Here is a 56,367-nt window from a genome sequence, read left to right on the forward strand (position 1 = left end):
AGTCGAATTTCAGGATTTACTATCCTGATTGCTTCCAATAAGTTTAAAACGCCTAACCCTGTAATCTGCGCAGTAGTAATAGGTTGCTCGAATGAAACTCCAACAAAACTTTGTGCTGCTAAATTATAAATTTCATCTGGTTGTATATTCTCAATTAAACGAATATTTGCACTTAGATCTGTTAGATCAGACTCAATTAATGTTAGATTTTGATGATTTATAACTCCTAATTCTTCTAATCGCCAAAAGTTTACAGAACTTGTCCTTCTGTAAGTTCCAAACACAGAGTAACCTTTATTTAATAATAATTCAGCAAGATAAGTCCCATCTTGTCCAGTAATACCAGTAATAACTGCTTTTTTCATGCAACAATCACTCCAAAATAAAAATGCATCAAATAAACTTTTAAAAATAATTTAAAAATAAATAATAAAAAACAAACTAAATATTTACCCATTATTGCACTATTTATATGAATCAAATATATAAAATTTCAAATTTTTCTACATTTTACAAAGACGATTTCTTTAATTAATAATTATTATTAATATATTCATATTAGATTATAAATTTTACTAAATTTTTCAGTACAGCTTCAACCCATAAATTGCATAATAATTTTTTGTTATAAACTTTTCTTTATTAACTAGTTATTCTGGATTTGCTAAAAGAAATTCAATTTTTTCAGCCCATGCATTGGCATCATTAGGATAGGATCCACGTGATTAATAAAATTTTTGCCAATTTCGGAATAGATAATGTATTTGTAGCCAAGCAGTATTTTCCAAAAGCTAAACTTTCCACTACAGGTAGTTCATATCCTTCAACAATAGAAGAAAATAAAGTAAAAATAGAATTTTTATAAAAATGGATTAATTCACTATGTAACTATCCCCTAAAATAGTACAAACTCTAAGTAGAAAATTTTCTTCATTAACCCACAGAAGATTTAAATATTAAAAAGATAACTGAACATTAGATCGTAGCTATTTTAAAAGAAGCCGAAGCCGGTATCCCCGTAAAAGAACTCTACCGTAAATATGGCATGGTGAATTCAACTTTCTATAATTGGCGTGATAAATAGGGTGTTATGTAAATCTCTGTTATTGAAAGCTTAAAGAAACTGGAAACTAAAAACCGTAAATTTAAGCAAGTATTTGCTGAGCTGAATTTAAAATATCAGCTCCAGGAGGAAATTATAAAAAAGCTATAGTGCCTACCAAAGCATGTAAAACTTGTGCTGTGCAATTACAAAAAGTCATCCTATTACTATTGCTATGAGCTGCGCAATTGTTGGCTTAAGCCGCTGTGCTTACTATTATCAACCTAAATTATCGGATGACTCGGTGATTGTGTCAGTACTCAGTGCTATCACTGACAGACATTTACGTTGGGGCTTTCCCAAGTGTTTTAATCACATCAGAAAGTTCGGCTATAAATGGAATCATAACCGTGTTTATCGAGTGTATTGTCAATTAAAACTTAATCTCAGGGTAAAGCGTAAACAACGCATTCCTCTACGAAACCCAGAAAGGCTATCAGCACCCATTAAACGAGGTGAATATTGGTCAATGGATTTATTAATAGCTACAGTCGCAATCAACGCAGGTTTAGAACTTTCAATGTGATAGATGACTTAAATTGTGAGGTGTTAGGCATTGATATTGCAGGCAGCTTGCCGACTGGCAGGATTACTCGTTTCTGGATAAATTAGCCGAATATCATGGTCATCCAATAAAAATACGAGTAGATAATGGAGCGGAATTCACTCGAAATACTTTTATAACTGGACAAAGTCCACATGGTATAATCATAGATTATATTCAACCAATCAGACCATATCCAAACGGGTATATTGAACGATTATTTAATCACACCTATAGTACAAAGGTGCTAGATTTATATCTTTTTCATAATCTGGAACAAGCCAGAAAGGTAACCAAAGAATGGCTAACCAGTTATATCAACGAAAGGCCTCATGGGGCATTAAATAATATGACGCCGATTGAATATAAAATCCTAAAACAAGCAGTATGATTTTCTTCGTCAGTTTTGTACTAACTATGAGGTACTTACAACCATCGGGCACATTTTCTATAATTAATATTATATTTTAATATTAATTTAATTATTTAATTGATTTATAGAATTATTTAAAAACCAACCTTTTCTGCCGATAAAGATTAATTTTGATAAATTAGGGAGATTTCTTTTCATCAATTCCAAATAAGCTTTATTTAGTATCTGATAATTTTTCCTAATTTCAATAGTGGAAACATATAATATAAATGGCTGATCAATTAAATTTTTCCATTGTGAAATAACGCTCTTTAATTGAATATTATTTAATAATTGACACCCTAAAGGTACTATTTTAACAGTTGGGATGTGTAATTTTTGAATTCGTAAGAAGTTGTTCAGTTTTTATTCAACATCATTAGAGTTATAAAAAAAGAGTTTGCAACCTTTTCTGAACATTCTAAGTAATTAGAAAATAAAGATTGGTTTTCTTTCTTTATCAAAGATAGGGATGTTAAGAAATAATATCATAACAAAAATACTTACGACTTACATTCAATAATAATTGTTGCTTTCTTATTTTTAATTCATTAAAAACTTTTAATTTAATACCTAACCCAGCTGATATAAATAATTACCATCTTTAAAAGGATATTTTGTCCTGTTTAGATAAATCTGAAACGTATGAATTCGCTTAGATATACTATTACGTAATTTTTTAAAGATTGAAAAAGCATTTTTAGAGGGTCTATTAAATAATTGAATACTTTTTACATTTTCTATTAGATCAGACTGATAATAGTTTTTTTACATTGAATATTGGATCTTCTGCTAATTCGATAAACCCTTTTTCCGCACAATAAGTACAAAAATTTATCTTTTTCCTTTCGCCAGTCTTTGAAAAGCATATTTAAATATTTCAAATTCAGCACGAGATGTCAATCAAATCACATATGTAATATTGGATAAATGTAACCAAAGAATTTTATTACCTAAATCGATATTTTAAAATTTTATACAGATTAAAACTAAATTTATTTCTATTAACAACAAGTTGCCTGCTATGCGAATAATGATTTTTGTTTAATGTATGTACCACACAAGGGAGAACAGATGAAGAATGATTTGTTATTTCATACATTGAATAAAAAATTCCCAGTTTTTCTGTTACATTTACAAATCGATGAGGATAATCTTTTTTTATAGGTTCTATTGCACAAGTGTAGGCATATGGACCTGTTATTCGTAAAACCGCACGCTTCCCAACACCGTGTAGCCATGGATTGTAAACTTGTAAATTTCCTAAAACATTGTTTATTACCTGCCTTAAAAAAGGATGTCCAGATGCGGAAAGTATAGCCCACTGAATATCTTCCTGATAATTTAAATAGACAAGTTCTTTTGGCTGATGTGCTTGTTTATACCAATGAGAAAGTATGAAAACATCTTCTGGATACAATACACTATCTAATGGTTTAGTAAGCGTTGATTTAATATCTAAATAAACACCACCTGTTTTATATAAAAGTAGATACCTAAACAAATCTGCTCGAGCAGGGCCTAATTGCGGCGAAATAGATAAATATACATTTAATATTTTTTCACCATATTCCTTTAGAATAAAATCTTCAACTGCTTTATCGTCAAAAAATCGATAACTCCATGTCGGGTTCAATTCACGGATATGATTTATATTCTCTCGCCACTCTGACTTTAAATCACTCCAACTTTTATAAGTTTGATAAATAATTTTAGGTATTGAATTACCTGAAGATACAAAAGGTAGATTAAACGAGTGTCGACCAGTATTCAGTTTAAATTGATATTTTTTTATTGACATAATACGAAATTTAATTTAATCCAAAAAATAAATTACAAACTAATATTAATTTTATTTTAGTATATTTTCAATATTATACTTAAAATTGTATATCTATTTTTTATTCTGTAATAAAGTTTACTTTTTTTTATAAAAAATAATAATTTAATCTTTTTACTATAATTATTTTTTAAAATTTATCAATTTTCATATATATTTTTTATTATTTATTAAAATACTAATAATATATATAGCAAAAATAGTTTTTTGAAATTAATTTCTTTTAAAATCATCATCTAATCGTTCAATATCATCTTCTCCCGTGTATTCACCCACTTGTGCTTCGATTAATACAACAGGAATTTTTCCTTCGTTAGCTAACCTGTGAACATCCCCCATAGGTATATAAGTGCTTTCATTAGGACGAAGAAAACATGTATTTTCACCTATTGTCACAGTAGCCGTGCCTGACACTACTATCCAGTGTTCACTTCGATGCCAATGGCGTTGTAAAGATAGCCGTTTCCCTGGCTTTACTTCAATACGCTTAATTTTGTATCCTTCTACGTCATCTAAAATTGTATAACTACCCCATGGTCTATACATGGTTTTATGTTCAAGTAAAAGTTTCTGATTGTTTTTTTCTAATTCACTAATAATCTGTTTAACTTTTTGTGATGATCCTTTATTTGCAACTAACAAGGCATCTGGCGTATCTACAATTATGCAGTTATCTACATCTATTGCTGCTATGGTTCTACCATAACCCAATACCATATTATTATGACTATTTAAACCAATAAATTTTTGTTCTTTAGTGTTTCCTTGTTCATCTTTGGGGAGTATTTGATCTAACGCATCAAAACAGCCTAAATCTGTCCATCCAATTTGTGCAGGGATCATTTGGATTAGTTTTGAGTGCTCTAATACAGCATAATCGATACTATTTTCCGGTATATTTTGCATATCATTAAGCTGCACACGATTTTCATTACCAGATTCATCCCTATCTATATTGCTGTAAGCCTTTATACAAGCGTCCAAAATCTCGGGGGCATACTGTCTTAATTCCTTAAGAAATACTCCTGCTTTAAAACAAAATATACCGGCATTCCAGAAAAATTTTCCTGAAGATATATATTGCAAAGCTGTTTGAGCATTTGGTTTTTCATGAAATTTAATTACATCCAAAACTTCATTTTTAATTGATTCGCACTCAATATAACCGTAACCCGTCTCTGGGGAAGTAGGAGTAATGCCTATAGTGACCAGAAAATTTTCTTCTGCAGTTTTCTTGGCAACCTCTAATATAGCCTGATAATTTTGTTGCTGAGTAATGAGGTGATCTGATGGAGTAACTAAAACAATGTCATTTTCATTTAAATCTAAACAAGCCAAGGTGATTGCCGGCGCAGTGTTCCGTCCTACAGGCTCAATTAAAAATTTATAATTTTTTACATTTAAATAACTTAATTGCTCTTTAGCTAAAAAATACTGATCTGTATTTGTAATAAAATAAAAGGAATCACATGATCTTTGATTGTAATGTACCGTTTTCTGAAATAATGACTGACCGTCAACTAGAGGAATATATTGTTTAGGCTGTGAATTTCTGCTGATTGGCCACAGGCGAGTGCCCTGACCACCACATAGTACAATATTAATCATTTTGTTAAAAGCCTGTTATTTTACCAAAAATCCGACATAGATTATCATAAATAACCATATACAAAGATACTTAATAGTTTATAACATAAACTTAAATCTTACATATAAATTTTTTGTAAATTATAATACATTTTAATAAAATTCAATTATTTAGAGACTTGTTATGAATTTTTTGATTACAGGTGGAACCGGTTTTATTGGTTCAACAATGATTAAATTCTTGATTAATCAAACCAATCATTCCGTATTGAATATCGATAAACTTACTTATGCTGCAAATATTGATTCATTGAAAACTGTCTCAAATAGTCCTCGTTACCAATTCTGTCAAACTGATATTTGTAATCAGACTGAATTAGCTACCATTATCAAATCTTTCAGACCAGATATTGTGATGCATTTCGCAGCTGAAAGCCACGTTGATCGTTCTATTAATACACCAGAAACGTTTATTAAAACCAATATTATCGGTACATATACATTGCTGGAAATGGTTTTGAATTATTGGCAACAACTTGATTCAATTCATAAAGAGGCTTTCCGATTTCACCATATATCAACTGATGAGGTCTATGGTGATATAGAACATCCAAATGACTTTTGTACAGAACTATCGCCCTACAGACCTAGTTCACCTTACTCTGCCAGTAAGGCAAGTGCAGATCATCTGGTAAGAGCCTGGCATCGAACATATGGATTACCAGTTATTATTACAAATTGCACTAATAATTTTGGTCCGTATCAATATCCGGAAAAATTAATTCCCCTGACCATTTTAAATGCTATACGCAATATGCCGATTGAAGTATATGGTGATGGTAAACAAATACGTGACTGGCTGTATGTGGAAGATCATGTACGTGCCCTTTATCTGGTAGTCACAAAAGGACGAATTGGTGAAACCTACAATATATGCGGAAATAATCAATACCAGAATCTTGAAATTATTCAAATGATCTGTGATATTCTTGCACTAAAACGACCTGGCGATTATAAACAATTAATTACTTTCATAAATGACCGACCTGGTCATGATGTGCGATATGCATTAGACAGATCTAAAATTGAAGGTGAATTAGGCTGGAAACCCTTAGAGTCATTTTATTCATCATTATATAAAACTGTTAACTGGTATCTCAATAACTATTAAATAGTAAATTTTCACACTTTAATATATGTATTCTCTATATATATAAAATAGTTAAAATTTTTAGTATGCTCGCAATTGTATATTGATTATGAATATTATTGATACTCCGTTTGATGATTTATTAATTTTTGAACCCGATATCTTTTCAGACAATCGGGGCTGGTTTATGGAAAGTTTCAATCAATATCAATTTGAACAGGCTCTTCAGACTCGTAAACATCCCTGTCCTGTTTTTGTTCAGGATAATCATTCACTATCACACAAAGGGGTGATTCGCGGTTTGCATTATCAAACTACTCCACATGAACAAGGTAAACTAATTAGAGTAATTCAGGGACGTGCCTGGGATGTAGCTGTTGATATACGACCATACTCTGCTATGTTCGGTCAATGGTACGGAATAGAACTTTCTGCAGAAAATCATCGTCAGTTCTGGATACCAGCAGGCTATGCGCATGGTTTTATCGCTCTGGAAAACAATACTCAGGTTTTATATAAAACTACTGATTTTTATTCAAAAGAATGTGAGCGTTGTCTGTTATGGAATGATTCTGAGCTAGCCATTACATGGCCTATAAGCTCTGATATGGTAGTTAGCCAAACAGTTAAAGATGCTCAGGCACCAGATTTCGCACATTTTAAACGATATATATTAGGTTAAGACCTTTATTTTATTTTAACAATACCATTAACTTTATCATTTGAACTACAATTAATTCATCGTTCGATACTGCTTGGATAAATGGTTTCCGGGAATGATTTTAAATAGTTCCTGTGAAAATTCAGGCGTGATACTATTACATCTTCTGTGATTCAGTTTGTTCGGTATAAACTTATTATGATGGCTGTTCCTTTAGGTATATGGCTTGTTTGGATTATTTTACTTTTATTAATATCTTTTTTGGTTTATTTAATATCTTATCAAAAGTTACTAAAGGAACGCCAAGCCGGACATATTCTCTTATCTGAAGCCCAAAATGATCTAAGTCGAATCCAGGCAGAAGTAAATAATCTACACCAAATCAATCAGAATTATAATGCTGAGCTTTGTAATTGCCGCCAAGAGTTACAGATCGTACATAAACGTTTAAGTGCAGCCGAAGCTGTTAATGCTCAATTAACCGATACTCAGAGTGCTTTAGAGCGGGAACAGCAAATGTGCCGGTCTGTTTCTACCCAACTGGCAGCAGCAGAACAGCAACTACAAGACTGGCAGTTACGTAGTGAGGAATGGCATTTGCGTGAAGAAGAGTTTCTAAAGGTACAGGAAGAATTAAATCATGTGCGTGTGGAAAATAGCCGTCTGACTACACAGTTAAAGCATGAACGTGAAACTTATGATGAAAAGCTGACTTTGCTTAATGAAGCCCGTGTTAGTCTGATTGATCAGTTTAAATCACTGGCCAATGATATACTTGAAGAAAAAAGTAAACGTTTCAGTGAACAGAATCAAACCAGTCTTAATCAGTTATTAACTCCCTTACATGAACGTATGCAGGGATTTAGTCAGCTTGTACAAAATACTTATGAAAAAGAAGCTAAAGAGCGCACTACTCTTGAAACTGAACTGAAACATTTACAGCAGTTAAATGCGCAGCTGCACAATGATGCTAAAGCACTTACAGATGCATTAACTGGTACCCAGAATAAAAATCAGGGTAACTGGGGCGAAATGATTCTGGAAAAAGTGCTGGAAAATTCAGGTTTACATAAGGGGCGTGAATATGTTTTACAGGCATCCTCTACTGTTATTGATGAGGATGGCCGGCAGCGCCGGCTGCAACCGGATGTTCTGGTGAATTTACCGGAGAATAAACAGATAGTTATTGATGCCAAAACTTCGTTAACTGCTTATGTACGCTATACTCAGGCAACAGATCCCGGTTCTGCGACCAAAGCACTGGCAGCCCATATTCAGTCGGTACGCCAGCATATTAAGGATCTTTCAGCTAAAAGCTATGATGAAATTGACGGGTTAAATACACTGGATTTTGTGTTCATGTTTATTCCGGTTGAACCTGCATACTTACTTGCCTTGCAACAGGATAATCAGCTTTTTGATGATTGTTTTCAGAAACGGATTATGCTGGTCGGACCCAGCACCTTACTGGCGACATTACGTACAATTGCGCATATCTGGCGTAATGAACAGCAAAACCAGAATGCTTTGGCTATAGCCAAAGAAGGCGGCAAACTATATGACAAATTTGTTGGTTTTGTGAATACGCTTGAAGGTGTAGGTAAAAATCTGGATCAGGCTCAGGGACAATTTCAGAAAGCAATGGGGCAATTAGTAAACGGACGTGGTAATCTGGTAAGTAAAGCCAATAAATTACGTCAATTAGGTGTACAAAGCGGTAAAATTTTACCAGAACATTATCAAATCTCAGAAGACGACGAGGAAGAACTAACGCTGTCTATTCCTGATTCACTTTGAAAAAAGTTCGCCATTTATTTTAATGTATTGATGATTTAAATATGATTTTGTTTAAGTATATATCAGCAACTTAAATTATAAACTAACTTACAAGAGCTGTTGACAGACAGTATTTTTAACCATCTTGCCAATTACATAAATAATTAATATTTATGTAGTCTTTCAGGCATATATCATTTGATGCTGGATTGTATCCGAATGACTCAAACTGATTCTCAATCATCTGTTCCATTATTACGCAGAATTTTTAGCCGACATATGCTGATATGTATATTTACAGGTTTCAGCTCCGGTTTGCCGTTATATTTTCTGATTAATCTGATTCCGGCATGGTTAAGTAGTGAACATATAGATTTGGCTACTATTGGTTTATTTTCCATTATCGGCCTGCCTTTTACCTGGAAATTTTTATGGTCCCCATTGATGGATTCAGTTAAATTACCATGGCTGGGGAGACGGCGTGGCTGGATGCTTATCACACAAGTTGCATTATTGCTGACTTTACTCGGTTACATCGGGCTTAATCCTAATCAGAATATGACAACTATAAAAATCCTGTCTGTGTTCGTAGCCTTTTTTGCGGCCAGTCAGGATATTGTTCTGGATGCTTTCCGGCGTGAAATATTGCAGGATAATGAGTTAGGATTAGGTAATACGATTCATGTTTATGCCTATCGTATTGCCGCACTTGTACCGGGTTCCTTATCATTGATTCTGGCTGACACATATCCATGGTCGACAGTATTCGCCATTACCGCATTATTTATGCTTCCTGGTCTATTTATGACGCTCTTTCTGGCACAAGAACCCAAACTTCCGGTAATTACTCATAAATCTTTTAAACAAACAGTTACTGAGCCTTTTAATGAATTTTTTAATCGTAAAGGTGTTGAAAGTGCGTTGCTGATACTGTGTTTTATTTTTTTGTATAAACTGGGTGACAGTATGGCTACTGCACTGGCTACACCTTTTTATCAAGCTATGGGCTTCAGTAATAAAGATATCGGTCTGATTGCTAAAAATGCCGGTTTGTGGCCAACAATTATTGCTGGCATTCTGGGCGGGATCTGGATGATTAAATTAGGTATTAATCGTGCTTTATGGCTATTCGGGCTGGTACAGGTTTTTTCTATATTGGGATTTGTCTGGCTGGCAAGTCAGGGACCTTTTGCCGTAATCGGTTTAAAGCAGCAGTTAATGCTGGCAACCGTTATTGGCGTTGAAGCAATTGGTGTGGGTCTGGGTACGGTTGCTTTTGTGGCTTATATGGCACGTGAAACCAATCCTGCTTTTACTGCCACACAACTGGCATTATTTACCAGTCTGGCAGCAGTACCAAGAACTTTGATTAATGCAACAACCGGTTATCTGATTAACTGGCTGGGCTACGTCAATTTTTTCTGGTTATGCTTCTTTCTGGCATTACCCGGTATGCTGTTATTAATAACAGTTGCGCCATGGAATAAAAACGTAACAGATACTTAGTACTGCTTGTACATATAATTAAACTAAAAAGAGATTATCAGAACTTAGTTTGTGCCTGATTCAAAAGCCAATTGGCAAACTGAATGATCTGGTTCAATTCAGAATATATAATTCTGCATATTTGCATTAAAGCTTCAATAATCAGGTTTTGCAGGATAAATTTGAACTCTTTGTCAGTTAAATGCAAGCCTGATTAGCGTAAATATGGATTATGCAGTTTCTCATGACCGATAGTAGTCATAGGACCATGCCCCGGCAAAACACGAGTACTATCTGGCAAAGTTAGTAGTTTACTTTGAATCCCATGAATTAAATCAGCATGATTTCCGCCTGGAAAATCAGTACGGCCGATAGATTCACGGAATAAAACATCACCAGCAATCAATAAATTATTTTCCTGATTGTAAAACACAACATGACCGGGCGTATGACCGGGTATGTGATAAACAATAAATTTATGTTCACCAACGGATAATTCATCGCCATCTTCCAACCAGCTTGTGGGAGTAAGTGGTTTACTAACCGGAAAACCATAATTAGCGGTAATTTCAGGTAATGCCTGCAACCAATAATCATCAGACTGATGCGGCCCCAACACAGGGACACTTTGCTGCTCAGTTAAATCGGCTACACCACTGGCATGATCAAGATGTCCATGTGTTAACCAGATAGCCTGCAGTTTAAGCTGGTGCTGGCTGACTGCAGATAATAAACGTTCAGCCTCTCCGCCAACATCAGTTAGTACAGCTTCCCTGCTGACATCATCCCAAAGCAATGCTGCATTTTGTTGAAATGGTGTTACTGGTATCACTTGAATTTGTAAAGCCATTATTTTCTCTTATTTTGCTACAAATTTATAAGAATAGTGCTTTGCTTAAAAAATATATACTCATGAATAATAGTAAACAGGCAAAACATTGTTTCAGCATTGTCGGTGAAAGCCGATGAGCTACTTTAGCACCCTGTTTGGCAGTGATAAAGCTCATAATACTTATACCAATAAATGCGTAAATATGAACATAACCAATGGTATGAGCTATATCAATGTGTTCATGCGCTCCAAAGAATATAAAGCCTAATGCCCCAGCAATCGCAATCGGCAAACCACATGCAGCGGAGGATCCTACTGCCTGTTGCATTGCTATTCCGCTTCGATTCAGATAAGGCACTGTTAAACTTCCGCCTCCGATACCAAATAAAGCAGATGCCAAGCCAATAACAACACCTGCACACCAGTGCCAGCATGGATTAATTAACGGTCTGTTCTGTCTGCTGGATTTTACCCGGGCACTGCGAAGCATATTGCCGCCAACAAACAAAGTAAAAATACCGATAACCAGTTGCAATTTCTGACCGGATAAAGCATCGGCAATAGCCGCACCTGCGAATGAGCCAAATACAAGTCCGGGAGTTAACCGTCCTACCACCGGCCAGAGCACTGCATGATTTTTATTATGAGCCAGCATGGAACTGACTGATGTAACCATAATAGTGGCTAAGGATGTGCCAAGCGCAAGATGCATGGTGACAGCCTCACCATAGCCCGCATGCATAAAGACTATATAGAGTATAGGAACAACAATTAAACCGCCGCCTACTCCGAACAGACCGGCAGCAAAGCCGGCTACCGCACCGATTATTAAATAAGCAAGCAGTTCCATAGATTATTTTTTTGCTGCACTAATACTGTATATTAATGGCGAAAGTGGCGTACTCCGGTTACGACCATTGCTATACCATGCTCATTGGCTGCATTAATCACCTCTTCATCCCGTACAGAACCGCCAGGCTGAATAATGGCTTTAATACCCTGCGCAGCAATTACATCTACGCCATCTCTGAAAGGAAAAAATGCATCTGAGGCAGCACAGGCACCTGCCAGCTCAAAACCTGCATCCTGTGCCTTACGGGCAGCGATTCTGGTTGAATCGACTCTGCTCATCTGACCGGCCCCGATACCGTAGGTTTGACCGTCTTTGCCAAAAACAATTGCATTCGATTTTACGTATTTCGCCACTTTCCATACAAACAGTAAATCATGCATTTCCTGTTCAGTCGGTGATCGTAATGTGACTACCTGCAATTGTGCTTTTTCGATCTGATGATTATCCGGTGTCTGTACCAGCAGACCACCGCCAACACGCTTTAATTCAAACTGATTGGCTCCGGCTGACAAGGGAATTTCAAGCACACGTACATTTTTTTTAGCAGCAATAATGGCTTTTGCCTCTGCACTGAATCCGGGTGCCATTAATACCTCAAGAAACTGACCGGTAACTGCTTCTACTGTTGCTGCATCTACCTCACGGTTAAACGCGATAATACCGCCAAATGCACTGGTTGTATCGGTAGCAAATGCCAGACGGTAAGCGGTTAACGTATCCGCTGCAACTGCTACTCCGCAAGGGTTAGCATGCTTAACGATAACACAGGCTGGCTGAGTAAAAGATTTAACAGCCTCCCACGCTGCATCGGCATCAGCAATATTGTTATACGATAATTCTTTGCCTTGCAATTGCTGATAATTAGCCAGACTACCGGCAGCCGGTTTCACATCACGATAAAATGCTGCCTGCTGATGAGGATTTTCTCCATAGCGTAAATCCTGCACTTTCAACCAGTTCTGGTTATATTGCTGAGGAAAAATGTGTAATTGCGGCTTTCCGGACAGATTCTTATCGTCAATACAAGTCAGGTAATTAGTGATCATGCCGTCATATTGAGCTGTATGGGCAAAAGCTTTTCGTGCCAGATTAAAACGCGTTTGCATAGATAAACTGCCAAGCTGCTGTATTTCGGCAATAACGGCTTCATAATCATGATAATCTGTAACAATGGCTACATCCCGCCAGTTTTTGGCCGCAGAACGCACCATTGTCGGACCACCAATATCAATGTTTTCAATAGCATCTTCCAGTGTGCAGTCAGGTTTAGCTACTGTTGCCGCAAATGGATACAAATTTACACAAACCAGATCAATGGTTCCAATATCATGCTCTGCCATTTGTGCTACATGCTCAGGACAGTCACGCCGTCCCAGAATACCGCCATGAATTTTCGGATGTAATGTTTTAACCCGTCCGTCCAGCATTTCCGGAAAACCGGTATAGTCTGCCACTTCGGTGACAGCAATACCGGCATCAGCCAGTAAACTGGCTGTGCCGCCGGTTGACAGCAATTCAACTCCTAATTGTGCCAGCTGATGCGCAAATTCAATTACACCAGTTTTGTCTGATACACTCAGCAGTGCCCGTTTGATTACAGCCATAATTTCTCCCTTAATATGCGAATATTACTGATTTAATCCAGCAGATGATGCTGGATTAATTTTTTACGTAAAGTATTGCGGTTCAAACCAAGAATTTGTGCTGCACGTGTCTGATTGTTATCACATACGTCCATTACACAACGTAATAGCGGTAGTTCCATCTGCTGTAATACCATATCATATACTGCACAAGGTGTTTCACCATCAAGATCAGCAAAATATTGACGTACATTTGCCTCTATACATTGAGCGATACTAACTTTAGGCATTTCACTCATTTACATTTTCCTTATATAACTCAGGGCAAACTGCTTATTGCTCACGGTAATCACATGGCCACTCTGTTAATTGTGCTACTTGCCTGTCCAGAAAATCATTAACCAGCTGCAACTGTATTTGCGCATCATCTCTCGTATTCACCTGTCTGCGAAAAATTTCACCTTCCGGTAAACCAGACACATACCAGCCAATATGTTTACGGGCAATGCGCACCCCCGTAAATATCCCGTAAAAATCATGTATAGCAGAAACATGATTAACTATAATTTGCGCATGCTCCGCTACGGTCAGTGGCTGCGGTAAACAACCATGCTTATAGTAATGTACCAAATCGCGGAACAACCATGGCTGTCCCTGTGCAGCGCGCCCGATCATTACACCATCGGCGCCAGTTTGTTGTCTTATATCAATCGCTTTTTGCGGGCTGGTAATATCACCGTTAACCCATAATGGCAGATTTATCTGCTGTCTTACTTGTGTAATCAGATCATAACTTGCCGTTCCCCGGTACATTTGTGTTCGTGTTCGTCCGTGGATAGCAAGAGCAGCAATTCCTGCTTGTTCAGCTATTTGCGCAATGGTTAAAATATTACGATGATCATCATCCCATCCCAGACGGGTTTTCAGCGTTACCGGAACATCAACTGCGCCGACAACTGTTTGCAAAATAGTCTTAACCAGTGCTTCATTTTGTAATAGAGCACTACCAGCCAATACATTACATACTTTTTTTGCCGGGCAGCCCATATTAATATCAATTACTTCAGCACCACGGGCTACATTATAGCAGGCAGCCTCGGCCAGCTGCTGCGGATCACTACCCGCAATCTGTACTACCCTGACCCCGCTTTCACCGTCGTAGTCTGCCCGCTGCAAAGTCTTACGAGTTTTCTGTAAATAAGGATCACTGGTAATCATTTCACTTACAGCCCAGCCTGCACCAAATTCACGGCATAACTGACGGAAAGGTTTATCAGTTATACCTGCCATCGGAGCTAAGGCAAACGGAGTAGCAAGCTGATAACAACCAATTTGCATAATTGCTAAATCAAACGGAGAAAGAAGAATAAATATCTAAATATTGTACATTTTTTAGGCACTCACTCCAAATATAAATAATATTATTAACATAGTTCATTGATTAATTTAAAAAATTATTTATTAAATATAAAATAGTTTTAGCCCGCTAATACTATAGCCCAGTTTGTTTTCTGCAATTTGCTTTCAGATGTCCGAAATAGATATTTGCTGCATCGGTTAAATACTGATTAATCGATTACGAGTAAAATACTAACTAACAGGCCAGAATATAATAAATTTTATGCTATCTGCTTATATTTATCTCTACTGCAATAAAGCGACTATTTCAAAATGTCAGCACTTGGATAAGAAGATATAAAACAGCCTGTCGACTTGTTGGTCAAATAACCACAAGCAGATTACTGGTGATATTTAAAGTGATTTTAAGGCCTGCTGGCAATATTTATTTTATTTGCGAGTGAAGTTAGATGATTTTAGTTACAGTTAGGTGGCAGAATATATTGAAAGCTACAAATCCAGTCTATCCTACTAAAAGAGCAGCTTAATAAAGTTTTATTAAGATAAAAAACTCTATTAAGCTGCCTGATACTATTTAGATAACAATTATTCTATCCATTGAAGAATTTGTTGCTGAATTTTTTCTGCACTTAATCCCATTTGCGCTAACAATCGTGCTGTATCACCATGTTCAGTAACAATATCAGGAATTCCGAGTGTCAAAACGGGTTTAGTCAGATTATGCTGTACCAGCGCTTCAAGCACAGCACTTCCTGCACCGCCAATTTTACTGTTTTCTTCAAGCGTAACTATATAATCATGTTCTGCTGCCAGTTGTACTAATAACTCTGTATCCAGTGGTTTGACAAAACGCATATCTGCTACTGTAGCATCAATAGCATTAGCTACAGTCAGTGCCGGTTGTACCATACTACCAAACGCTACCAAAGCAATTTTACTTCCTTTGCGGCGTACTACTCCCTTACCAATTGCTACTGTGGACAAATCTGATCCCGCTTCGATACCGGTACCCGTACCACGCGGATAACGCACAGCCGCCGGCTGATTAAGCTGATAGCAGCTTGATAATAGTAAACGGCATTCGCGTTCATCACTAGGAACAGCAATTACCAGATTAGGTACACAGCGCAAATAGCTTAAATCATAGACACCCGCATGTGTCGGACCATCTGCACCGACAATTCCACCGCGATCAATAGCAAACAAAACCGGCAAATTCTGTAATGCCACATCATGAATCAGCTGATCGTAAGCACGTTGCAGAAAAGTTGAATAAATTGCTACAACCGGCTTCATCTGCTCACAGGCAAGTCCGGCAGCAAAAGTAACCGCATGCTGTTCTGCAATACCTACATCAAAATAACGTTCAGGGTAAAGCTTCTCAAACTCTACCAGACCACTGCCTTCACGCATTGCCGGAGTAATGGCCAGTAATTTATTGTCTGCTGCGGCCTGATCGATTATCCACTGACTAAAAATCTGTGTATAAGTGGGTTTAGCAGCCCCGGCAGATGAATGCAAACCCTGCTGAGGATCAAATGCACTGACAGCATGGAATGCAACCGGATCATTTTCTGCCAGTTTATAGCCATGCCCTTTTTTAGTAATAATATGCAACAATTGCGGCCCTTTACGGCTGCGCATTTCCTGCAATACATCTACCAGCTGAATCACATCATGCCCGTCAACCGGACCGGAATAGGTAAATCCAAAATTATCAAATAATGATAAAGTTTCAGAGCTGGTGCTTTCTTCAATCAGCCCCTTAATTTTATTTTCTACCCGCTGAGCCACATCCAGAGCACCCGGAACCAGACTCAGCACTTTTTCTGATTTGTGCTTGATAGATTTCACTAAGTCTTTTACATCATGCAAAGGATTTTTCGCTAAATATTTGGGTAAAGCTCCCACATTGGGTGAAATAGACATTTCGTTATCGTTGAGAATAACCAGCAAATCAATGTCCATATCTCCGGCATTATTCAACGCTTCAAATGCCTGTCCCGCCGTCATTGCCCCGTCACCAATAATAGCCACACTACGATTGGTTTTATGCTGTAATTTATCAGCAACAGCCATACCCAGAGCAGCACCAATCGAAGTAGAGGAATGACCGACGCCAAACACATCGTATTCAGACTCGCTTCGTTTAGGAAACCCAGCCAGACCACCGCATTGCCGCATTGTATTCATGCGTTGCTTACGTCCGGTCAGAATTTTATGCGGATAACTCTGATGCCCTACATCCCAAATCAGATGGTCATATGGCGTCTGATATACATAATGCAAAGCAACAGTTAACTCAACTGCCCCCAGATTACTGGCAAAGTGTCCACCTGTTTTACTTACTGATTCCAGTAAATAGGCGCGTAATTCATCGGCCAGCTTAGGTAACTGTGTTTTTTGTAAACGACGAACATCCTGCGGTAAATCAATGGTATCAAGCAGTGGTGTAGGATTCATGATCAGACTTTGCTTATTATTAATTTATTAATCCGGGTGACAGATCAAATACCTGCCAAGTAAATGCAGAGTAATTATATACCAGCATACCCCCTGCACGGGGGTATTTCATTGTATGACGATAAATTATTTTTATCCGGATTCATCCAAATAATTTAAGTCAATCAAAACAATTCAATCTTAAATTACCAATCAACACTATTGAATTACTCACGATGATAAGGATGATTATGCAGAATCGACTGTGCACGATAAAGCTGCTCTGTCAGCAATACCCGCACCATACCATGAGGTAAAGTAAGACTGGAGAGCCGCAATAACAAATTCGCCCGCTGCTTTAAACCATCAGTCATACCATCGGCACCACCAATAACAAAACACAGATTATCACCCTGATGCTGCCATTTTTTTAACCAGTCAGCGAGTTCCATCGAAGTAGGGGCTTTTCCGCGCTCATCCAGAACTATCAGGTAACTATGCGCAGGAATGGCTGTAACAATACGCGCCTCTTCTGCAGCCATTGCCTGCGCTGTACTAGTCCCGGGACCACGTTTTTCCGGCTTGATTTCTTTAAGCTGAAACTGAATTTCACGACCAAATCTTTTACTGTAATCGGTCACAGCATAATCTACCCATTGCGGCATTTTCGTTCCTACCGCCAGCACAGTAATATTCATTCAATTCCAGTAAAATGAGTATCCGGCACAAATCAATCTGCAGCCTGCCATGGCTTAGCTGCCCCAGCATGAAAGGAAGGTTTTTCACCACCCCACAAAGCTTCAATATCATAATAATCGCGTACTGCTGGCTGCATAACATGCACAACCAGATCACCAGCATCAACCAATGCCCATTCACCGCTATCAAGACCTTCAGTGCTGATAATTTCATAACCAGCCTCCTTCAAATCGACAGCCACATTATTGGCCAGAGCCTTTACCTGACGTGTACTGTCACCACTGGCAATAATCATGCGTGAAAACAGCGAAGTTTGTGCTGAAGTATCCAGCACAATAATATCTTTTCCTTTAATATCTTCAAGTGCATTAACGCTAACGGCTACCATATTTTCCCATTGAGCGATAAGATTTTCATCCATATAGTAAAATACCCTATTATGTTAAAAGCATTTCCAGCTTAGAAATACTCTATAAATATAAATTATGCCTGATAAAGACCTTCATGGTCGATATATTCAGCCACAGTCTCCGGAACATCATCATGATAACCTGATGACCATTTTGCACGAATATCAGTTGAGCTGACTGGTAAAAATGACGTTTGTAATAAAACTGCACGTCCGCCATCACTACCATCCGGTACAGTCATATTTTTAGCCAGAGCATCTGGCAACCATTGCTGCAATGATTCCGGCAAATCGGTTAATCTCTGTTGACCGCGCTGAGCAATTGCCAGATTCACACTTTGTAGCAGAGCCTGATAACGATGCCAGTGAGGTAATTGCAACAATGAATCCATTCCCAGCAACCACCATAACTGAGACTGCGGAAATACCTGACGAAACAGAGATACCGTATCAATAGTATATGTAGGTCCATTACGTAGTACATCGCAATCAGACACACTAAAACGTTTGTCTGTACTAATTGCCCTTTCCACCATAGCAAGACGTTGTAGTGCCGGTGTACAGATAACCGTCGGTTTATGATACGGATCACCAGCCGGAATAAAAATAACATTATCCAGCATTAACTCATCGGCAAAACCCTGTGCAATATGAATATGCCCATTATGCGGAGGATCAAAAGTACCGCCGAACAAACCGATACGTTTCATACTTTATTTCCGTTAACCACAATATTCAGCTTACCGGTAATCGGATGAATAACCAGACCATGTACCCTAATCTCACTGGGCATCAGAGGATGCTTACGTATCATATTCACCGAATGCATAATAGCATCTTCCACACAATCAAATTCAGTTAACCATTTATGGAAATCTACGCCGGCATTTTCCAGAATTTCAAGGCGCTCATCGCTGATCCCCCGGGCGCGCATTCGGTCAAGCATATCAGGCACATGTAATTCCTGCATGCCGCAATCATAATGCCCTATCACCATAATTTCAGTTACATTCATTTCAAATACAGCCACTAGTAATGAACGCATCACAGAACCCCAGGGATGGGTGACTAAAGCACCGGCATTACGAATTACCTTAGCATCTCCATTCTTCAATCCCAGAGCACGGGGTAATAAATCCAGAATCCGTGCGTCCATACAGGAAACAATCGCCAGATTTTTTTCCGGATATTTATCTGTAAAAAATTGCTCATACTCTTCTGCATCAACAAATCTTTGATTAAAGTCCATAATTTCATCGATTAAAGACATAATTTCTCCCTCTGCATTTATTTAATCGTTACATGAATCTTATTACATTGATACATCAGCCCGAAGAACAAAAACCATAAAATATTTAGGCAGCCCAACGGCTGCCTGTTAACAAACCGAACTGTCTATGCACCTAACCAGAGCAATTTAAAAGCCCATAGTACAGCAATAATCCACACCATATAAGAAACTTCTTTAACTCTGCCACAGAACAGTTTAATTAGTGCATAACTAATAAAACCCATTGCAATACCATCTGCAATTGAATAAGCGAAAGGCATAAAAATCAGTGTAAAAAATGCTGGTGCAGCTTCAGATACATCTTTCCAGTCAATTTCCGTCATACTGCGCATCATCAGTACACCCACATATAACAAAGCAGGCGCAGTTGCATATGCCGGTACACTGGCAGCAAGCTTGGAAAACCACAAACTGGCCAGCATCAGAAGACCAACCACCACTGCTGTCAGACCTGTACGGCCGCCTGCAGCTGCTCCGGCTGCCGACTCTACATAAGCAGTAGTAGAAGAAGTACCCAGCCCGGCACCGACTACAATTGCCGTTGAATCGGCCAGCAACGCTTTTTTTACCCGTGGTAATTTGCCATCCACCAACAAACCGGCGCGTCCGGCAACACCAATCAGAACACCGGTACTGTCAAATAAATCCACAAAGAAAAACACAAAAATAACGCTAACCAGACTCATGTTAAATAAATCATGAAAATCCAGCTGTAAAAAGGTAGGAGCCAGAGAGGGTACCGGCGCAAATACTCCCTTAAATTCATTAAGACCTGCTACTGAAGCAATAGCCGTAATTACCAAAATACCGATAATAATTCCGCCACGTATGCGGAAATGCTCCAAAGTAACGATAAAACAAAAGCCCACGATCGTCAGCAACACCTGAGGAGAATGAATATCACCCAGACTGACCAGAGTGTCCGGATTAGATACCACTACTTTGGCACTTTTGAGCGCTACCAGAGCCAGAAATAAACCAATACCGCCGCCAATAGAATACTTGAGAGAATTCGGTAGTGAATTAACAATCGCTTCGCGCACCTTAAACAGGCTTAAGATAATAAAAACAATACCAGAAACAAAAACTGCACCCAGTGCTACCTGCCATGATATACCCATACCTTTTACAACAGCATAAGTAAAATAAGCATTCAGTCCCATACCGGGCGCGAGTGCGATCGGATAATTAGCTACCAATCCCATCATCATGCAGGCAAAAGCTGAAGAAATACAGGTAGCCACAAATACCGCACCAAAATCCATTCCCGCATCCTTAAGAATGGAAGGATTAACTACCAGAATATAGCTCATTGCCAGAAAAGTAGTCAGACCGGCTAACACTTCAGTGCGCACACTGCTGCCACTTTCTTTAATTTTAAAAAAACGATCCAGAAAAGAAGTACCCGCTGGGCTCATGCCAATTCCTTTTAATACCGAACAAAGGCCAGACAAAACCGGTTATCATTAATAAATGTTTACTGATAACCAGACGAAAAACAAATAAATATAGCATTACATTCCGACAACAAGCACAGCCTTTATACTGTATTAATGTACATGTTCCGGTATCCAGATAAATGGATTAATGCGGCGTTTCCCCTTATTAGAAAGATTAATCATTTAATCGGCTAAAACCATTTTCCCGCGTAAAGAAAAAGTATGTGCCTCAGTGATTTCCAGCTCTACCATCTGATTAATCAAACGAGGATGCCCCGTAAAATTAACTACCCGGTTATTTGCTGTACGCGCCTGTAACTGATCAGGATCTTTTTTAGACACACCTTCTACAAGACAGCGCTGTACACTGCCAAGCATAGATTGATTAATACGCGCTGTCTCAGCTTCAATCACTGTATTTAATGCTTCCAGACGACGTACTTTTTCAGCATGAGGAGTATCATCCGGTAAATTTGCTGCCGGTGTTCCCGGACGTGGGCTATAGATAAATACAAAGCTCAAATCAAAAGCCAGGTCTTGTACCAGCTTCAGAGTTTGCTCAAATTCACGCTCAGTTTCCCCCGGAAAGCCAACAATAAAGTCTGAACTTAAACATAAATCCGGCCGGATAGCCCGCAACTTACGGATAATATGTTTATACTCTAAGGCTGTATAGCCACGTTTCATTGCCATTAAAACACGGTCGGAACCAGACTGCACCGGAAGATGCAAATGTGATACCAGCTTAGGTAAATCACGATAACATTCAATAATTGCATCAGAAAATTCACGCGGGTGGCTAGTCGTAAAGCGCATACGTTCAATACCGGGTATCTCATGCACTATACGCAGCAACGTTGCGAAATCACAGATTTCACCATCACCCATATCGCCGCGATAGGCGTTTACGTTTTGTCCCAGCAGATTAATTTCTTTGACACCCTGTTGTGCCAGACCGGCAATTTCAGTAAGCACATCGTCAAGTGGACGTGAAAATTCCTCTCCGCGCGTGTAGGGTACAACACAAAAACTGCAATATTTGGAACAGCCTTCCATAATAGATACGAATGCTGCTCCACCTTCAACACGTGCAGGTGGTAAATGATCAAATTTTTCTATTTCCGGAAAAGAAATATCTACCTGTGACAGACCACTGGTTTCTTTATCGAGAATCATTTGTGGTAAACGATGCAAAGTCTGAGGACCGAAAACCACATCCACATAAGGTGCGCGCTGAATAATCGCTTCACCTTCTTGTGAAGCCACACAACCACCGACACCGATAATTAAATCCGGATTTTTAACTTTCAAAGGTCGGATACGACCCAAATCTGAAAATACTTTTTCCTGAGCCTTTTCCCGAACCGAGCAGGTATTAAAAAGAATAATATCTGCATCTTCAGCCCTGTCAGTTCGTTCTAAAGATTGCCCTTCTGCCAGAACAGACAGCATTTTTTCACTGTCGTATTCATTCATCTGACAACCAAAGGTTCGTATAAATACTTTTTTCATAACACCTACAATAATTATTCAACCTGCGGATTATTAGGTCTTACTAATGCGTCCTGCTCTTCATCAGTCAGTACCCAGATTTCCTGAATCTGATTTGCTCTGTCAACGCGTACAGCTATCGTTTCATCTACAAACCGAAATAAATTGTTATAAGTAACAAAACGGTTATTTTTGTCATGAATACGTACAGTTCTGCTTAACAGTAATGTTTTATTACCTTTAACCAAACCCAGGCTCAAAGTACGTAACCATGCCTTTGTTGCAGTGCCTACCACGACCTGCCGACCTTCAGTTTTTTTTAATACAACTATATGAATGTCATTAGGTAAAACACGGCCTGCCCATACTAATGAAGAAGACATAAAAATCAGGCTCAACAATAATAAACGTAAATATTTCATGATTTCTCCTTGAATAACAATAGTCAGCTAAGAGTCAATAATTATACGCAGAAGAGAGAGAAACAGCAGCTTTTTAAAAAAGGGTTCTGAAAAGCTAAAACAATAAATACAAACTTATTAAATCAAAAAAACATTTAAATAGAATTACAGTAATAAACTTACACTAAACAAATAGTTTAAATTCGGTTCAGAAAATTAGTTTTTTATTTATGTATTGATTAATTCCTAAAAATAACTACATTTTCCGGCATCATAACAAAAAAATAAACTTACCCAATAATGAAAAATAGTGAATAGTACCTACTAAAATTTATAGATATATACAGAATTAATACAACATAACTACAAAATAAATACTCATTTTCAACCTATTCACAAAACCATAAAGCAAAAAATCAAAATGAAACAAGCCAGCCTAATGGCTGGCTTGTTTCTGAAGACTGATTACTCAGCTACAGCTTCAGATTCAGGTGCTTTCTCAACCAACTCAACCAGAGCCAGCGGAGCATTATCGCCTTTACGAAAGCCATACTTCAATATGCGCAGATAGCCACCATTCCGATTAGCAAAGCGCGGACCTAACTCATTGAATAATTTAACAACAACATCACGATCACGTGTGCGGTTAAAAGCTAAACGATGATTAGCCAGAGAAGGCTTTTTACCTAGAGTAATCAATGGTTCAGCTACACGACGCAACTCTTTTGCTTTCGGCAAAGTAGTTACAATTGTTTCGTGAGTTAACAAAGAATTAGCCATATTACGCAACATAGCAGCGCGATGACTGCTGGTGCGATTTAATTTGCGGTTACCATTACGATGACGCATGTCATTATCCTTTAATCATCAAACTTGTGGCTTTTCCAGACTGGCCGGCGGCCAGGCTTCCAGTTTTGAACCCAACGTCAATCCTTTGGAAGCCAGGACTTCCTTGATTTCGTTCAGAGATTTTCTACCCAGATTCGGGGTTTTCAACAATTCAGTCTCTGTGCGTTGAATCAAATCGCCAATATAGTAAATATCTTCAGCTTTCAAGCAGTTTGCTGAACGAACGGTCAACTCCAGATCATCAACTGGACGAAGCAGAATCGGATCAATCGGTGGTTCTTTCTCTTCTACTACGGTAACTGGGGTACCCTGTAAATCTGCAAAAATTGACATTTGATCAATTAAAATACAGGCCGCATTGCGAACTGCTTCTTCAGGGTCAATAGCACCGTTAGTTTCTATATCCAAAACCAGACGATCTAAATCAGTACGCTGCTCAACACGAGCAGGTTCTACTTCAAAGCTGACACGACTGATAGGCGAAAAGCTTGCATCTAGTTGAATAGCGCCGATACGTTTGTGGTCGTCTTTATTACGACGGCCTGACACAGACTCATAGCCTCTGCCTTGTTCAACCTTAATTTCCATATTAATACTACCACCTTCAGACAGGTGACAGATAACATGGTCAGGGTTAACAATTTCGACATCATGAGGTAACTCAATATCAGCTGCGGTAACAACACCGGCACCTGATTTTTTCAGACTTAAAGTTACTTCTGTGCGGCCATGCACTTTAAATACTACACCTTTCAGGTTCAGCAGAATATCAACAACATCCTCCTGAACACTATCAAGTGTAGAATATTCATGCAATACGCCTTCAATCGTTACTTCTGTCGACGCATAACCATTCATTGATGACAGTAAGATACGACGCAAAGCATTACCCAAGGTATGGCCGAAACCACGTTCAAAAGGCTCCATAGACACTTTGGCACGGGTAGCAGACAAGGTGTCAACGTCAATTTGACGTGGCTTCAAGAATTCGGATGTGTTTTGCATTTAACTGTCCTCACTTAACCAGCTTTATTTAGAGTAAAACTCTACCACCAGCTGTTCATTAATATCGCCGCTCAATTCAGTGCGATCTGGCATGTTTTTGAAAACACCTTCCAGCTTGCTTTCTTCAACAGAAACCCAGCTTGGTAAACCGATCTGGCTGGCAAGGCTGAATGCTTCCTGAATTCGCACCTGTTTTTTGGCTTTTTCGCGAACAGCAACCACATCACCAGCTTTCACCTGAAAAGAAGGGATGTTTACGACCTGACCGTTCACGGTAATGGCTTTGTGAGATACCAACTGACGGGCTTCGGCACGAGTAGAGCCAAAACCCATACGGTATACCACGTTATCTAAACGAGATTCCAATAACTGAAGCAGCAATTCACCAGTCGAACCTTTACGACGGGCTGCTTCAGCAAAATAACGGCGGAACTGACGTTCTAACACACCGTAAATACGGCGGATTTTCTGTTTTTCACGTAATTGCAGACCATAGCCGGACAAACGCGGTTTCTTTGCGCCATGCTGGCCGGGAGCAGAGTCTAGTTTACATTTTGAATCCAGAGAGCGACGTGCACTCTTCAGAAACAGATCTGTGCCCTCACGACGGGCTAATTTACATTTCGGGCCGGTATAACGTGCCATACTCAAATACTCCTGTTAGATACGACGTTTTTTAGGTGGCCGACAACCATTGTGTGGCAATGGAGTAACGTCTGTAATACTGGTAATCTTGAAACCAAGAGCGTTGAGCGCACGCACAGAAGATTCGCGACCAGGACCCGGCCCTTTAATACGAACTTCCAGATTTTTTACGCCATACTCTTGGGCAACTTTACCAGCTGCTTCTGCCGCAACCTGAGCGGCAAATGGTGTGCTCTTACGTGAACCTTTAAAACCAGCACCGCCAGAGGTAGCCCAAGATAATGCATTGCCCTGACGGTCAGTGATAGTAATGATGGTATTATTGAAAGATGCATGTACATGCACAATACCTTCACTTACGGATTTACGTACTTTCTTGCGCACACGAGCTGTGTTTGCTTTAGCCATTATTATTCCTTATCAATTATTTCTTGCCTGCGATCGCTTTACGCGGACCTTTACGCGTACGCGCATTGGTACGGGTACGCTGACCACGGCACGGTAAACCACGACGATGACGCAGACCACGATAACAGCCCATGTCCATCAGACGTTTGATGTTCATGGTTACTTCACGGCGCAGATCACCTTCCACATGGTATTTGGCAATCTGTTCACGCAAAGCATCAAGCTGAGTCTCGTCTAAATCTTTTACTTTAGTGCTCGGCACAACGCCGGCAGCTTCGCAAATCAGTTTAGCGCGAGACGAACCAATACCATAAATAGCCTGAAGGCCAATTACGATATGGGCATTGTTAGGGATATTTACCCCTGCAATACGAGCCATATTTTTTCCTTAGGGCAAAAGTCTGTCACTATAACACAAAGACTTATGGTTATCCAATTAGCCTTGACGTTGTTTATGACGAGGGTCAGTACAAATCACACGCACAACACGATTGCGACGAATGATTTTACAATTACGGCAAATTTTCTTTACCGATGGCTGAACGCGCATATTATTTCCTTTCTACTCTTAGCGGGCGCGGAAAACGATGCGGGCACGAGTCAAATCGTACGGAGTCAATTCCACGGTCACTTTGTCACCGGGGGAAATACGAATGTAATGCATGCGCATTTTCCCGGAGATATGACCTAAAACGACATGATCGTTTTCAAGTTTAACTTTAAAAGTTGCGTTGGGCAGGGTTTCAAGAATTTCACCCTGCATTTGTATGGTATCTTCTTTAGCCATAATACTTAACGACGTGATGATAATGATTTCATCGCAGAGCGCTTCATCAGATGTTCGTACTGACTACTCATTACATAAGAAGCGATTTGCGTTTTAAAATCCATGGTCACCACCACCAGAATAAGTAGTGAGGTGCCACCTAGGTAGAAAGGTACATTCATCGCAGAAGTCAGTACTTCCGGAATCAGGCACACGATAGCAATATAAATTGCGCCCCAAAAAGTCAAACGCAATACAACTTTCTCCAGATAACGGCTGGTTTGCTCCCCAGGCCGGATACCGGGAACGAAAGCACCACTTTTCTTCAGATTTTCTGCCATTTCCCTTGGACTGAACACCAAAGCCGTATAGAAATAACAAAAGAAGATAATAGTAGCTGCAAATAACAAAATATAAACAGGCTGACCATGTTGTAGGAATGTTGCCAGTTTCTGTAACCAACCATCCTGATTTGCTGAACCAAACCAACTTAACAGAGTAGAAGGAAACAAAATGATACTGGAAGCGAAAATTGGCGGAATAACCCCGGCCATATTCAGCTTAAACGGCATATGAGAGTTTTGCGCCTGCATAATGCGGTTACCTACCTGGCGTTTGGCATACTGAACAGGTATCTTACGCTGAGCACTTTCAATATATACAACAGCATATACCAGCGCTAACGCACCAACAATCAGAGCAACAGCCATCAGATAACTAATGGATCCCTGGCTGGTCAGCGTCAGCAAACGACCAACACCGGCTGGCAAGCCGGCTGCAATACCTGCAGTAATAATCAGCGAAATGCCGTTTCCTATACCACGCTCAGTAATCTGCTCGCCTAACCACATCAGAAACATGGTTCCTGTCACCAGACATACCATAGTCGAGAAGTAAAATTCAAATTTACCAGCAACAACTACATTTTGCTGGTAAACGAATGCAGCGGCAGCGAAGCTTTGCAAAGTTGCCAGCAAAACAGTGCCATAACGGGTATATTTAGTTAAAGTACGACGCCCAGCTTCACCTTCTTTTTTTAATGCTTTCAAAGAAGGAATAATTTCAGAAGCCAGTTGGATAATAATTGACGCTGAAATATAAGGCATTATACCTATTGCAAAAATACTGAACCGTTGCAGAGAACCACCGGAGAACATATTAAGCATACTTAATATGCCTCCGCCGGCACTTTCATACAATTTGGTCAAAGCAGCACCATCCACACCGGGCACTGGAATATGTGAACCGATGCGGAATACAACCAACGCACCAAGTAAAAATAACAGACGATTTTTTAAATCACCGAACTTTGAAAGTCCTGTTGCGGATTGCGGATTAGCCACTTGAGTCCTTGCCTTATTCTGCTACTTTACCACCGGCAGCTTCAATGGCCTGTTGCGCACCTTTGGTGGCCTTAATACCATTTAAAGTTACCGCCTTATCAATACTGCCTGATGCAATAATTTTAACATTCAAAGCAGTAGCAGGCACCAGTCCGGCCTGTTTCAGTACTAAAACATCAATTTGATCAACTGCAATTTTAGCTAGCTCATCTAAACGCACTTCAGCATTCAGATTAGCAGTCAGGGATTTAAAGCCGCGTTTCGGCAGACGGCGCTGCAAAGGCATCTGACCGCCTTCAAAACCGACTTTATGATAACCACCTTTACGGCTTTTCTGACCCTTATGGCCTCGGCCACAGGTTTTGCCTAAACCGCTGCCAATGCCACGGCCTACGCGGCGGGCCGCGTGTTTAGCACCTTCAGCAGGTTGAATGGTATTCAAAAGCATGTTACTTCTCCACTTTCAAAAGGTAGCTGATTTTGTTGATCATGCCACGATTTTCGGGGGTATCAAGCACTTCAACAGTGTGCTCGCGGTGACGCAAACCTAAACCGCGTGCACAGGCACGATGAGCGGCAATAGTGCCAATCAGGCTTTTAACCAGAGTAATGCGTATGGTTTTTTGCTCACTCATGATCTGCTCCTAAAATTTCTTCTACGGTCAGGCCACGTTTAGCAGCAATCTCAGCTGGCGTATACAGTTTAGACAATCCGTCCAAAGTTGCGCGAACAATGTTGTATGGATTGGTTGAACCATGTACTTTAGCAGAGATATTATGAATACCCATTGCATCAAATACCAGACGCATTGGACCACCTGCTTTCACACCATTACCTTCTTTGGCCGGTTGCATGAATACACGGGTTGCACCATGACGACCAATTACTTCGTGATGAATGGTACGTCCATTTAAAGGCACTTTGATCATATTGCGGCGAGCCTGATCCATAGCTTTCTGTACAGCCACAGGTACTTCTTTAGATTTACCTTTACCCATACCGATGCGACCATCGCCATCACCTACTACGGTTAAAGCCGAGAAGGCCATAATGCGGCCACCCTTAACCACTTTGGTCACACGGTTTACGGCAACCATTTTTTCAATCAGGCCGTCACCGCGTTCTTCAGTTTCGTGTTTTGCCATATTTCTGGTCTCCAGTTTATTAGAAGCTCAAACCGTTTTCACGGGCTGCCTCAGCCAAGGCTTTAACGCGACCATGGTATTGAAAACCAGAACGGTCAAAAGCCACTGCATCAATGCCGGCTGCTTTGGCTTTTTCAGCAATGCGTTTGCCAACCACAACAGCAGCATCTACATTGCTGCCATATTTAATGCTGGCACGTACATCAGCTTCAAGAGTAGATGCCTGAGCCAGTACTCGGTCACCTTCAGCGCTAATAACCTGGGCATAAATGTGATTATTGGTGCGGAAAACGCACAATCTCACTTTGTTCAGGGCTGCAATTTTGGCACGGGTTTTACGTGCTCGACGCAGTCTTGCTACATTTTTATCCATCAGTGAGCCTCAATTATTTTTTCTTGGTTTCTTTAATAACGACACGCTCATCCGCATAACGCACACCTTTACCTTTATAAGGTTCCGGCGGACGGAATCCACGAATTTCAGCGGCCACCTGCCCTACTACCTGTTTATCTGCACCGGCAATAATTATTTCGGTAGCAGAAGGAGTAGTAGCAGTAATACCTTCAGGCAATTCGTAGTTAATCGGATGAGAGTAGCCTAAAGAAAGATTCAATACTTTACCCTCAGCCTGAGCGCGATAACCCACACCAATCAGTTGCAGCTTTTTCTCAAAACCATTGCTCACGCCCACAACCATATTGTGCAACAAAGCACGAACCGTGCCAGATAAAGCATTTGCTTTTGTACTGTTATCATTGGCGGTAATAACCAGCTGACCTTCGTTCAATGCTACATTCACTTCAGCGTGCTGATGTAGAGACAATTCGCCGTTTTTACCTTTAACAATGATAGCCTCTGGAGAAAACTTTACGTCAACGCCAGCCGGAACCACTACCGGATGTTTTGCAATTCGAGACATGTTTTCTCCTTAGGCAACTACGCACAATAACTCACCGCCAATACCATTAGCACGGGCTTTACGGTCAGTCATTACACCTTTAGAAGTGCTCACAATCACAACGCCCAAACCATTCATTACAGAAGGAATGTCGTTGGAACCTTTATACACACGCAGACCAGGACGTGATACGCGCTGAATGCGCTCAATTACCGGCTGACCAGCATAGTATTTCAATTGTATTTCCAATGTCGCCTTGGTTTCAGCAGATACGGCGAAATCTTCTATGTAACCTTCTTCTTTCAAAACTTTAGCAATTGCTACTTTCAGTTTTGAAGAAGGCATACTTACAGAAGCTTTATTCGCACGCTGAGCGTTGCGAATACGGGTCAACATATCGGAAATAGGATCATGCATACTCATATTTTATACTCCTATTACCAGCTGGCTTTGATGACACCCGGAATTTCACCACGCATGGCGATTTCACGGATTTTGGTACGGGCCAAGCCGAATTTACGGAAATTACCACGCGGACGACCGGTCAAAGCGCAGCGACGACGTTGACGAATCGGAGCAGCATTACGCGGAATAGCCTGCAGTTTCAGACGTGCCTGAAAATGTTCTTCATCAGTCGCGTTAGCATCATTGATGATGGCGAAAATGGCTTCACGCTTTGCAGCATATTTTTTTGCCAAAGCTTCACGCTTCAGCTCACGATTAATAAGTGCTTTCTTAGCCATAATTAACCCTTAAACGGAAATTTGAACAGAGACAGCAGTGCTTTGGCTTCTGCGTCAGTTTTGGCAGTAGTGGTAATAGTAATATTCAAACCACGCAAAGCATCAATTTTATCGTATTCAATTTCCGGGAAAATAATTTGTTCACGCACGCCCATGTTGTAATTACCACGACCGTCGAATGATTTACCATTTACACCGCGGAAGTCACGTACACGCGGCAAAGCGATTGCAATCAGACGATCCAGAAATTCATACATACGATCACGGCGCAAAGTTACTTTGCAGCCAATCGGGTAATTATCACGGATTTTAAAGCCTGCAATTGACTTGCGTGCTACAGTTACTACTGGTTTCTGACCAGCAATTTTTTCCAGATCACCAACTGCATGTTCCATTACTTTTTTATCGGCAACCGCTTCACCAACACCCATGTTGAGGGTAATTTTTTCAATACGCGGTACTTCCATGATAGATTTGTAACCGAACTGTTTGGTCAACTCAGGAACAACAGTAGTGTTATAAAAGTCTTTTAAACGAGCCATTGATTACTCCTTAAGCTCCCACGGCGGCACCGGTAGATTTATATACACGGGTACGCACTACTTTGCCGTCTACAGTTTCTACTTTGATACCTACGCGGTCAGCTTTTTGGGTTTCCGGATTGAAAATCGCCACATTGGAAATAGCCAATGGCGCATCTTTGGTGATTACACCACCTTCAATCCCACGCATGGGGTTAGGTTTCTGGTGACGTTTAACACGATTTACGCCGTCAACAATCACTTTATCACCCAAAACACGCACTACTTTACCCTGTTTGCCCTTATCTTTACCGGCAATAATGATCACCTGATCACCAGTTTTAATCTTTTTCATTGCAACCTCACTTACAGTACTTCAGGAGCCAATGAAACGATTTTCATGAATCGCTCAGTACGTAGCTCACGGGTTACCGGGCCAAAAATACGGGTACCAATTGGTTCCAGTTTGGTATTCAACAGCACGGCTGCATTGTTATCAAATTTGATCAGTGCTCCGTCATTACGACGTACACCTTTAGCTGTACGCACTACCACAGCGTTATATACATCGCCCTTTTTAACGCGACCACGGGGAGCTGCGTCTTTTACGGCCACTTTAATAATGTCGCCTACAGATGCGTAGCGACGCTTAGATCCACCTAATACTTTGATGCACATTACGCGGCGCGCACCAGAGTTGTCAGCCACATCTAAGATGGTCTGCATTTGAATCATGTTATTACCTTTAAAAATCCAACTTAATTTACCGCTTTCAGTCAGCCTGTTACCACTCAATAGCTGTCTGAAACCATTAACGGTTCTAGTAAACCAGTCTTGGGTCCCGAAGGGAGAGTTCCGGCGACTGCCGGAGACTTTCAAGAAACTGAAAGTTAAGGAACGAAGTTTACAGACAATATCTGATTGTCGCAAGACTTCGTTCCCTAATTGCAGCACATTGTTGTGTTAATTACACATTACGTGCTTTCTCAATCAGCTCAGTTACAACCCAGCTTTTGGTTTTTGACAACGGGCGACCTTCGGAAATGACAACAACGTCACCAATACCGTATTGGTTTTGCTCATCGTGCGCATGGATTTTAGTAGAACGACGGATTACTTTACCATACAGCGGGTGTTTCACTTTACGTTCCACCAATACTGTTACAGTTTTATCCATTTTGTCGCTCACGACTTTGCCCTGCAAAGTACGTACGTTTTTAGCTTCAGTCATTATTCACCATCCTTCTGATGCAAAATGGTTTTTACACGAGCAATATTACGACGCACTTTTTTCAGCTCACTGTTTTTACCCAGCTGGCCGGTGGCGTGCTGCATACGCAAACCAAACTGCGCTTTCAACAGACCAACCAGTTCTTCGTTTAACTGCTCAACAGATTTGTCTTTCAATTCACTGGTTTTCATTATTGACCTACCTGGCGTTTAACAAATACAGTCTGAATCGGCAATTTGGCTGCAGCCAGTTCAAAAGCCTGACGAGCCAATGTTTCATCAACACCGTCCATTTCGTAGAGCATTTTGCCCGGCTGGATTTCAGCAATGTAATATTCCACATTACCTTTACCGCCACCCATACGAACCTGAATTGGTTTTTCAGTAATAGGTTTATCCGGGAATACGCGAATCCAGATACGACCGCCACGTTTAATATGACGGGTCATTGCACGACGTGCTGCCTCAATCTGGCGTGCAGTCAAACGACCGCGACCCACAGCTTTCAGACCAAAATCACCAAAGCTAACTTTATTGCCACGAGTAGCAATACCGGTGTTGCGGCCTTTTTGCTGTTTGCGGTATTTCATTCTAGTTGGCTGCAGCATTTCGACCACCTGCCTTTCTGCTGTGTTTCTTGTCCTGTTCCGGCTTAGCCTGAATTTCACCCGGCGTCAGTTCACCTTTGTAAACCCAAACTTTGATACCGATAATGCCATATGTAGTTTTGGCTTCGCTGGTAGCGTAGTCAACATTGGCACGCAGGGTATGTAAAGGCACACGACCTTCACGATACCATTCGGTACGCGCAATTTCGATACCGTTCAGACGACCTGAAGACATAATTTTGATGCCTTTGGCGCCAACACGCATAGCATTCTGCATAGCACGTTTCATGGCACGACGGAACATAACGCGTTTTTCCAGTTGTCCGGCAATATTGTCCGCAATAATTTGCGCATCGATTTCCGGTTTACGGATTTCTTCGATGTTTACATGCACCGGTACGCCCATGATTTTCTGCAAATCACGTTTTAATACCTCAATATCTTCACCTTTTTTACCGATTACAATACCAGGACGGGCACTGTAAATGGTAATACGTGCAGATTTTGCCGGGCGTTCAATTACCACGCGACCTACAGAAGCATTTGCAAGACGTTTGCGTAAAAAATGACGTACGTCAATATCTTCTTTCAGCACTTTGGAAAAGTCGCCGCTTTTGGCAAACCACTTGGAAGACCAATCTTTATTCACTGCCAGGCGAAAGCCTGTAGGGTTAATTTTTTGTCCCATCGCTTTTCCTTAGTTGCCTACAATCACGTTGATGTGACAAGTTTGTTTTTCGATGCGGTTACCACGACCTTTAGCACGTGCCTGAAAACGTTTCAGACTCGGACCTTTGTCGATATAAATAGTAACCACTTTCAGTTCATCGATATCAGCACCTTCGTTGTGTTCGGCATTGGCTACTGCAGATTCCAGTACCTTTTTAATCAGTTCAGCACCCTTTTTCGGGCTGAATGTCAAAATGTTCAACGCTTGGGCAATATCTTTGCCACGTACCAAGTCAGCTACCAGACGAGCTTTTTGTGCTGAAATACGGGCATTTTTGTGTTGTGCACTAACTCTCATGTTTTATCCCTTATTTTTTAGCCTTCTTATCAGCCAAATGGCCTTTGAAGGTACGGGTCAATGAGAATTCACCCAACTTATGACCAACCATATTATCGCTGATAAATACCGGCACGTGGGTACGTCCGTTGTGTACAGCAATGGTCAGACCGATAAAATCAGGCAGAATAGTGGAACGACGTGACCAGGTTTTAATCGGGCGTTTGTCGTTATTAGCACGAGCCGCATCGACCTTTTTCAGTAAATGCAGGTCGACATATGGGCCTTTTTTTAATGAACGAGCCATATCAGTTAACCTTTATTTGAGTAACGGCGGCGAACAATCATATTGTTCGTGCGTTTATTACGACGAGTACGATAGCCTTTAGTCGGTGTACCCCATGGGCTAACCGGTTCACGAGCTTCACCTGTACGACCTTCACCACCACCATGCGGGTGGTCAACCGGATTCATCACAACACCGCGTACGGTCGGACGAATACCACGCCAGCGTTTAGCACCGGCTTTACCCAATTTTTGCAGGCTTTGTTCTTCATTGCCTACTTCACCAATGGTGGCACGGCAGTCAACATGAATTTTACGTACTTCACCTGAACGCAGACGCAGCTGTGCATATACGCCTTCTTTTGCCAGCAATACAGCAGATGCACCGGCTGAACGAGCAATCTGTGCACCTTTACCCGGTTTCATTTCGATACAATGAAGAGTTGTACCTACCGGAATATTGCGGATTGGCAGATTATTACCAGCTTTAATTGCAGCTTCAGAACCGGAAACCAATACGGCACCTACCTGAACATTACGCGGCGCAATAATGTAACGGCGTTCACCATCTGCAAAACACAATAACGCAATATGAGCGGTACGGTTCGGATCGTACTCAATACGTTCTACTTTAGCAGCGATACCGTCTTTATCATTACGTTTAAAGTCAACAATACGGTAATGGTGTTTGTGACCACCACCTTTATGACGGGTTGTAATGCGTCCGCCGTGATTACGACCGGCAGTTGAAGACTGTTTTTCTAATAATGGTGCATAGGGTGCACCTTTATGCAAGCCTTCCGCAACCACGCGTACCATTCCGCGACGGCCAGCAGAAGTCGGCTTCATTTTAACAATAGCCATAGTGCTTATTCCTTATCTGCAGAAGCGGCAGCAGATTCAATATCCAGCTCCTGTCCAGCCGCCAGGCTGACATAAGCTTTCTTAACATCGCTGCGCTTACCGATGGTACGGCCAAAACGTTTGTTTTTGCCTTTAATGATGGTTGTGGCTACAGAATCCACTTTCACATTAAATAATAGTTCCACTGCTGCCTTAATTTCAGGTTTAGTGGCATTCGGCAATACTCTAAACGTCATCTGGTTGCGTTTTTCAGCCAGCATGTTGCTTTTTTCGGAAACAACAGGAGCCAAGAGCACTTGCATTAAACGTTGTTGATTCATACCCATTGCTCCTCAAGTTGTGCAACTGCTGCTTTGGTAAGCACCACTTTCTTAAAGCGTAACAGATTGTACGGATCAGTTTGCTGTGCTTCCAGAACCAGTACATTCGGCAGGTTGCGGCTAGACAAGTAAACGTTTTCATCCAGCTGTTTGGTAATGAACAATACCTGCTCCATACCCAGATTTTTAACCTGTTCAGCAAATGCTTTGGTTTTAGGAGTAGCAGCAGATAATTCATCAATTACAAACAGGCGTTCATCGCGTACCAGCTGAGACAGAATGGCTGCCATACCCGCACGGTACATCTTACGATTTACTTTCTGGGTAAAGTTTTCATCTGGTTTATTCGGGAACGCACGACCACCACTGCGCCACAGCGGAGAAGATGTCATACCAGAACGGGCACGGCCGGTTCCTTTCTGACGCCATGGTTTTTTAGTGGAGTGTTTTACTTCGGCACGGGTTAACTGTGAACGGTTACCGGAACGGGCATTAGCCAGAAAAGCTGTAACCAGCTGGTGAACCAGATCTTCATTGTATTCACGTGCAAACAATGCGTCAGACGCAGCAACTGCACCTGCAACCTGACCCTGAGCATCAATTAATTTCAGTTCCATTACGCACCTACCTTCACGCTCGGACGCACGACAACGTCGCTGTTAACCGCACCGGGCACCGCACCTTTTACCAGCAATAACTGACGTTCGGTGTCTACGCGTACGATTTCCAGATTCTGAATGGTGGACTTAACGTTACCGTACTGTCCGGCCATACGTTTACCACGGAATACGCGACCCGGATCCTGTGCCATACCGGTTGAACCAGGCACACGATGAGAGCGTGAGTTACCGTGAGAAGCACGCTGAGAACCAAAATTGTGACGTTTGATGGTGCCAGAAAAACCTTTACCTTTACTGGTACCAGTGACATCAATTAACTGACCTGCTGCAAAAATGCCGACATTGATTTCAGCACCGGCAGACAATTCAGCCAGTTTTTCTTCAGAAACAGCAAATTCAACCAAGCCACGACCGGCTTCAACACCTGCCTTGGCAAAATGACCTGCCTGTGCCTTGCTTACGCGATTGGCTTTTTTCTGACCAAAAGTTACCTGTACGGCAGTGTAGCCATCAGTAGCTTCGGATTTGAGTTGAGTGACGCGATTAGCAGACATATCCAGTACAGTTACCGGAACTGATGCGCCGTTCTCATCGAACACGCGCGTCATGCCTACTTTGCGCCCAACCAGACCTAAAGTCATAGTTATTTCCTTTTATAAAGGGACCAATTACGATTGATTGGCCTCGCACAAATAAAGAATCTTGCCGACGTAAAATCGGCAAGATGGCGATAGTATCATGTTTACTCTGCACGAATCAATTTTTTATGCAAGTAAAGCACGGATTTTTAGATAAAAAAACAACGTTTATGCCTTATACATGACTATATAGTCTGGATTTCGGGTATTTTTACTCTGCCTGAATATAAATATTATCTGGTTAATTCATCAGTAATACTTTGCAGAAACTGAAGTCGTTCAGGCTTCAGTTTCCCGTCTGCCGCAGCCTGTTTCAGTGCACAGCCCGGTTCCTGACGATGAGTACAATTATGAAAACGGCACTCCCCGATATACTGACGCATATCAGGGAAATAATGCAGCAGATTACTAACTGACAAATGATGTAAGCCAAATGCCTGCAATCCGGGCGAATCAATAAGCTGACTGTGTGCATCCAGATCATATAATTGCGCATGAGTCGTGGTGTGACGACCTGAATCCAGTGCCGCTGAGATATCACCTACCCGTGCCTGTTCATTACCCAGCAATGCATTGGTTAAAGTTGATTTACCCATACCTGACTGACCTAACAGGATTGCTCGCTCTCCATGTAAATACCGGCGCAGCTCAGCCACATTATATAAGGCACTAATATTGATTACCTGATAACCCAGACTCTGATAAAAGGCCAATTTTTCGAGCCAAAGCTTATTTTGTGGTAAATCTGCTTTATTTAATACAATCAGTGGCGGTATATCCGCAGCCTCTGCAGCCAGTAATGCACGCTGCAATAATAATTCACTGGGAGTCGGTACAGCAGCCAGTACGATTAGCATAAGGGTAACATTGGCCGCAATAAGTTTACTGCGCGTAGCATCCTGCCGGTAAAGCAGGCTGCGCCGGGGTAAATAATCCTCAATTACAGCCTGCTGCTGATTGATATGACTAATATGGACTTCATCACCACAGGCAAAATCAACTCTTTTCTTTCGCGTAGTGGCTTCATAAATTTTACCCGCATATGTTCGCACCATGAAGCGGCGCCCGAAACTGGTAATAATCTGTGCTGTTAATAATTCATTCACAGGCTGCGCCATTCTCAGTCTGCCTTTACGGCTGTTTGTAATGCCGCAATACGTTCCCGTGCTCCCGGATGCGAATCATAAAACCGCGAATACCAGATATCGCTAACTAGACTGGAGGCATTAGTACGATAAAGTTTGGTTAAAGCATGAATCAGATCATCGGCATTTGCATATTTTGCTGCAAAACGGTCTGCTTCAAATTCATTTTTACGGGACAAAACACTCGACAATGGTGAAAACGGAAAAGTAAATACGGGCAGTACCAGCATAAATAATAATAAAGCCATAGCATGACTGACTTCATGCACACCAAGACCAGTATAAAAACCTGTCTGCGGTAATAGCCAGCCTAAAACAGCAAAAATTATCAGAGCCAGTATAAAAGTAACAATCATTTGTTTGAATACATGTTTGTGAGCAAAATGACCTAACTCATGCGCCAGCACAGCCTCAACCTCACTTATCTGCATATCTTTCAGCAAGGTATCAAAAAATACGATGCGCTTATGTTTCCCAAGTCCGGTAAAATAAGCATTACCGTGCCCGCTGCGTCTGGAGCCATCCATTACAAAAATACCATCACTCTGAAAACCTGTACGCTGCAACAAATTTTCAATCCGGGTTCGCAATGCATCATCTTTCAACGGTTCAAATTTATTGAAAAGCGGTGCAATCCACTTTGGAAAAGCCCACATCAGCAACAAGGAAAAACTGACCCATACCAGCCATACAGCCAGCCACCATGCGCCACCAAACCAGTGTGCTGCAATCAGAATCCGCATCAGCCACAGAATAATATACAGTAAGGGCAAGCCAACAATAATGGCTAAAAGACTACCTTTAAGCTGATCAGCAATAAAAGTAACCATGGTCATTTTGTTAAAGCCAAATTTTGCCTCCAGACAAAAACTGCGATACCAGGCGATCGGCCAGCCAAGAATCATATTAACCAGAGCAAACAGACCAATAAGCACAATTCCCTGTGCAATATCGTGCTGCACCCATTTCTGACTTAAATGCGCTAATAGATCAAGACCGCCACCAAGTGTGAATATCAGCAATAATAATGCCTGAAACAGAATTTCATAACGAGCCAGACGCTGCTTGGCCAAAGTATAATCCGCTGCTTTCTGATGTTCTGCCAGAGACACGCTTTGTACAAAAGCCGCCGGAACATGGCTACGATGAGCCAGTACAGCTTTACTTTGGCGAACCGAAAGATATAACTGACCACATATGCTGCAGATGAAAAATAATAAAAACAATATATAAACCGTTTGGGCAGAAAGATAAAATGCCATAAAAACATTTCGTACCTGAAAATAATCATTTTAACGGAGTTTATCTGTTACTGGCTAAAAAACAACCAAATAAACACCTCTCTACTTGAATTTATTATGATTACTCATCTATTCCGATAATATGTATTTTCCCTCATAAATTATCTTAAACCATATTTGAAATAATTTCCGTTACTCCTAATAACAGTCTGTCTGAAAATATTTATTAAACATTATCAAAACTAATTTATTGTATTTTTCTCAAATATTTACGTTATTTGATACTAAGTCGTAACGCAATTAAAAAAACAGTTTGAACTATCAGCTATAACAGAAAAAAGCTAAAATGAAGTTTTATTATTAGCTAAGATGAAGATATGCAAAATGCCAAAAATCTTGCGTGGCTGGATATGGAAATGACCGGATTAAATCCGGATACAGACCGTATTATAGAAGTTGCCATGATCATTACCGACAGTGATCTGAATGTACTCGCACAGTCTGAAGTACTGGTAATTCACCAGCCAGACAGTATTATCGATTATATGGATAAATGGAATACCGCCACTCATACACGTACTGGCCTGGTAGACAAAGTAAAAGCCTCCACGCTGACTGAAGCTGAAGCTGAAAAAAAATTGCTGGCTTTTATCAGTGAATGGATACCGGAAAAAGCCTCACCAATGTGTGGCAATTCCATTCATCAGGATCGCCGGTTTATGGTGCGTTACATGCCGCAACTGGAGGCTTACTTCCATTATCGCAATCTGGATGTTTCCACTCTTAAAGAACTGGCCAGACGCTGGAATCCTGCCATTCTCAAAGGCATCAGTAAAAAAGGCGCACATCAGGCTCTGGATGATATTAAAGAAAGCATTGAAGAAATGGCTTATTATCGCGAACACTTCTTAACAATACCCAGTTGATTTTGTATACTACTCCATCCATTTTCGCTGAAATTAACTCCGGTTATGATCAATCCGTCCTGTCCTATTAATCAGACAGCCATTTGGGCACAATTGCATCAGCATCAGCGCAGTACCCGTTTCTTGCATATGCGCGATTTATTTCGTCAGCAGCCGGATCGTTTTGCGCAAATGCATGAACAATTAAATGGTCTGTTACTGGATTACAGCAAAAACCGTATTACTGAAGATACGCTTGCATTATTGATTGAACTGGCCAATACCGCAGACGTACGTGGCTGGACTGACAAAATGCGCCGCGGTGATAAAATTAATGTCAGTGAAAATCGTGCCGTATTACATACAGCACTCAGGCTACCGCCGCATGCTGAAGTGTATGTTGATGATCACAATATCGTACCGGATATCCATCAGGAACTGCAACGAGCCTACCGCTTTGCCGAATCAGTGCGCAATGGTGAATATACCGGAGCCGGTAATGAACGTATTACTGATATTATCAATATTGGCATTGGCGGATCTCATCTTGGCCCGGAAATGGTGACACTGGCCTTACGCCCGTTTCAACAAACTGGTCTGAATATTCATTATGTTGCCAATGTTGACGGTGCCAACCTGATTCAGGTATTGAATAAAGTTAATCCGGCCACAACTATTTTTATCATTGCCAGCAAATCCTTCTCCACACCTGAAACTTTGCTGAATGCACAAACTGCACGTAACTGGTTTTTACAACAGGGAATGAGTGAAGCTGATATCAGCTGCCATTTTATAGCTATAACCAGTGCTGTTGATAAAGCACAGGCTTTTGGTATCACTTCGGATCATACATTCACCATGTTTGACTGGGTTGGTGGTCGTTACTCTGTTTGGTCAACTATTGGATTATCAGTTATTTGTGCTATTGGTAAAGAAAATTTTGAAAGTTTTCTTGCCGGTGGCAGAGCGATGGATGAACATTTTTTTCATGCGCCGTTAAGACATAATATTCCGGTTTTACTCGGCCTGATCGGATTGTGGTATCACACCTTTTATACCACAACTAGCCATGCAATTATTCCTTATGACCACGGACTGCGCCGTCTGGCTGCGCACTTGCAGCAGCTGGACATGGAAAGTAACGGAAAACAGGTAAGCCGTTATGGGGAACGGCTGGACTTTGATACTGGTCCGATAATCTGGGGTGAGGAAGGTGTTAACTGCCAGCATGCTTTTTTTCAATTACTGCATCAGGGACCACGACTGATTTCCTCCGATTTTATTGTTCCAGTTAACAGTTTTTATCATGTTAGTACTCAGCATAAAGTTCTTGTTGCTAATGCCTTTGCTCAAACTGAAGCACTGATGCGTGGCAAAACACTGGCGGAAGCTTATGCCGAATTAATTGATCTGGATAACAAATCACGCGATATTATGGCTCCGCAAAAAGTATTTCCGGGTAATCAGCCATCTAATACACTCTTAATAGATGAAATTAACCCGTTTAATCTGGGCATGCTGCTGGCCATGTATGAACATAAAGTATTTGTACAGGGTGTTATCTGGGGAATAAACTCATTCGATCAGTGGGGCGTAGAGTACGGAAAAGTTCTGGCTAAAAATATTGAACCGGAATTAAGTACCAATGATTCACTGCACCATGATGCTTCAACTAACGGCCTCATTGACTATTTCAGAAAACACCATCATGACACAAACCTTAATTGACATCACCACCAAACTGGACGAACTGGGACACACTGTAACCTGTGCTGAATCATGTACCGGAGGGCTGCTGGCAGCAGAGCTAACTCGCCTGCCGGGCAGTTCCAATTGGTTTAACATGAGCTATGTCACCTACAGCAATCAGGCAAAAAAACAATTGCTTAATGTTAATGAAACGACTTTGCGCCATTATGGAACTGTTAGTGAGGAGTGTGTACGCGAAATGGCACTGGGCGCTTTGATTAATTCGAAAGCAAATTATGCTATTTCGATTTCCGGTATTGCCGGACCAACGGGAGGAAGTGCCGAAAAACCAGTTGGTACAGTATGGTTCGGGCTGGCAACTAAACAGCGTATCTGGGCTAAAAATTACCAGTTTAACGGCAACAGAGATACAATCCGCACCCAGGCTGTGGGATACGCATTGCGTTTTTTACGTCAATATTTATACCGTTAAACCAGGTTATATACAATCAAAATCCAGCAGATAAAATAAAACTGACCGGTTTTTCACAGCCGGCCAGTTTTTCATTTCAAACAAATCAAATAATTAATCACAATTATTCAATACGTTCACCATGAATACTCACATCCATACCTTCTCGTTCTGAATCATGATCAATACGTAAACCACGACACACAATTGCTACAATTTTAAGAATCAGATAAGTCATAATCAAGCTGTATACGATTGTAATAGCCACATCTTTAATCTGTGCCAGCAGTTGACTACCTATAGTCGCCTCGCCGCCAAAAATGGCGTTACTGAACAGCAAACCGGTTAAAATTGAACCAACGATACCGCCAAAGCCGTGAATACCAAAGGCATCAAGCGAATCATCATAACCAAATCTGCGTTTTAAATACACTGCGGCAAAATAGGCAGCAACAGCCGTCAATACTCCGATTACCAATGCAGCCTGCGGACCGACAAACCCGGCTGCCGGTGTAATACCTACCAGACCAGACACTGCACCAGAAGCCATACCCAATGCAGAAGGTTTATGTCCTGCCAGTTTTTCACATAACATCCATGTTAATGCTGCTGAAGCTGCTGCTATCTGAGTTACAGCCATAGCCATACCGGCAGAAGCATCCGCAGCACCTGCTGAACCGGCATTAAAGCCAAACCAGCCAACCCATAACATTGCAGCACCGGTTAAAGTCAGTACCATATTATGCGGTGCCATTACATCTTTACCGTATCCAAGACGTTTGCCAATCACCAGTGCAGCTACCAGCCCGGCAACACCGGCATTAACATGCACAACCGTTCCTCCGGCAAAATCCAGAACCGGCGTATGTGTATCACTCATAAAGCCTCCACCCCAGACCCAGTGACATATCGGCGCATAAACACAAGTAACCCAAAGACCGGAAAATAACAATAAGGCTGAAAATTTCAGACGTTCGGCAAAAGCACCTGTCACAATAGCCGTTGATATAATGGCGAAGGTCATTTGAAAAAACATGAATACTGATTCAGGAACAGTACCATCTCCATTAACAATGGTAGTCATTTCTCTGGTTTTATCCAGTCCCATACCGCCAAGCATAAAACGATCCAAACCACCAATAAATGAATTCCCCGGGGTAAAAGCTAACGAATAGCCTATTATCATCCACAGCACACTCACCAGTGCGGCAACGACAAAGCTGTGCATCATGGTTCCCAGTACATTTTTTTTTCGTACCATTCCGCCATAAAACAATGCCAGACCAGGAACAGTCATCAGCAAAACCAGTACGGCAGAAGTCATTACCCATGCTGTATTACCTGCATTTATCTCAGACAGCGGTCGCCACCATCCGGACAAATCAGCAGCCAGTAGCGGCAATGGTAATAACAGAGCTGTCGTTACTACACATTTATCGATCAACTTCATTGTATTTCCCTTAAATAATTATTCAGATTATTTATACAGCATCCGATCCAGACTCACCTGTACGTATTCGCACCACCTGCTCAACCGCTGAAACAAAAATTTTACCGTCACCTACTTTACCTGTTCTGGCACATGTCATTATCGCTTCAACAGCCCGCTCTACTAGCTCATCCGCCAGTACAATTTCTATTTTAATTTTAGGTAAGAAATCGACTTCATACTCTGCACCACGATAAATTTCAGTATGTCCCTTTTGCCTGCCAAAACCTTTTACCTCACTGACAGTCATTCCCTGCACACCTATTTCAGCCAGTGCTTCACGCACATCATCCAGCTTAAATGGCTTAATCATTGCTGTAATTTTTTTCATATAACTCCTCTTTTCTGAATCTTTTATTCCCGATCATCCATGACAATATTACTGAACATTAAGCAATGTTCGTCTTCCGGTTCTATTATTTGCAGCAATATAATAATTCTTACTACACCATACATCTTTATTTTAAATCTGCAAAGATGTATCAAAATTACTGGAGTATTTATTTTTTTCCCTGCATAAATACCGTTCGGTTAAAGGTAAAAACCAATCTTATCTGTATAGCCCGTAAAATAAATAATATAGCGATATAAACCATATGTAATACCAGCTATACATATCAATTCAGCTCTTCAATTAATGCAATTACATATCAACTTTTGATGATATATTTAGCAGAAATTACATCTGAGAAATAAAAAACAGCAGATGAAATAAAATTACATTTATCATTCTTATTGCATAAATAATTTCAATAGAAAACACACACATGTGACATACACTAAACAGCTCTATCAGGTATAATTAGCCATAACAACGGTAAAATAAATATATGTGCTATTGAAACTTCATGTTTCTATCAAGAGGTCAACATGCTAATTTGCAATCCGTATGAAATCGTTATTCAGGGTATGACTAATAATAATAAACGTTTTCGACCCAGTGACTGGGCCGAACGTTTATGCGGGATATTGTCCTCTTTTGATCAGGGTCATCGCCTGTCTTATCATCAATGGGTCCGTCCCATTTTAATAGATAATATTCGCTGTGTTGCCATTGATCGTAAACTGGAAGAAATTAGCAGCACAGCATTCAATTTTCTGATGGACTTTGCCCGCGATAACGATTTACGTATTCTGGATTGCAAAGCCTTATTAGAAGAACGGGAACATAAACTAATTAAACTGACTGATGCTGTATCTCAGAAAAATGCAGAAGTAGCACAAACACAACTAAATACAATTAATACAGAAATAGAAACAGAACCACTGACGCCGGTTAATCAATTACGTGAACTGACTCCGGCAGAGACTGGCTCTGCTTTTGCAGCTTTGCATCTGTTACATCCCAATATTCGTGATATTGTTCAGTTTCAGGATCTGGTAAAAATTCAGCAGGCAGAGGGTTATCGTCTTTTAGGAATATTTGAAGAAGGCAAACAAAATGCTGTGACTGTTTGTGGTTTTCGTATTGTGACTAATTTTGCTACCGGACGTCATTTATATATTAATGATTTAACCAGCCTTCATTTACCCATAGCTGATGACAAAATTAGTCAGATTTTCACAGAGTTAAAAACAATTGCAACAAATGAACATTGCAGCAGCATTCATGCTGATTCAAGTATATCTTCAGATAGTAGCAATATACATCATTTATATCTGAAAAACGGATTTACTTTATGCAGCCATAAATTCAGCCTGAAACTTGATTAAGTAATATATATATAAATCATACATAATAAAAATACAGGATATTAAAATATCCTGTATTTTTATTGGCAAATTAGTTTAAACTGTTTAATAAATGACAGTAAGTTACTCTGCTTCTGCCAGATAGCCACGCAATTTCTGCATAGCTTTGGCTTCAATCTGGCGGATACGTTCTGCAGATACACCATATTCACCAGCCAAGTCATGCAAGGTTAATCCACCATCATCTGCCAGCCAGCGACTTTCAACAATATGTCGACTGCGATCATCCAGTTTGGCCAATGCATTCTGCAAACCTTCTGTCTGCAAAGTATAATGCGCCTGCTGCGCCAGTACTTGTGTTGGTTCTGTAGTACTGTCAGTCAGCCAGTCTATTGGTGCAAAATTATCTTCATCATCATTTTCTGCCAGCAGCGACATATCCTTACCTGTCATCCGCTGTTCCATTTCCAGAACTTCAGAAAGTTTCACACCTAAATCATCAGCAATCGACTGTGCTTCTTTGTTACTTAATGCAGCCATAGATTTGCGCATACTGCGTAAATTGAAGAATAATTTACGCTGTGGTTTAGTAGTAGCTACACGTACCAAACGCCAGTTACGTAAAATAAATTCGTGTATTTCAGCTTTAATCCAATGTACCGCAAACGAAAATAAACGTACGCCACGACTTGGCTGAAAGCGTTTTACCGCTTTCATCAAACCAATATTGCCTTCCTGAATCAAATCAGCCTGATTCAGACCATAACCATCATAACCACGAGCGATAGAAACGACTACACGCAAGTGGGACAAAATCAGTTTTTTTGCAGCCTCTAAATCTCCTTCGGTCTGGCGTACCGCCAAATCCTGCTCTTCCTCTGGAGAAAGCATAGGAATATTGTTTACGGTATGAATGTATTGCTCTAAACTACCATGCCCGGTCAGCACGGGTAATGCAAAAGCGGTATTCATGCCTGTCCTTTCTCTGTGTGCCCAGCTATTTAATTATTTTTCGTTCCCTACAATAACACATTGTTTATCGCAGGAAAACCAATTAATAACTGAGTTAATAATTTATCATTGTAATTAAAGTATTAATGTACTTCAATTACTATTTACTATTTATGATTTGTTCATCATAGGAAAAATAATGTATATTTAAAATTTTGATTGTATAAATTTATCATTATACACATTAGTTTAGTTTATTCAACGGCGATAACGTCCATAAATACCTAGTATTAACAGTAAAAACAGACTGATCAAAGCCAAAGGCCAGCTACCTCCGAGTCGCATATAGGGTGTACTACCTTTATAACCGGATATTTCACCTTCTAATACAGATGCAGTATCAGGGTTGAGTTGTGCCACAACTTTCCCTTTAGGATTAATAATTGCAGTCATTCCTGTATTGGTTGCACGAACCATATAGCGTCCTGTTTCTAATGCACGTGCCTGAGATTGCTGTAAGTGCTGCTGCATAGCATGTGATTTTCCATACCAGGCCATATTGCTTACATTGGCCAGTAAACTCGCCTGTCTGGCTGTGGCGATTAATTCATCACCAAAGCCATCTTCATAACAGATATTAAATGCAACACGCTGATTAGCCAGTTGTAAAGGCAGCTGAGCCATGCCTCCACTAGAAAACCCCGACAGTGGCATATCCATATTAAGATATAACCAGCCTAATAAAGCCGGCAAAGGGACATACTCACCAAACGGAACCAGATGATTTTTAGCATAGAAAGGCAACCCGGTTGCTTCAGGAGCAGCAGTAAAATTAATCACTGCATTTTGATAATTGTTTCCGTCTGCCGTATATTGCGGAATACCAGCAGCTAATGCTGAACCATGGCTACGGGCAAGCTGAGTAAATTCATCTAATTGCGCTGCAGGCATATCCTGTCTCATTACCGGAATAGCTGTCTCTGGCAAAATAACAATATCAGCATGAGTACTGGCTATCTGCTCCAGATAACGTTGCAAGGTTGGCTGTAATGACTGCTCATCCCATTTGAGTGACTGTGGAATATTGCCTTGTGCCAGAGCAATTCTGGCATGGGTTCCATCTGGCTGTGTAAAGTGAAACTGTAATAATATTGCCCCAAGCAACCATACACCTGTTAAAGCAACACCACAACCAATCTTTGCTCTCCGGCTTTTAGCCAGTACTAACTCAGCCAGCCAGGTACCACTGGCTACAGTAACCAGTGTAACCAGAAAAATACCACCCACAGGTGCAAAACCGGCTAAAGCCGAATCTGCTATCTGACTATAACCCCATATACCCCAGCCAAAACCTGTTAGTGCACGTTCACGAACAAATTCAGCCAGACACCATAACAAAGGTAATATCACAGCATGACAAATAGTACCTGACAACCTGAATTTTCCTAGCAACCAGAATACTACAGCCGGATAAATAGCCAGATAAGCAGGTAATAGCATGGTCAGCGGCCAGGCCCAAATTTGTGCTAATCCGGCAATATCATGTAAAGCAATATCTATCCAGTATAATAATGATGTATATGCGGCTAATGCCCACAGATAGGCCGTTCTAATACGCCATTGTGGTCGTACACTCTGCAAAATCAGCAATACTGCCAGCAAAACCGGTAACAGCCAGTAATGATAATAAGGAGCAAAAGTAAATGGTACCAAGGCTGCAGATATAAATAATAATGGCCAGTACAGCCAGGGCTTGGCTAAATATTTCATAACAGAAGAATGCGATGCAGCTATCTCCATTTGAGTCACATAAATCTCCGCAGCTTTCAGACAACTACATTAAAATTCGACAATTACAACCGCCATTAAAGGCAAACATAAGCATCTATTATATTAATATTTTTAACACAATATATTATTATTTACCGTAAATACTACTTACTCTATTTAAAACAACACCAAACGAACATAATTTCTATGTTGATGAAGAAATAATATGTTGTACGAATAAATTAAACAGATATTTGTCAATATTAAGCAATATCCAATATATTAATCTATATTATGCTTAACAGTAACCATTAGCGTCTGTAAACGCCGTGCATCAGCCCGGGCTACCGTAAAATTCAACTTACCAATGGTAATTTTTTCACCTCGTACTGGCATATGGCCAATTTCCTGAATAACCAGACCACCAATAGTGTCGACTTCTTCATTAGAATAATCGGTACCAAAGAATGCATTGATATCTTCTATTTCGGTCACCGCATTAACGCGAAATCTCTCTGCAGACACAGCAAAAATATTATCAGCACTATCATCTTCATCAAATTCATCTTCGATATCACCAATGATAGGCTCAATTACATCTTCAAATGTTACCAGTCCTGAAGTACCGCCATATTCATCAACGACAATAGCCATATGATTGCGTTGCTCACGAAATTCTTTTAACAATGTATTCAGTGACTTACCCTCGGGAACGAATACAGCCGGACGTAATATCTGTTCTAACTGAAAATGTTCTGTTCTGCTCCAGTATTTAAGTAAATCTTTAGCATGCAGAATACCCAGAATTTCATCTTTATCCTCACCAATCACCGGAAAGCGTGAATGAGTAGTATCAATGATATAAGTAATAATTTTGTCTAAAGAATCATCAATCTTAATTACATCCATCTGGCTGCGCGTTATCATCGCATCTCGCACTTCCAGATCAGCAAAATCCAGTACATTTTCCAGACATTGTAAGGTATCTGCATCAAAAACCTGCCGTTCATGTGCTTCCCGCAGGGTTTGCAATACATCTTCTTCAGTATCCGGCGTCTCTCCGGATATGCGATTTACAAATCGCTCAAAAAATCCGGGTTTCGATGAACTTTCGTCCATGATCAATATTCATCCTGTGTATAGGGATTTGCATATCCTAACTGATGCAGGATACGAATTTCAAGCGCCTCCATAATTTCAGCCTCATTATCATCAATATGATCAAAACCCATTAAATGTAAAGCCCCGTGCACAGTCAGATGAGCATAATGCGCTATCACTGATTTATGTTGGTCAGCAGCTTCTTTTTCTATCACCGAAGGACAAAAAATCAGATCGCCATTGAGTTCTGAACAATCAGGCAAATACATGCTTTCGCCTTCGTTGAGTGCGAAACTCAGAACGTTGGTTGCATAATTTTTGTTTCGATAATCATGATTAAATTGGGCTGCCTCATCTTCATTACACAGTAATATGGCAATATTGGCTTGTTTATAACTATTTTTACACGTTTGCCATATCCATTGCCGCCACTGCCTGTAAGTCGGAACGAGGCTAGCGTTACTGCGATTATCGACATTTAAACTGAATATTTGATTCAAATGCTGTAAAACCGGCTTTTTTTTGGCAATTTTCATCTAATTTATTTTTGATCCTAATAGGTATATTTTAACAAGTACTATTGATAAATGCACTACATCACTGATTCTGGAAATAATGCTTTTATCAGGATTTTACTATTAAAGTTTAAATTTCAATTTGATAATATTTATATTAAAATTTTGATCTATACAGCTATATTGCACATAATCGTTCATTTTTTGTATCATCACCCATTATCCTGTTTGTTATTTTCCATTTTAACATCATACTTTTTCATCAATTTCTTACATATAATTTTAACTGTACAAATTTTATTATCCAGCATTTTAAAATGCTAAAATTTTATTTTTAAATTAATATTCATTAATCCACTGTTCTCTTAAGATTTGATGTGTTATTAACCAAAAAGCCACCGACTATTAATGTGGTTAATGTCTTTTTTGAGAAAGTACTAAGAGCACCTTTAATTAAACAAGCACTTTGCTATGATATGATTATATTATTTTACTAGTAGATGGGGCTCATAATGGACATCCCTGAAAGTATACAGCAAGAGCTAGGCACATGAAATAATGGAACAGGCATTGATTTAGAAAGTTGCATTGACTATATGGGGAGTTATGATTTAGCCATGAGTTATTGCACATTATTTTGGCCAACGTTTCAATGAATTGATGACTATATTGTGCGAGAAGGGCTCACAGCAAATTATCTCAATAGTTGGGTGATTTCTACACAAAATAGTTATGATGACTTGATACCTGATGAAATTGATGAATTTGATCGTTATCAACTGGAAAAAGTGATAGAAATCTGCAAAAAAGTAGTAGTTTATCAGAAGCAAGCCGATAATTATTTGCCATATCCCGAACCAAAAAGCAACGCAGTAACGATGCTGATCGCCTAAAAAATACTTAGCTAAATTTGGCCTGAGTTGGGAAATAATACATAGTAATAATTGATAATCCAATAAAAAAAAGATTTATCAATTTACATTTTAATAAACTTTAGTCTAGAATACGGCCACTTTCCTGAATAGTGCTGCTGCAGGAAACAGTAATTATCTTCTCAAATTGAGAGGACGGTATTTTATTGTTTTCTAGGTGGCTATTATGTCTACATTTACCCGTTTACAAAAACGTTTATCCCGAAGTGGGATTGAAACTCATTTTAATAATGATATTTACACATTTAATAAACAAGATATTACGGCACAAGTACTGTTACCTAATCCGTTACCTTTAGAAGAAAAAGCGGTTGAGCAATTACTTGATTTTGCATCGGTAACAAAGCCCAATAGTGATGGCAAAGTTTGCGCTGCAAGGGCTACGCCAGACTTTCATCCCGGTGCGATTGCACCAGTTGGAAGTATTGTTGCCACGACTCCTGATTTAATTATTCCTGCGGCGATAGGCACGGATATTAATTGTGGGATGCGCCTGTTTACTACAGGCTTAAGTCTTAATGAGGTGGATGAACAAAAATCAATTCTCATTGAACAATTGAAACAGGTGTTATTGCACGATAAGCGCGATGTGCCAGTTACCCCCACTTCTTTTCAGGCTCTTTTTGATGAAGGTCTTGCAGCTTGGTTAGAAGCCTTACCACAACAAGGTTTATGGAATAGTGTCGATTTTAATCGGCTATCGCATGAAATTAGTAAAATTTCTGGCAATAATTTACTTTCAGCAGATAGTCAGTATGCTCCCGAAGCCTTTTTTGAAAAACGAGCGATTATTCGTCCGGCAAGTCTAGGCACAGTAGGTTCAGGTAACCATTTTGTTGAATTACAAATTGTTGATGAAATTATTGATCGCCATGTTGCTTATCAATTAGGTTTAAAGAAAGATGCTATTGTGGTGATGATTCATACCGGATCACGTGATGTCGGTTTTTATATTGGCAAGCGTTGGCAAGATAAAGCTAAAGCATTATGGCCGGTCGATCAAAAATACCCTAAATCAGGTTTATTTGCTTTGACAGACAATTATGTTCAAGAGTATTTGCAAGCGATGGGCGTTGCTGCTCGTTATGCTTGGATAAATCGTATTGTAATCACAGAGCTAGTGCGTAAAACGTTTAGTACACTCTTTAAGCAAGATGCTAGTCAATTATTGGTTGATATCTCACACAATGTCATTTTTCCTGAGAATGGCATGAATATTCATCGGAAAGGTGCAACACCCGCACATTTAGGTGAAATAGCATTGATACCAGGCTCTATGGGTGATTATTCTTATGTTGCAATAGGAAAAGGTCATCCTGACTGGTTATGGTCTTGTTCACATGGTGCTGGACGAGCTGAAAAAAGGCAAACGATGCGCAGTAAAAAATTGGCCTCTGATAACGCCTTATTGCCATGGCAATGCGTTACTTTAAAACAAGAGCGACTATTTGAGGAAGCGCCTGCAGCATATAAACCGATTACGCCAGTCATTCAAGCACAAGAGAATGCCGGTTTAATCCAAACCGCTGTCAGACTTAAACCGTGGATAACCTTTAAAGTATGATGTAAAAAAGATGTCAGTTTTTTAAAAAAAATGACATCTATATAGCGAGTTAATAAAGATAATGATTGATGTCATTATCTTTATTATATTAGTTTTATCATTTCTGATTTGATTTGTTATTTTAATAAATCATCAATACCCCGCAGCTAAGCTATCACCACGAGGATCGGTTGCACCCATTAATCTATGATTATCGGCATCAATTAAAATAGCACCCTGCATGTCCCATTGTATCGGTATAATTGTCAACGACTTTCACATTATGTCCACTTGATTTAAGAGTATCGGTTATATTCTTAGCGACTCGCCCTTCTATTTTAAGATCATTGGACGATGCTCCCCAAGTTCGCCCATGTAACTATCGTGGTGCATTAATGGCATTTTGAGGGGACATATTAAGATCGACAATTTGCGTGACAATGGTCGCTTGAGTTTGTGGCTGACCTTCTCCGCCCATGGTGCCATAAACCAGATACGATGCACCCTCTTTAAATAACATAGCTGGATTTAAGGTATGAAAGGTTCGTTTATTCGGCTCTAAACGATTAATATGATTGGGATCGAGTGAAAAAAAGCTTCCCCTATTTTGCAGCAAAATCCCGGTATCTTTGGCTACAATTCCTGAACCAAAATTATGACAAATACTTTGAATGATAGAAACCGCATTCCCTTCTGCATCAACAACGCCAAACCAAACTGTATCCCCTTTCGGATCTAATGGCTTAATATAGATGCGTGCAGTTTGCACATCAATTTGTTTAGCTTGTTGTTGACCATGTTGAGAGGATAATAAGAACTCAAGCGGGATAGGATTAAAATCAGGATCCGTCAAATATTTATCACGATCGGCAAACGCTTGCTTGGTGGCCTCAATAATTAAATGATAATAATCAGCACTACCTTCCCTAATGATTTAACATCAAAATTATTTAATATATTAAAAATCTCTAAAGAAGCCATCCCTTGTGTGTTAAGAGGCAAATTATAAGCAGTATATCGCTGATAGTTAGCATGAATAGGAGAAACCCATGTTGCTTTATGGTTAGCAAAATCATCTAAGGTCAACAGACCACCGTGACGCTTTAAATCATCAACGATTTTCTGAGCAATATGACCACAATAAAATACCGTTGCACCGTCATTGGCAATAGACTTTAATGAAGTTGCTAAATCAGGTTGTTTGAGAATTTCGTCGATTTGATAGACGTCACCATCGTTTTAAGGAAGGGGCTACGCGCTACTCGGTAAGTGTCTTGTTAACCACCTTCACATCGCCGATATTCAGTGAAATGAACAAATAACGAGTGACAAAGTAGTTGCTTTAGGTAAAGTACTTAAAGAAATTTATACTGCAAAGCTAAAATTACAGTTTCCTGAGTATCCGTGTAAAGTTCAATTTTATATTCCTGAAAATAAAGAAGATATAATTAGTTATCAGTTATCTTTTTTCAAATAGCTGGAGAAAATTTGCCGGCTCATCAAATATCTGCATCGTGATACAGATAAGTATAATTTATTTATATAGTGTGTGTTGAATATAAAAAAGAGCCTACTTTATTAATTAAACCTTTCTTTTGATTAGACGATATAACTAAAATATTATATTAAACTGCTGTTAGAACTTACAAGTGAATCTTCGCCAAAACGATCACTGCCAAGAGTTCCGTTCAGGTACATAAAATGAGTAATACAAAACCGCCAATGTAAGGAACAAAGTTAATAAAAAACTTAGCCCTACTACGATTAATGAACATAATGAAATTTGCTATAATAATTCTTTATTATGCAAGATTCCCAAAATATCATTACGAATAACATACAAATGGTTATTACCCTGAAATTTATAACCTATAAATCAATGTGATGAATAAAAATTTATTGTCTTTCCTTTCAATAACACAAGCACTTTTATTGTTTCTTCACAATAAACTTTATTACCATCTAATTCTGCCTTTTATCAACAATAAAGTAATTTAATAATGTATTTTGAAGAATTATTTTTGGTGGTGTACATTTATGTCTGTTTAAGATTCTCAGCAAAACAAATAAATGTATTAATCTAAATTTAATCAATATATTATTCTTGATTAACCGATTTATCTTTTAAGATTTAATACAATTCAGTAAATTTACTTCATCCCATTTTTTAATCTTTTACTTAATTGATTAATAAAAAATAATAATTCAGTCCCATTTATCATTCATTCACTTTATTAAGATATTTTATCAATCCCTCTTTCGTTGAAAATTCACAGCGTTCGTCGGTTTGAAAATTATCGATACAAACCGTTTTTGATATGACTCTATTATCCCAAAAAAAAAAATAATGCTCTTAATATACCATCATCTTCTATATATAAAGGTAATTCAATAAAGCCATAACTGTATGATATGTTTGGCTCTAAAGTATCTTTAAGTAAAATGTAAATGTATTTGTCACCTGTTTTTTTATCAGTATATTCAAAAGCACTTACTAGTTCTTCATCACCATATTGATATGTATAAAGTTCTAATGCTTTATTCAATTCTTTATTATTATTTGTTAAAAAATACACCTCTAAATTACGCCTTCCGTCTTCAAAAGTATTACTAAGAAACATCGCTGTTCCTTTATGGCCTTTATATTCAACATTAATGGGCGGATGAGCAATGTTATTATATTGGGAAATCGATATTCTTCCGGAATGGTATCTAAATCCACATCAGAATTAGCATAAACATTTTGCAGGGTAAAAATTAAACCTAATAATATAAACATTACTAATTTAAATTTCATTGTAACCCTAAGAAAAAAATAGAATTAAACATCTTTCCAATATTTATTGTTTCAATAATTTGCTTGTTCTTTGCCAAAAGTATAAATTACTGATTCACTATTTTTATATAAAATTATTTTATTTTTTTAATATATTTATTATTTAAATTGTATAAATTAAATACAAATATTTAAAAACAAGATTCTGATTCTTTGTGAAACTGATTAAGCTAATTCAATAATAATTAAAATAGCTGTTTCTTTAATACAAACAAAATCCATAAATAAACTCAGTATTTATTCTAAATATTGAGTTTATTTATGGCAAAAGACATCTGGTAAATTGATCTGTTCTAAATAGTTTTGAACCATATTGCGATTTCAAACTATTTATCAACCTACCTCTTTGGCACAACAAATTATTCACCCTGCCTAGCTATTTAAAAACAGGGTTTTCATTGTGTATGATGAATTAGCGTAAGATATCTACGATACTACGGGCTGCGCGACGGGCATCCAGTAAAATCAGACCGAGTTTGGCACCCTCATTAGCTGTAACAGCCAGTACATTGGTATCACCTGCCTGAATCAGCAGAATATAACCATGCTTACCCTTAACCATAACCTGCTCCAGTTCATCACATTGTAACTCACGGGAGGTACGGTTTCCCAAAGCAAGCAGAGCTGCTGCCATTGCACCAACGCGGTCTGGATCAACACCATTCGGTAACAAGGTTGCTACCGGCAGACCATCGGAGGAAATTACAGCAGATGCGGTAATATCAGCCGAAGAGCTGTTTAAATCACTTAATACCGAAACCAGTAATTGTTCTTGCATCTTGATGTCTTTCTATTGATGTTATTCATTTACCACATGAATGTCTTCACCCGCCA

At 39.8% G+C, this 56,367-nt stretch carries 69 protein-coding genes and 1 pseudogene (2 of these 70 only partly in view); 13 read left to right on the forward strand and 57 right to left on the reverse strand.

Annotation, left to right across the window (positions count from 1 at the left end):
• A protein-coding gene (gmd, locus tag H3T84_RS07465) for a GDP-mannose 4,6-dehydratase (RefSeq protein WP_198218733.1) crosses the window boundary here: on the reverse strand, positions 1 to 365 show its 5' portion. It extends 670 nt beyond the left edge of the window; only the first 365 of its 1,035 coding nucleotides appear in the window; the start codon lies at positions 363 to 365; its stop codon lies beyond the left edge, outside the window.
• A 623-nt stretch (positions 366 to 988) separates the two neighbouring features.
• Between gmd and H3T84_RS12475 the strand changes: the two genes are divergently transcribed.
• The 3 genes from H3T84_RS12475 (at position 989) to H3T84_RS12485 (ending at position 2,037) form a co-directional block, all read left to right on the forward strand.
• Positions 989 to 1,084 (forward strand): hypothetical protein, encoded by a 96-nt coding sequence (locus H3T84_RS12475; protein WP_370524082.1) that lies wholly within the window; start codon positions 989 to 991, stop codon positions 1,082 to 1,084.
• 193 nt (positions 1,085 to 1,277) lie between these two features.
• Entirely contained in the window at positions 1,278 to 1,628 is a 351-nt protein-coding gene (locus H3T84_RS12480; RefSeq protein ID WP_370524083.1) for an IS3 family transposase, read from the forward strand.
• A gap of 184 nt (positions 1,629 to 1,812) precedes the next feature.
• Complete coding sequence (locus H3T84_RS12485; RefSeq protein WP_370524085.1) at positions 1,813 to 2,037, forward strand: transposase; 225 nt, start codon at positions 1,813 to 1,815, stop codon at positions 2,035 to 2,037.
• Between the two features lie 970 nt (positions 2,038 to 3,007).
• On the opposite strand, the gene H3T84_RS07485 is transcribed toward H3T84_RS12485, so the two are convergent.
• Both H3T84_RS07485 and H3T84_RS07490 read right to left on the reverse strand, forming a co-directional pair.
• Positions 3,008 to 3,859: a glycosyltransferase family 32 protein gene (locus H3T84_RS07485; protein ID WP_198218735.1), complete on the reverse strand. Its 852-nt coding sequence runs from the start codon at positions 3,857 to 3,859 to the stop codon at positions 3,008 to 3,010.
• 252 nt (positions 3,860 to 4,111) lie between these two features.
• The gene (locus H3T84_RS07490; protein WP_198218736.1) at positions 4,112 to 5,506 is read right to left on the reverse strand and encodes a mannose-1-phosphate guanylyltransferase/mannose-6-phosphate isomerase; all 1,395 of its coding nucleotides are present in this window, start codon (positions 5,504 to 5,506) and stop codon (positions 4,112 to 4,114) included.
• A 163-nt stretch (positions 5,507 to 5,669) separates the two neighbouring features.
• Here H3T84_RS07490 and rfbB point away from each other — a divergent pair, with 163 nt between their 5' ends.
• From rfbB to H3T84_RS07510, 4 genes are all read left to right on the forward strand, one after another.
• Positions 5,670 to 6,656 carry a dTDP-glucose 4,6-dehydratase gene (gene rfbB, locus H3T84_RS07495; RefSeq protein WP_198218737.1) on the forward strand — a complete coding sequence of 329 codons (987 nt, stop codon included), beginning with the start codon at positions 5,670 to 5,672 and terminating at the stop codon, positions 6,654 to 6,656.
• Between the two features lie 88 nt (positions 6,657 to 6,744).
• Positions 6,745 to 7,317: a dTDP-4-dehydrorhamnose 3,5-epimerase gene (gene rfbC / locus H3T84_RS07500; RefSeq protein ID WP_198218738.1), complete on the forward strand. Its 573-nt coding sequence runs from the start codon at positions 6,745 to 6,747 to the stop codon at positions 7,315 to 7,317.
• Positions 7,318 to 7,497: 180 nt separating this feature from the next.
• On the forward strand, positions 7,498 to 9,093 hold the full coding sequence (rmuC, locus tag H3T84_RS07505) for a DNA recombination protein RmuC (RefSeq protein WP_370524086.1): 1,596 nt from the start codon (positions 7,498 to 7,500) through the stop codon (positions 9,091 to 9,093).
• 198 nt (positions 9,094 to 9,291) lie between these two features.
• The gene (locus H3T84_RS07510) at positions 9,292 to 10,578 is read left to right on the forward strand and encodes an AmpG family muropeptide MFS transporter (protein ID WP_041880062.1); all 1,287 of its coding nucleotides are present in this window, start codon (positions 9,292 to 9,294) and stop codon (positions 10,576 to 10,578) included.
• 193 nt (positions 10,579 to 10,771) lie between these two features.
• Here the strand turns inward: H3T84_RS07510 and H3T84_RS07515 are convergent, their stop codons facing one another.
• The 43 genes from H3T84_RS07515 to H3T84_RS07725 form a co-directional block, all read right to left on the reverse strand.
• On the reverse strand, positions 10,772 to 11,407 hold the full coding sequence (locus H3T84_RS07515) for an MBL fold metallo-hydrolase (protein WP_037475018.1): 636 nt from the start codon (positions 11,405 to 11,407) through the stop codon (positions 10,772 to 10,774).
• A gap of 25 nt (positions 11,408 to 11,432) precedes the next feature.
• The gene (locus H3T84_RS07520; RefSeq protein ID WP_037475020.1) at positions 11,433 to 12,239 is read right to left on the reverse strand and encodes a sulfite exporter TauE/SafE family protein; all 807 of its coding nucleotides are present in this window, start codon (positions 12,237 to 12,239) and stop codon (positions 11,433 to 11,435) included.
• A 32-nt stretch (positions 12,240 to 12,271) separates the two neighbouring features.
• A complete protein-coding gene (purH, locus tag H3T84_RS07525; RefSeq protein WP_174834257.1) occupies positions 12,272 to 13,846 on the reverse strand; it encodes a bifunctional phosphoribosylaminoimidazolecarboxamide formyltransferase/IMP cyclohydrolase in 1,575 nt (524 codons plus the stop codon).
• A gap of 32 nt (positions 13,847 to 13,878) precedes the next feature.
• Positions 13,879 to 14,115: a Fis family transcriptional regulator gene (locus H3T84_RS07530; RefSeq protein WP_037394816.1), complete on the reverse strand. Its 237-nt coding sequence runs from the start codon at positions 14,113 to 14,115 to the stop codon at positions 13,879 to 13,881.
• A gap of 43 nt (positions 14,116 to 14,158) precedes the next feature.
• Entirely contained in the window at positions 14,159 to 15,163 is a 1,005-nt protein-coding gene (gene dusB, locus H3T84_RS07535) for a tRNA dihydrouridine synthase DusB (protein ID WP_174830742.1), read from the reverse strand.
• 606 nt (positions 15,164 to 15,769) lie between these two features.
• Positions 15,770 to 17,647 (reverse strand): 1-deoxy-D-xylulose-5-phosphate synthase, encoded by a 1,878-nt coding sequence (gene dxs, locus H3T84_RS07540; protein WP_174830743.1) that lies wholly within the window; start codon positions 17,645 to 17,647, stop codon positions 15,770 to 15,772.
• 206 nt (positions 17,648 to 17,853) lie between these two features.
• Positions 17,854 to 18,324: a 23S rRNA (pseudouridine(1915)-N(3))-methyltransferase RlmH gene (gene rlmH / locus H3T84_RS07545; RefSeq protein WP_174830744.1), complete on the reverse strand. Its 471-nt coding sequence runs from the start codon at positions 18,322 to 18,324 to the stop codon at positions 17,854 to 17,856.
• Positions 18,325 to 18,356: 32 nt separating this feature from the next.
• Positions 18,357 to 18,746: a ribosome silencing factor gene (rsfS, locus tag H3T84_RS07550; protein ID WP_025331679.1), complete on the reverse strand. Its 390-nt coding sequence runs from the start codon at positions 18,744 to 18,746 to the stop codon at positions 18,357 to 18,359.
• A 62-nt stretch (positions 18,747 to 18,808) separates the two neighbouring features.
• Positions 18,809 to 19,444, reverse strand: a complete 636-nt coding sequence (gene nadD, locus H3T84_RS07555; RefSeq protein ID WP_037475031.1) for a nicotinate-nucleotide adenylyltransferase — start codon at positions 19,442 to 19,444, stop codon at positions 18,809 to 18,811.
• On the reverse strand, positions 19,441 to 20,004 hold the full coding sequence (locus H3T84_RS07560) for a carbonic anhydrase (protein ID WP_198218740.1): 564 nt from the start codon (positions 20,002 to 20,004) through the stop codon (positions 19,441 to 19,443). The genes nadD and H3T84_RS07560 overlap by 4 nt, the downstream gene beginning before the upstream one ends.
• 125 nt (positions 20,005 to 20,129) lie before the next feature.
• Positions 20,130 to 21,443 (reverse strand): NCS2 family permease, encoded by a 1,314-nt coding sequence (locus H3T84_RS07565; RefSeq protein WP_037475034.1) that lies wholly within the window; start codon positions 21,441 to 21,443, stop codon positions 20,130 to 20,132.
• Positions 21,444 to 21,647: 204 nt separating this feature from the next.
• Complete coding sequence (miaB, locus tag H3T84_RS07570) at positions 21,648 to 22,976, reverse strand: tRNA (N6-isopentenyl adenosine(37)-C2)-methylthiotransferase MiaB (RefSeq protein ID WP_198218741.1); 1,329 nt, start codon at positions 22,974 to 22,976, stop codon at positions 21,648 to 21,650.
• A 14-nt stretch (positions 22,977 to 22,990) separates the two neighbouring features.
• A complete protein-coding gene (locus tag H3T84_RS07575; protein ID WP_198218742.1) occupies positions 22,991 to 23,377 on the reverse strand; it encodes a hypothetical protein in 387 nt (128 codons plus the stop codon).
• Positions 23,378 to 23,821: 444 nt separating this feature from the next.
• Positions 23,822 to 24,205 carry a 50S ribosomal protein L17 gene (gene rplQ, locus H3T84_RS07580; RefSeq protein ID WP_025331685.1) on the reverse strand — a complete coding sequence of 128 codons (384 nt, stop codon included), beginning with the start codon at positions 24,203 to 24,205 and terminating at the stop codon, positions 23,822 to 23,824.
• Positions 24,206 to 24,223: 18 nt separating this feature from the next.
• A complete protein-coding gene (rpoA, locus tag H3T84_RS07585) occupies positions 24,224 to 25,210 on the reverse strand; it encodes a DNA-directed RNA polymerase subunit alpha (RefSeq protein ID WP_025331686.1) in 987 nt (328 codons plus the stop codon).
• 24 nt (positions 25,211 to 25,234) lie between these two features.
• Positions 25,235 to 25,855: a 30S ribosomal protein S4 gene (gene rpsD, locus H3T84_RS07590; RefSeq protein ID WP_037475045.1), complete on the reverse strand. Its 621-nt coding sequence runs from the start codon at positions 25,853 to 25,855 to the stop codon at positions 25,235 to 25,237.
• Between the two features lie 15 nt (positions 25,856 to 25,870).
• Complete coding sequence (rpsK, locus tag H3T84_RS07595; RefSeq protein WP_025331688.1) at positions 25,871 to 26,263, reverse strand: 30S ribosomal protein S11; 393 nt, start codon at positions 26,261 to 26,263, stop codon at positions 25,871 to 25,873.
• A gap of 16 nt (positions 26,264 to 26,279) precedes the next feature.
• The gene (gene rpsM, locus H3T84_RS07600) at positions 26,280 to 26,642 is read right to left on the reverse strand and encodes a 30S ribosomal protein S13 (protein WP_037475048.1); all 363 of its coding nucleotides are present in this window, start codon (positions 26,640 to 26,642) and stop codon (positions 26,280 to 26,282) included.
• A gap of 57 nt (positions 26,643 to 26,699) precedes the next feature.
• A complete protein-coding gene (rpmJ, locus tag H3T84_RS07605; protein WP_003697674.1) occupies positions 26,700 to 26,813 on the reverse strand; it encodes a 50S ribosomal protein L36 in 114 nt (37 codons plus the stop codon).
• An 18-nt stretch (positions 26,814 to 26,831) separates the two neighbouring features.
• Positions 26,832 to 27,050 (reverse strand): translation initiation factor IF-1, encoded by a 219-nt coding sequence (gene infA / locus H3T84_RS07610; RefSeq protein ID WP_003684714.1) that lies wholly within the window; start codon positions 27,048 to 27,050, stop codon positions 26,832 to 26,834.
• 5 nt (positions 27,051 to 27,055) lie between these two features.
• The gene (gene secY, locus H3T84_RS07615; protein WP_100116885.1) at positions 27,056 to 28,372 is read right to left on the reverse strand and encodes a preprotein translocase subunit SecY; all 1,317 of its coding nucleotides are present in this window, start codon (positions 28,370 to 28,372) and stop codon (positions 27,056 to 27,058) included.
• A gap of 13 nt (positions 28,373 to 28,385) precedes the next feature.
• A complete protein-coding gene (gene rplO, locus H3T84_RS07620; protein WP_037474011.1) occupies positions 28,386 to 28,820 on the reverse strand; it encodes a 50S ribosomal protein L15 in 435 nt (144 codons plus the stop codon).
• A 1-nt stretch (position 28,821) separates the two neighbouring features.
• Positions 28,822 to 29,007 carry a 50S ribosomal protein L30 gene (gene rpmD / locus H3T84_RS07625; protein ID WP_025331692.1) on the reverse strand — a complete coding sequence of 62 codons (186 nt, stop codon included), beginning with the start codon at positions 29,005 to 29,007 and terminating at the stop codon, positions 28,822 to 28,824.
• Entirely contained in the window at positions 29,000 to 29,518 is a 519-nt protein-coding gene (gene rpsE / locus H3T84_RS07630; RefSeq protein WP_025331693.1) for a 30S ribosomal protein S5, read from the reverse strand. The genes rpmD and rpsE overlap by 8 nt, the downstream gene beginning before the upstream one ends.
• 19 nt (positions 29,519 to 29,537) lie before the next feature.
• A complete protein-coding gene (rplR, locus tag H3T84_RS07635) occupies positions 29,538 to 29,891 on the reverse strand; it encodes a 50S ribosomal protein L18 (RefSeq protein ID WP_025331694.1) in 354 nt (117 codons plus the stop codon).
• A gap of 13 nt (positions 29,892 to 29,904) precedes the next feature.
• Positions 29,905 to 30,438: a 50S ribosomal protein L6 gene (gene rplF, locus H3T84_RS07640; protein ID WP_037474543.1), complete on the reverse strand. Its 534-nt coding sequence runs from the start codon at positions 30,436 to 30,438 to the stop codon at positions 29,905 to 29,907.
• Positions 30,439 to 30,447: 9 nt separating this feature from the next.
• The gene (gene rpsH, locus H3T84_RS07645; protein ID WP_037474546.1) at positions 30,448 to 30,840 is read right to left on the reverse strand and encodes a 30S ribosomal protein S8; all 393 of its coding nucleotides are present in this window, start codon (positions 30,838 to 30,840) and stop codon (positions 30,448 to 30,450) included.
• Positions 30,841 to 30,854: 14 nt separating this feature from the next.
• Positions 30,855 to 31,160, reverse strand: a complete 306-nt coding sequence (rpsN, locus tag H3T84_RS07650) for a 30S ribosomal protein S14 (RefSeq protein ID WP_025331697.1) — start codon at positions 31,158 to 31,160, stop codon at positions 30,855 to 30,857.
• Positions 31,161 to 31,162: 2 nt separating this feature from the next.
• On the reverse strand, positions 31,163 to 31,702 hold the full coding sequence (gene rplE, locus H3T84_RS07655; RefSeq protein ID WP_025331698.1) for a 50S ribosomal protein L5: 540 nt from the start codon (positions 31,700 to 31,702) through the stop codon (positions 31,163 to 31,165).
• A gap of 10 nt (positions 31,703 to 31,712) precedes the next feature.
• Complete coding sequence (rplX, locus tag H3T84_RS07660) at positions 31,713 to 32,036, reverse strand: 50S ribosomal protein L24 (protein WP_025331699.1); 324 nt, start codon at positions 32,034 to 32,036, stop codon at positions 31,713 to 31,715.
• Positions 32,037 to 32,047: 11 nt separating this feature from the next.
• Positions 32,048 to 32,416, reverse strand: a complete 369-nt coding sequence (rplN, locus tag H3T84_RS07665) for a 50S ribosomal protein L14 (RefSeq protein WP_025331700.1) — start codon at positions 32,414 to 32,416, stop codon at positions 32,048 to 32,050.
• Between the two features lie 232 nt (positions 32,417 to 32,648).
• Complete coding sequence (gene rpsQ / locus H3T84_RS07670; protein WP_025331701.1) at positions 32,649 to 32,912, reverse strand: 30S ribosomal protein S17; 264 nt, start codon at positions 32,910 to 32,912, stop codon at positions 32,649 to 32,651.
• Positions 32,912 to 33,103, reverse strand: coding sequence for a 50S ribosomal protein L29 (rpmC, locus tag H3T84_RS07675; RefSeq protein ID WP_025331702.1), 192 nt, complete (start codon positions 33,101 to 33,103; stop codon positions 32,912 to 32,914). The genes rpsQ and rpmC overlap by 1 nt, the downstream gene beginning before the upstream one ends.
• Positions 33,103 to 33,519, reverse strand: coding sequence for a 50S ribosomal protein L16 (rplP, locus tag H3T84_RS07680; RefSeq protein ID WP_037394618.1), 417 nt, complete (start codon positions 33,517 to 33,519; stop codon positions 33,103 to 33,105). Before rplP ends, rpmC begins: the two co-directional genes overlap by 1 nt.
• Positions 33,503 to 34,207 carry a 30S ribosomal protein S3 gene (rpsC, locus tag H3T84_RS07685; protein WP_037394614.1) on the reverse strand — a complete coding sequence of 235 codons (705 nt, stop codon included), beginning with the start codon at positions 34,205 to 34,207 and terminating at the stop codon, positions 33,503 to 33,505. The genes rplP and rpsC overlap by 17 nt, the downstream gene beginning before the upstream one ends.
• 9 nt (positions 34,208 to 34,216) lie before the next feature.
• Positions 34,217 to 34,546 carry a 50S ribosomal protein L22 gene (rplV, locus tag H3T84_RS07690; protein ID WP_037394611.1) on the reverse strand — a complete coding sequence of 110 codons (330 nt, stop codon included), beginning with the start codon at positions 34,544 to 34,546 and terminating at the stop codon, positions 34,217 to 34,219.
• 10 nt (positions 34,547 to 34,556) lie between these two features.
• Positions 34,557 to 34,832 (reverse strand): 30S ribosomal protein S19, encoded by a 276-nt coding sequence (gene rpsS / locus H3T84_RS07695; protein WP_025331704.1) that lies wholly within the window; start codon positions 34,830 to 34,832, stop codon positions 34,557 to 34,559.
• A 5-nt stretch (positions 34,833 to 34,837) separates the two neighbouring features.
• Positions 34,838 to 35,674: a 50S ribosomal protein L2 gene (gene rplB, locus H3T84_RS07700; RefSeq protein ID WP_037394606.1), complete on the reverse strand. Its 837-nt coding sequence runs from the start codon at positions 35,672 to 35,674 to the stop codon at positions 34,838 to 34,840.
• A gap of 5 nt (positions 35,675 to 35,679) precedes the next feature.
• Positions 35,680 to 35,994: a 50S ribosomal protein L23 gene (gene rplW / locus H3T84_RS07705; protein ID WP_025331706.1), complete on the reverse strand. Its 315-nt coding sequence runs from the start codon at positions 35,992 to 35,994 to the stop codon at positions 35,680 to 35,682.
• Positions 35,991 to 36,611 (reverse strand): 50S ribosomal protein L4, encoded by a 621-nt coding sequence (rplD, locus tag H3T84_RS07710; RefSeq protein ID WP_025331819.1) that lies wholly within the window; start codon positions 36,609 to 36,611, stop codon positions 35,991 to 35,993. The genes rplW and rplD overlap by 4 nt, the downstream gene beginning before the upstream one ends.
• Positions 36,611 to 37,255 carry a 50S ribosomal protein L3 gene (gene rplC, locus H3T84_RS07715; RefSeq protein WP_037394597.1) on the reverse strand — a complete coding sequence of 215 codons (645 nt, stop codon included), beginning with the start codon at positions 37,253 to 37,255 and terminating at the stop codon, positions 36,611 to 36,613. Before rplC ends, rplD begins: the two co-directional genes overlap by 1 nt.
• Positions 37,256 to 37,485: 230 nt before the next feature.
• Positions 37,486 to 38,370, reverse strand: a complete 885-nt coding sequence (gene rsgA, locus H3T84_RS07720; protein WP_198218743.1) for a ribosome small subunit-dependent GTPase A — start codon at positions 38,368 to 38,370, stop codon at positions 37,486 to 37,488.
• A 2-nt stretch (positions 38,371 to 38,372) separates the two neighbouring features.
• Complete coding sequence (locus H3T84_RS07725) at positions 38,373 to 39,659, reverse strand: M48 family metallopeptidase (RefSeq protein ID WP_174834265.1); 1,287 nt, start codon at positions 39,657 to 39,659, stop codon at positions 38,373 to 38,375.
• Positions 39,660 to 40,015: 356 nt separating this feature from the next.
• On the opposite strand from H3T84_RS07725, the gene orn reads away from it, so the two are divergent.
• From orn to H3T84_RS07740, 3 genes are read left to right on the forward strand one after another with little or no spacing between them, the layout of a single operon-like run.
• Entirely contained in the window at positions 40,016 to 40,564 is a 549-nt protein-coding gene (gene orn, locus H3T84_RS07730) for an oligoribonuclease (RefSeq protein WP_037473631.1), read from the forward strand.
• A 45-nt stretch (positions 40,565 to 40,609) separates the two neighbouring features.
• Complete coding sequence (pgi, locus tag H3T84_RS07735) at positions 40,610 to 42,271, forward strand: glucose-6-phosphate isomerase (RefSeq protein ID WP_174834266.1); 1,662 nt, start codon at positions 40,610 to 40,612, stop codon at positions 42,269 to 42,271.
• Positions 42,252 to 42,725 (forward strand): CinA family protein, encoded by a 474-nt coding sequence (locus tag H3T84_RS07740; RefSeq protein ID WP_198218744.1) that lies wholly within the window; start codon positions 42,252 to 42,254, stop codon positions 42,723 to 42,725. Before pgi ends, H3T84_RS07740 begins: the two co-directional genes overlap by 20 nt.
• Before the next feature lie 103 nt (positions 42,726 to 42,828).
• On the opposite strand, the gene H3T84_RS07745 is transcribed toward H3T84_RS07740, so the two are convergent.
• Both H3T84_RS07745 and H3T84_RS07750 read right to left on the reverse strand, forming a co-directional pair.
• A complete protein-coding gene (locus H3T84_RS07745; RefSeq protein WP_198218745.1) occupies positions 42,829 to 44,154 on the reverse strand; it encodes an ammonium transporter in 1,326 nt (441 codons plus the stop codon).
• A gap of 31 nt (positions 44,155 to 44,185) precedes the next feature.
• Positions 44,186 to 44,524 carry a P-II family nitrogen regulator gene (locus tag H3T84_RS07750; RefSeq protein WP_198218746.1) on the reverse strand — a complete coding sequence of 113 codons (339 nt, stop codon included), beginning with the start codon at positions 44,522 to 44,524 and terminating at the stop codon, positions 44,186 to 44,188.
• 539 nt (positions 44,525 to 45,063) lie between these two features.
• Between H3T84_RS07750 and H3T84_RS07755 the strand changes: the two genes are divergently transcribed.
• Complete coding sequence (locus H3T84_RS07755) at positions 45,064 to 45,906, forward strand: DUF3579 domain-containing protein (protein ID WP_198218747.1); 843 nt, start codon at positions 45,064 to 45,066, stop codon at positions 45,904 to 45,906.
• Between the two features lie 102 nt (positions 45,907 to 46,008).
• Here H3T84_RS07755 and rpoH read toward each other — a convergent pair whose 3' ends face one another.
• The 4 genes from rpoH to ybeY form a co-directional block, all read right to left on the reverse strand.
• Complete coding sequence (gene rpoH, locus H3T84_RS07760) at positions 46,009 to 46,857, reverse strand: RNA polymerase sigma factor RpoH (protein WP_198218748.1); 849 nt, start codon at positions 46,855 to 46,857, stop codon at positions 46,009 to 46,011.
• Positions 46,858 to 47,094: 237 nt separating this feature from the next.
• Positions 47,095 to 48,636 carry an apolipoprotein N-acyltransferase gene (gene lnt, locus H3T84_RS07765; protein ID WP_232346153.1) on the reverse strand — a complete coding sequence of 514 codons (1,542 nt, stop codon included), beginning with the start codon at positions 48,634 to 48,636 and terminating at the stop codon, positions 47,095 to 47,097.
• A 252-nt stretch (positions 48,637 to 48,888) separates the two neighbouring features.
• Positions 48,889 to 49,725 carry an HlyC/CorC family transporter gene (locus H3T84_RS07770; RefSeq protein WP_198218749.1) on the reverse strand — a complete coding sequence of 279 codons (837 nt, stop codon included), beginning with the start codon at positions 49,723 to 49,725 and terminating at the stop codon, positions 48,889 to 48,891.
• 2 nt (positions 49,726 to 49,727) lie between these two features.
• Positions 49,728 to 50,243 (reverse strand): rRNA maturation RNase YbeY, encoded by a 516-nt coding sequence (gene ybeY, locus H3T84_RS07775; RefSeq protein ID WP_037473570.1) that lies wholly within the window; start codon positions 50,241 to 50,243, stop codon positions 49,728 to 49,730.
• Positions 50,244 to 50,893: 650 nt separating this feature from the next.
• On the opposite strand from ybeY, the gene H3T84_RS07780 reads away from it, so the two are divergent.
• Together H3T84_RS07780 and H3T84_RS07785 are read left to right on the forward strand one after the other, a co-directional pair.
• Entirely contained in the window at positions 50,894 to 51,115 is a 222-nt protein-coding gene (locus H3T84_RS07780) for a hypothetical protein (RefSeq protein ID WP_174834271.1), read from the forward strand.
• A 205-nt stretch (positions 51,116 to 51,320) separates the two neighbouring features.
• Entirely contained in the window at positions 51,321 to 52,718 is a 1,398-nt protein-coding gene (locus H3T84_RS07785; protein WP_198218750.1) for an RtcB family protein, read from the forward strand.
• Between the two features lie 358 nt (positions 52,719 to 53,076).
• Here H3T84_RS07785 and H3T84_RS12320 read toward each other — a convergent pair whose 3' ends face one another.
• The 5 genes and pseudogenes from H3T84_RS12320 to H3T84_RS07810 all read right to left on the reverse strand — a co-directional run.
• The gene (locus H3T84_RS12320; protein ID WP_198218774.1) at positions 53,077 to 53,631 is read right to left on the reverse strand and encodes a gamma-glutamyltransferase; all 555 of its coding nucleotides are present in this window, start codon (positions 53,629 to 53,631) and stop codon (positions 53,077 to 53,079) included.
• A pseudogene (locus H3T84_RS12325) lies at positions 53,595 to 53,921 on the reverse strand (gamma-glutamyltransferase); the annotation flags it as partial. The gene H3T84_RS12320 and the pseudogene H3T84_RS12325, both read right to left, overlap by 37 nt.
• 1,103 nt (positions 53,922 to 55,024) lie before the next feature.
• Positions 55,025 to 55,318: a hypothetical protein gene (locus tag H3T84_RS07800; protein ID WP_198218751.1), complete on the reverse strand. Its 294-nt coding sequence runs from the start codon at positions 55,316 to 55,318 to the stop codon at positions 55,025 to 55,027.
• A gap of 627 nt (positions 55,319 to 55,945) precedes the next feature.
• Positions 55,946 to 56,311 (reverse strand): roadblock/LC7 domain-containing protein, encoded by a 366-nt coding sequence (locus H3T84_RS07805; RefSeq protein WP_100091176.1) that lies wholly within the window; start codon positions 56,309 to 56,311, stop codon positions 55,946 to 55,948.
• Positions 56,312 to 56,332: 21 nt separating this feature from the next.
• Positions 56,333 to 56,367: the 3' portion of a peptidase M23 gene (locus H3T84_RS07810; RefSeq protein ID WP_174834274.1), read on the reverse strand. It continues 625 nt past the right edge of the window; the window shows 35 of its 660 coding nt (coding positions 626-660); its start codon lies off the right edge, out of view; it ends in the stop codon at positions 56,333 to 56,335.

Source organism: Snodgrassella sp. M0110 (assembly GCF_016101465.1).
Lineage (GTDB): Bacteria > Pseudomonadota > Gammaproteobacteria > Burkholderiales > Neisseriaceae > Snodgrassella > Snodgrassella alvi.

Excerpts from the sequence above, each read along its gene's own strand:
- H3T84_RS07520 (WP_037475020.1), bottom strand. The coding sequence starts at position 12,239 with ATGGAACTGCTTGCTTATTTAATAATCGGTGCGGTAGCCGGCTTTGCT.
- H3T84_RS07740 (WP_198218744.1), top strand. The coding sequence starts at position 42,252 with ATGACACAAACCTTAATTGACATCACCACCAAACTGGACGAACTGGGA.
- rplO (WP_037474011.1), bottom strand. The coding sequence starts at position 28,820 with ATGCTTTTGAATACCATTCAACCTGCTGAAGGTGCTAAACACGCGGCC.
- H3T84_RS07770 (WP_198218749.1), bottom strand. The coding sequence starts at position 49,725 with ATGGACGAAAGTTCATCGAAACCCGGATTTTTTGAGCGATTTGTAAAT.
- rpmD (WP_025331692.1), bottom strand. The coding sequence starts at position 29,007 with ATGAGTGAGCAAAAAACCATACGCATTACTCTGGTTAAAAGCCTGATT.
- rpsH (WP_037474546.1), bottom strand. The coding sequence starts at position 30,840 with ATGAGTATGCATGATCCTATTTCCGATATGTTGACCCGTATTCGCAAC.
- rpsM (WP_037475048.1), bottom strand. The coding sequence starts at position 26,642 with ATGGCTCGTATTGCAGGGGTAAATATCCCTAACAATGCCCATATCGTA.
- rpmJ (WP_003697674.1), bottom strand. The coding sequence starts at position 26,813 with ATGCGCGTTCAGCCATCGGTAAAGAAAATTTGCCGTAATTGTAAAATC.
- ybeY (WP_037473570.1), bottom strand. The coding sequence starts at position 50,243 with ATGAAAATTGCCAAAAAAAAGCCGGTTTTACAGCATTTGAATCAAATA.
- pgi (WP_174834266.1), top strand. The coding sequence starts at position 40,610 with ATGATCAATCCGTCCTGTCCTATTAATCAGACAGCCATTTGGGCACAA.
- rplX (WP_025331699.1), bottom strand. The coding sequence starts at position 32,036 with ATGAAAAAGATTAAAACTGGTGATCAGGTGATCATTATTGCCGGTAAA.
- orn (WP_037473631.1), top strand. The coding sequence starts at position 40,016 with ATGCAAAATGCCAAAAATCTTGCGTGGCTGGATATGGAAATGACCGGA.
- H3T84_RS07515 (WP_037475018.1), bottom strand. The coding sequence starts at position 11,407 with ATGGCTTTACAAATTCAAGTGATACCAGTAACACCATTTCAACAAAAT.
- rpsQ (WP_025331701.1), bottom strand. The coding sequence starts at position 32,912 with ATGACTGAAGCTAAAAACGTACGTACTTTGCAGGGCAAAGTCGTGAGC.
- dusB (WP_174830742.1), bottom strand. The coding sequence starts at position 15,163 with ATGCAAATTGGTTGTTATCAGCTTGCTACTCCGTTTGCCTTAGCTCCG.
- H3T84_RS07485 (WP_198218735.1), bottom strand. The coding sequence starts at position 3,859 with ATGTCAATAAAAAAATATCAATTTAAACTGAATACTGGTCGACACTCG.
- H3T84_RS07575 (WP_198218742.1), bottom strand. The coding sequence starts at position 23,377 with ATGAAATATTTACGTTTATTATTGTTGAGCCTGATTTTTATGTCTTCT.
- H3T84_RS07755 (WP_198218747.1), top strand. The coding sequence starts at position 45,064 with ATGCTAATTTGCAATCCGTATGAAATCGTTATTCAGGGTATGACTAAT.
- rlmH (WP_174830744.1), bottom strand. The coding sequence starts at position 18,324 with ATGAATATTACTGTGCTGGCGGTAGGAACGAAAATGCCGCAATGGGTA.
- rpsK (WP_025331688.1), bottom strand. The coding sequence starts at position 26,263 with ATGGCTAAAGCAAACACAGCTCGTGTGCGCAAGAAAGTACGTAAATCC.
- rplF (WP_037474543.1), bottom strand. The coding sequence starts at position 30,438 with ATGTCTCGAATTGCAAAACATCCGGTAGTGGTTCCGGCTGGCGTTGAC.
- lnt (WP_232346153.1), bottom strand. The coding sequence starts at position 48,636 with ATGGAGATAGCTGCATCGCATTCTTCTGTTATGAAATATTTAGCCAAG.
- H3T84_RS07725 (WP_174834265.1), bottom strand. The coding sequence starts at position 39,659 with ATGGCATTTTATCTTTCTGCCCAAACGGTTTATATATTGTTTTTATTA.
- H3T84_RS07750 (WP_198218746.1), bottom strand. The coding sequence starts at position 44,524 with ATGAAAAAAATTACAGCAATGATTAAGCCATTTAAGCTGGATGATGTG.
- rfbC (WP_198218738.1), top strand. The coding sequence starts at position 6,745 with ATGAATATTATTGATACTCCGTTTGATGATTTATTAATTTTTGAACCC.
- rplW (WP_025331706.1), bottom strand. The coding sequence starts at position 35,994 with ATGAATCAACAACGTTTAATGCAAGTGCTCTTGGCTCCTGTTGTTTCC.
- rplN (WP_025331700.1), bottom strand. The coding sequence starts at position 32,416 with ATGATTCAAATGCAGACCATCTTAGATGTGGCTGACAACTCTGGTGCG.
- H3T84_RS07800 (WP_198218751.1), bottom strand. The coding sequence starts at position 55,318 with ATGTTTCTTAGTAATACTTTTGAAGACGGAAGGCGTAATTTAGAGGTG.
- H3T84_RS07490 (WP_198218736.1), bottom strand. The coding sequence starts at position 5,506 with ATGATTAATATTGTACTATGTGGTGGTCAGGGCACTCGCCTGTGGCCA.
- H3T84_RS07565 (WP_037475034.1), bottom strand. The coding sequence starts at position 21,443 with ATGAGCCCAGCGGGTACTTCTTTTCTGGATCGTTTTTTTAAAATTAAA.
- rplC (WP_037394597.1), bottom strand. The coding sequence starts at position 37,255 with ATGACTTTAGGTCTGGTTGGGCGCAAAGTAGGCATGACGCGCGTGTTC.
- H3T84_RS07745 (WP_198218745.1), bottom strand. The coding sequence starts at position 44,154 with ATGAAGTTGATCGATAAATGTGTAGTAACGACAGCTCTGTTATTACCA.
- rplQ (WP_025331685.1), bottom strand. The coding sequence starts at position 24,205 with ATGCGTCATCGTAATGGTAACCGCAAATTAAATCGCACCAGCAGTCAT.
- rmuC (WP_370524086.1), top strand. The coding sequence starts at position 7,498 with ATGGCTGTTCCTTTAGGTATATGGCTTGTTTGGATTATTTTACTTTTA.
- rpsC (WP_037394614.1), bottom strand. The coding sequence starts at position 34,207 with ATGGGACAAAAAATTAACCCTACAGGCTTTCGCCTGGCAGTGAATAAA.
- rplV (WP_037394611.1), bottom strand. The coding sequence starts at position 34,546 with ATGAGAGTTAGTGCACAACACAAAAATGCCCGTATTTCAGCACAAAAA.
- nadD (WP_037475031.1), bottom strand. The coding sequence starts at position 19,444 with ATGAAACGTATCGGTTTGTTCGGCGGTACTTTTGATCCTCCGCATAAT.
- dxs (WP_174830743.1), bottom strand. The coding sequence starts at position 17,647 with ATGAATCCTACACCACTGCTTGATACCATTGATTTACCGCAGGATGTT.
- H3T84_RS07560 (WP_198218740.1), bottom strand. The coding sequence starts at position 20,004 with ATGTCTTTAATCGATGAAATTATGGACTTTAATCAAAGATTTGTTGAT.
- rpsS (WP_025331704.1), bottom strand. The coding sequence starts at position 34,832 with ATGGCTCGTTCATTAAAAAAAGGCCCATATGTCGACCTGCATTTACTG.
- rpmC (WP_025331702.1), bottom strand. The coding sequence starts at position 33,103 with ATGAAAACCAGTGAATTGAAAGACAAATCTGTTGAGCAGTTAAACGAA.
- H3T84_RS07805 (WP_100091176.1), bottom strand. The coding sequence starts at position 56,311 with ATGCAAGAACAATTACTGGTTTCGGTATTAAGTGATTTAAACAGCTCT.
- rfbB (WP_198218737.1), top strand. The coding sequence starts at position 5,670 with ATGAATTTTTTGATTACAGGTGGAACCGGTTTTATTGGTTCAACAATG.
- miaB (WP_198218741.1), bottom strand. The coding sequence starts at position 22,976 with ATGAAAAAAGTATTTATACGAACCTTTGGTTGTCAGATGAATGAATAC.
- rpsN (WP_025331697.1), bottom strand. The coding sequence starts at position 31,160 with ATGGCTAAGAAAGCACTTATTAATCGTGAGCTGAAGCGTGAAGCTTTG.
- rpoA (WP_025331686.1), bottom strand. The coding sequence starts at position 25,210 with ATGCAAAACACATCCGAATTCTTGAAGCCACGTCAAATTGACGTTGAC.
- rplP (WP_037394618.1), bottom strand. The coding sequence starts at position 33,519 with ATGCTGCAGCCAACTAGAATGAAATACCGCAAACAGCAAAAAGGCCGC.
- rpsD (WP_037475045.1), bottom strand. The coding sequence starts at position 25,855 with ATGGCACGTTATACCGGCCCGAAATGTAAATTAGCCCGTCGTGAGGGC.
- H3T84_RS07530 (WP_037394816.1), bottom strand. The coding sequence starts at position 14,115 with ATGCCTAAAGTTAGTATCGCTCAATGTATAGAGGCAAATGTACGTCAA.
- rplE (WP_025331698.1), bottom strand. The coding sequence starts at position 31,702 with ATGGCTCGTTTAAAAGACTTTTATAACACTACTGTTGTTCCTGAGTTG.
- infA (WP_003684714.1), bottom strand. The coding sequence starts at position 27,050 with ATGGCTAAAGAAGATACCATACAAATGCAGGGTGAAATTCTTGAAACC.
- rplB (WP_037394606.1), bottom strand. The coding sequence starts at position 35,674 with ATGGCTATTGTTAAAATGAAGCCGACTTCTGCTGGCCGTCGCGGAATG.
- H3T84_RS07785 (WP_198218750.1), top strand. The coding sequence starts at position 51,321 with ATGTCTACATTTACCCGTTTACAAAAACGTTTATCCCGAAGTGGGATT.
- rplR (WP_025331694.1), bottom strand. The coding sequence starts at position 29,891 with ATGGATAAAAATGTAGCAAGACTGCGTCGAGCACGTAAAACCCGTGCC.
- purH (WP_174834257.1), bottom strand. The coding sequence starts at position 13,846 with ATGGCTGTAATCAAACGGGCACTGCTGAGTGTATCAGACAAAACTGGT.
- rsfS (WP_025331679.1), bottom strand. The coding sequence starts at position 18,746 with ATGGATGAAAATCTTATCGCTCAATGGGAAAATATGGTAGCCGTTAGC.
- H3T84_RS12480 (WP_370524083.1), top strand. The coding sequence starts at position 1,278 with ATGAGCTGCGCAATTGTTGGCTTAAGCCGCTGTGCTTACTATTATCAA.
- rplD (WP_025331819.1), bottom strand. The coding sequence starts at position 36,611 with ATGGAACTGAAATTAATTGATGCTCAGGGTCAGGTTGCAGGTGCAGTT.
- rpsE (WP_025331693.1), bottom strand. The coding sequence starts at position 29,518 with ATGGCAAAACACGAAACTGAAGAACGCGGTGACGGCCTGATTGAAAAA.
- rpoH (WP_198218748.1), bottom strand. The coding sequence starts at position 46,857 with ATGAATACCGCTTTTGCATTACCCGTGCTGACCGGGCATGGTAGTTTA.
- H3T84_RS07510 (WP_041880062.1), top strand. The coding sequence starts at position 9,292 with ATGACTCAAACTGATTCTCAATCATCTGTTCCATTATTACGCAGAATT.
- rsgA (WP_198218743.1), bottom strand. The coding sequence starts at position 38,370 with ATGGCGCAGCCTGTGAATGAATTATTAACAGCACAGATTATTACCAGT.